Origin of the sequence: Streptomyces sp. NRRL F-5126 (genome assembly GCF_000721265.1) — a bacterium.
Taxonomy (GTDB): Bacteria; Actinomycetota; Actinomycetes; order Streptomycetales; family Streptomycetaceae; genus Streptomyces.
In genome coordinates this window covers 115,344-171,639 of the sequence record NZ_JOFZ01000011.1, presented here as the reverse complement: position 1 = coordinate 171,639, position 56,296 = coordinate 115,344, and the positions used below count along the sequence as shown (strand labels likewise).

Here is a 56,296-nt window from a genome sequence, read left to right as displayed (position 1 = left end):
CGCTGCCCGAGCCGCCCGTGACGGCTGTCGGGCCGCAGCGCGCGCCCGACGAGGCGCCGCCCGCCGCCCCCGTCCCCGTCGCCGCCGCGCCCTCCCCCGAGGACCCGGCCCACGCGGACGACGGCGGCGAGGCTGTCCCGCCGTCCGCCCCGCCCCCGGCCGGCGACGACTGGGCCTTCTCCGACCGCCCCGGCCCCGGCCCCGGCGCAGGCACCGGTGCGGGCGACGCGCTCGCGGGAAGGCCGGCGGGGGCGGCCGCGCGCCGCGGCCCGCTCATCGTCGGCGAGTCCACGCACGAGATCCCCGTGCACCTCCTCTTCCGCGACGAGGTCGACCCGGCCGTGCGCCGGCCCACCGTCGTGGGGCGGCGGCTCGGCACGGGCGAGCAGCCGCGCATCCGCCGCACCACCGCGCCCACCCGCCCCGAGCCGCCGCTCGACCCGCGCTTCACCGAGCGCCCGGGACCCACGCTGCCCGGCTGGACGGCCGCGTGCGCCGGCGGGCTCACCCTCGCCGGCTGCCTGGCGCTGCTGTGGCACGCGGGTGCCCTGCCCGGCTTCCTGACGCTGCTGGTGGGGCTCGCCCCGCAGCCGTACCACGGCATCGGCATCGGCCAGTGGCTGCTGCTCACGCTCGGTGTGCTGGTGCTGCTGTTCACGCTCGGCGGGCTCAGCCGCGGCCGGGTCGGGCACGCTCTCGTGCTGACGCTGTTCGGCGAGTACCGCGGCAGCGTGCGCCGCACCGGGCTGCTGTGGATCAGCCCCCTGCTGCTGCGCCGGCGCGTGGACGTACGGCTGCGCCACTGGCGCTCGGAACCCATGCCGGCCATGGACGCGAACGGCACCGCGCTCAGCGTCGTCGTCCTCGTCGTGTGGCGGGTGCGTGACACCGTGCGGGCGACCCTCGGGATCCGGGGCCACGAGGACTACCTGCGCGAGCAGGTCGAGGCCGCGATGGCGCGCGTCATGTCGCAGCTCCCGGCCGACGCCTTCCACGGCGCGTCGCCGACGCTGCGCAACGTGGAGGCCGTCGGCGACTCGCTCACCCGCATGCTGTCCGCGGAGTGCAGGCCCGCCGGGATCGAGGTGTTCTCGGCGCAGCCGACGCGCATCGAGTACGCCCCGGAGATCGCCGGCGCCATGCGGCGCAGCCGGATCGCCGCCCTCGACGCCCGCCACCGCGACACCGTCCTGAGCGCCGTGGTGGACGCCGTGGACGACACGGTGCGGCGGCTCACCGCGCGGGGCCTCGTCGCACTGGACGACCACGAGCGCAGGGCCCTCGTGAAGGACCTGACCGTCGCCTTCTACACCGGCAGGGCGGGCGATCACGCCGAGCGACTCTGACCGGGCCGGTCACAACAGGAGGGCCGCGTACCGTTGTGAAACGGTACGCGGCCCTCGCCGTGCAGTGCGCCGCCAGGGACTCGAACCCCGGACCCGCTGATTAAGAGTCAGCTGCTCTAACCAACTGAGCTAGCGGCGCTTGCTGACGAGGTAATCATACCCGGCCCCAGGGGATGCTCGTGACCACCCTCAGCACGAGGCGCCCCAGGCGTCCCGGCCGCCCTGCACGGTCAGCGTCAGGGCCAGCGGCGCGGCCTCCCGGCCCAGGGCGGCGGCAGCGGCGCGCAGCCGGTGGGCGCGCTCGACCGGTAGCGAGAGGGCGAGCGCGCCCACCGTGGCGCCGGCGGTCAGTGGCACGGCCGCGCACACCGTGCCGACCGCGTACTCCTGAAGGTCGAGCACGGGTGCCGTGGGCGGCCGGCCGGCGAGACGTGACAGCAGCGCACGCTCGTCGGTGATCGTGCGGGACGTGAGCCGCGCCGCCTTGTGCCGGGACAGGTGGTCGCGGCGGCCGTCCTGGTCGAGCTGGGTGAGCAGGCACTTGCCGACCGCGCTCGCGTGCGCGGCCGTCCTGAAGTCGACCCACTCCCTGACCGCGGGCGTGCCGGGGCCCGCGGCCACCTGCGTCACCCGTATCTCGCCGTCGACGTAGCGGCTGACGTAGACGGCGGCGCCGAGCGAGTCCCGCAGCCGGTCGAGCGAGCGCCTGACCTTCGCCTCCAGGGTGCGCGCACGTGCCTCGCCCGAGCCGAGCACGGCCAGCGCGTCGCCCGTGACGTACGCGCCGTCGGGCAGCCGCTCCACGTAACCCTCGCGCACGAGCAGGGCGAGCAGCGCCGGCAGGTGCGCGGCCGGCAGGCCGGACTCGCGGGCGATCCGCGTGTCCGTGACGCCGTCGCCGTGGCGGAAGACGGTCTCCAGTACGCGCAGCACGTAGTGCACCGAGTGGAACGGCGCCGCGGGCCCGGGTTTCGTTCCCACGCTTCCCCTCCGCCCTCCCCGCCTCGCGGCGGGAGTCGGACCAAACGATAGCCGGGTGGGCGGGCGAAGGTGCGGGAGACGGCGGGAATCCGCCGCCTCCCGCGGGGCGGGCACCCCGTGGGGGCCCATGAGCACCGTCACAGCACCGCGTTCAGGAACTCCCTGGTGCGCTTGTGCTCGGGGTCGGTGAAGATCTTCTCCGGCGTCCCCTGCTCCACGATCCGCCCCGAGTCGAACATCAGCACCTGGTCCGACACGTCGCGCGCGAAGTTCATCTCGTGCGTGACGCACAGCATGGTGATGTCCGTGTCGTGCGCGATCTGGCGCAGCAGGTCGAGCACGCCCGCCACCAGCTCGGGGTCGAGCGCCGATGTGACCTCGTCGAGCAGCAGGATCTCCGGCCGCATCGCGAGGGCCCTGGCGATCGCGACCCGCTGCTGCTGCCCGCCGGACAGCTGGGTCGGGTGCGCGTTCACCTTGTCGCCGAGGCCCACGAGTTCGAGCAGTTCCCTGGCGCGTGCCTCCGCCTCGGCGCGCTCCACACCGAGCACGGTGATCGGCGCCTCGGTGATGTTGCGCAGCACGTTCATGTTCGGGAAGAGGTTGAACTGCTGGAAGACCATGCCGATCTTCCTGCGGGACTCCCGCAGCTCCTTCTCGGTGGCGGGCCGCAGCGAGCCGTCGGGCTTCCCGGTGTGCGACAGCGGTTCGCCGTCCACCCAGATCACCCCGCCGCTGAGCCGCTCCAGCGTCATCAGCAGCCGCAGGATGGTGGTCTTGCCCGAGCCGCTCGGCCCGATCAGCGTCACGTGTTCGCCGCGCTTGACCTCGAAGTCCAGCTTATCGAGCACGAGATGGTCGCCGTAGCGCTTCTCGACCTGGTCGAAGTGGACGATCGGTGTGCCGCTCTTCTGCTGCGGCACGGCGCCGGCGGGCTTGCCCGCACCGGCGGTGGACTCGGCCGTCGTCTTGTGCAGCGGGTCAGTGGCCAAGGCGCTTCTCCAGCTTTCTCATCAACAGCGACGTCGGGTAGCTCGCGACGAGGAAGATCAGCCCCGCGAGCGTGAACGCCTCGGTGTAGGCGAAGTGGTCCGCCCCGTACTTGCGGGCCTCGAACACCATCTCCTGGACGGTGATCACGGCGAGGAACGGCGTCTCCTTGAACATCGAGATGGCGTAGTTGCCGAGCGCGGGCAGCACGTTGCGCACCGCCTGCGGCAGGACCACGGCCCGCCAGGTGCGCACCGGCGAGAGCGACAGCGCCCTCGACGCCTCCCACTGGCCCTTCGGCACGCCGTCGATGCCCGCCCGGTACACCTCGGAGGTGTAGGTGGCGTAGTGGACGCCGAGCACGATGATGCCGATGACCAGCGGGTCGACGCTGGAGAACACGGTTGCGGCACCCACCAGCTGGACGAGCAGCGGTGTGGACCTGATGAACTCCATGACACCGCGTACCGGCGCCGTCACGAATCGGGTGGGTGCCCTGCGCGCGATCGCGATCAGCAGCCCGAGCACGGCCCCCACGAGGAAGCCGAGCACCGTGGCGAGCAGGGTGATCCGGAAACCGTCCAGCAACAGGGGCAGGACGTCTCCCGCCGCGCCCCAGTCGAATGTGAAACCGTTCACTGCGCACCACTCCCCGCCACGGGGGCCGAGGTGGCGTTCGCGGCGCTCCGACTACGGAACAGTCCGCCGGTGCCGGTGTGTTGGCCGAGTCGTGCCTTGGCGGCCTTTTCGAGAAGGTTCATTAGCAGAGTGAGGATCGAGGCGAGGATGAAGTAGAAGACCAGGAGGGTGATGTAGGCGATGAGAGACGCGCCGGTTCGGGCGCGGATCGATTCGATGACCGTCATCAGGTCGGCCGCCGCGATCAGCCACAGCAGGGGCGTCGCCTTGAGCAGCTGGATCAGCAGGTTGGTGAAGGGCGGGATCATCTGTGCGAGCGCCTGCGGCAGGATCACGCGCCGCATCCGCTGGTACGGGCTGAGGTTGAGCGCGACGGCCGCCTCCCACTGGGCGCGCGGCACGGCGTTGATGCCGCCGCGCACCACCTCGGAGCCGTACGCGCCGAAGTTGAGCGCGAACGCCACCACACCGCAGAACAGTGCGCTGAGCTGGTAGCCGGTGAGCAGGGGCAGCGCGTAGTACAGCCAGAACAGCTGGACGTACAGCGACGTGCCGCGGAAGAACTCGACGATCGTGCGGGACACACCGCGGACCACGATGTTGTGGTGGCCCGCCATGAGTCCCAGCACGAACGACAGCGCGAACGCGATCACCCCGCCGAGCACCGTGGCCTCCGCGGTCACACCGAGCCCCGAGAGCACCTGTGGAAGGTTGTCGAAGAAGGCTGTGAAGAAGGTGTTCATGACGCCTCCGGTGCCGGGCCGCTCAGGCCTTGCACAGGTCCGCGGTCTTCAGGGTGGCGGGCGGTATCTCGGAGGCGGTGAACCCGTAGGGGCTCAGCAGCTTGACGTACTCGGCCTTGTCGGACGTGATCTTCTTGAGCTGCTTGTTGAAGGCGTCGCGCAGCGCCTCGTTGCCCTTCTGGAAGACGGCGCCGCCGGGGCTGAACTGCTTCTTGCCGTTCAGTGTCGGCACGAACGTCGGGGTCACTTCGAGGGTCGGGTTCGTCCTGGCGAGCCAGCGCAGCGAGATGCCGGTGAGGACGAACGCGTCGACCCGGCCGCCCTTGACGGCGTCGGCGCCGTCCTGCTGGTTCTGCAGGGTCTTGATCTTGTCCTCGGGGATGCCGGCGGCCTTCGCGTACGAGGCCTCGACGGCGCCCGACATCACACCGATGGTGACGCCGGCCTTCTTCGCCGACGCGAGGTCGGTGAGCTTCTTCGGGTTGCCCTTCTTCACCATCATGGCGGTGGGGGAGATGAACTCCGGCTCGGAGAACAGGGCGTTGGCGCACCGCTCGGGCGTGATCGCCATGCCGGCGCTGACCACGTCGTACTTGCCGGCCTGGAGGCCGGGGATCAGGCCGTCGAAGTCGGAGAGCGTCGGCTTGAGCTTGTCGACGCCGAGTGCCTTGAATATGTGGGCGTGCAGGGTGGGCGCCTCGCCCTTGAGTACGCCGTGCTCCGTGTAGCCGTACGGTGCCTCGTTGGCGTACGCGACGCGCACGTAGCCCTGCTTGCGCAGCTTCGCGAGCACGTCGTCGCCTGAACCGGACGACGTGTTGGTTTTGCTGCACGCGGTAAGGGCACCGGGTACGACGAGCAGTCCACCGACGGCGGCGGAACGGCTGAGGAAGCCCCGGCGGGACAGGTTCGGGAAATCAGCCATGGATTCGCATTCTCCTCGGTGGTGTTTGGTATCGGGCAGACTTCGGCACGCGCCTGCCCCGTCCAGAATTTCTATGCGGCAGATCCGGCGGCTGTAATGGAACGGTGTCCGGAAGGAGACATTCCGGTGCCCTGTGGTGAGCCTCCTGCGGTGCCGTGTCCGGGTGTTGTGGGATATGTCCGGCGGGAAGGGTGGGGGCGGGAGCGGGCGGCGCGATCCTGCCCGCCCGGAGCGGGACCGCCCCGGGAATAAAACGGAGTCCACCTCCGCTGTCGCAGCCGACCGAGGAAGCTTCGCTCTGGAGGACCCGAACGTGACGGACGACGCCACCCACGCCGACGCCACCCACGCCGAGGCGGCGAACCGCACGGCCGACGCGATCCGAGGCACGGCGCAGGGCACGGCGCCGGTGCCGCTGTCGGTGCTCGACCTCGTGACGGTCGGCGCGGGCACGACCGCCACGGACGCGCTGCGCAACAGCGTCGCCCTGGCCAGGACGGCCGAGCGGCGCGGCTACCTGCGCCACTGGATCGCCGAGCACCACTCGATGCCCGGCATCGCGTCGTCGTCGCCCGCCGTGATCCTCTCCCACCTCGCCGCGCACACCGACCGCATCAGGCTCGGCTCAGGCGGTGTGATGCTGCCCAACCACGCGCCGCTGGTCATCGCCGAGCAGTTCGGCACGCTGGAGGCCCTCGCACCCGGCCGCGTCGACCTCGGCCTCGGCCGCGCGCCCGGCACGGACGGCGCTACGGCCGCGGCGCTGCGCCGCAGCGAGCGGCTGAACGAGGGCGCCGACGACTTCCCGCAGCAACTCGTCGAGCTGACCCGCTTCCTGGACGACGCGTTCCCCGACGGCCACCCCTACGCGCGCATCCACGCCGTGCCGGGACCCGTGCAGGGGCCCACGGGCCGGCCGCCGATCTGGCTGCTCGGCTCGTCCGGCTTCAGCGCACAGCTCGCGGGCGCGCTGGGCCTGCCGTTCGCGTTCGCGCACCACTTCTCGGCGCAGAACACCGTCCCGGCGCTCGACCTCTACCGCAGCTCGTTCCGCCCCTCCGAGGTGCTGTCCGAGCCGTACGCGCTGATCGGGGTGGCCGCCCTCGCGGCCGAGGACGAGGCGGAGGCCCGCCGCCAGGTGATGACGGGCGCGCTGTCCATGGTGCGGCTGCGCACGGGCCGCCCCGGCCTCGTCCCGACGCCGCAGGAGGCGGAGGCGTACCCGTTCGGCGAGCGGGAGCGCGAGTTCGTGGACGGCTGGCTCGCCAACATCGTGCACGGCACGCCGGACGCGGTGCGCGACGGGCTCGACGCCCTGCAGAAGCGCACGGGGGCCGACGAGCTGATGCTCACGGCGAACGCCCACACCGCGTCCGTCCGCCTCAGGAGCTACGAGCTGATCGCCGACGCCTACGGCCTGCCGGACGCCGGCCACTGACACCGTCCCCTCCCGGCGCCCGGGCGTGCGGTCAGGCGTCGGCGGACGCGTTCGTGCTCGCGCCGCGCCTGGCCAGCAGGTCGCCGATGCGTTCGGGAGCGACCGGGCGGGAGTACAGCCAGCCCTGGCCGGTGTCGCAGCCGATCTGCTGCAGGCGTTCAGCCTGCACCGACGTCTCCACGCACTCGGCCGTCACCGTGAGACCCAGCCGGTGGGCGAGCTGCACCAGCGCCTCGACGATCATCTCGTCGGCCGGGTTGTGGTGCGTGCCGCCCTCGTCGTAGCGGAAGCCCCGTACGAACGAGCCGTCCAGCTTGAGCGCCGACACCGGGAGCCGGCTCAGGTACGCCAGGTTCGAGTATCCCGTGCCGAAGTCGTCGATGGCGATGCGCACACCCATCTCGCTGAGCGCCTGGAGCGCCTGAAGGGGGCGTCCGGCCGAGCCCATCACCGCGGACTCCGTCAGTTCGAGCTGGAGCAGCTCGGGCGCGAGACCCGTCTCCGCCAGGACGTCGCCGACCTCCGCCACCAGGTCGGAGTCCCACACCTGCCGCACGGCGACGTTGACGCTCATGACCAGCGGCTCGGCGCCGGGGTGCGCGAGCTGCCAGCGCCGCGCCTGCCGGCACGCCGTGCGCAGCACCCAGCTGCCCAGCTGGACGATCGAACCGTCCTCCTCGGCCAGGGTGATGAACCGGTTCGGCGTCAGCATCCCGAACTGCGGGTGCTGCCAGCGCACCAGTGCCTCGACGCCGCGCACCGAGCTGTCGGCCATGCACACCAGTGGCTGGTACTCAAGCCGGAACTCGCCACGTCCGACGGCGGGGCGCAGTGACGACGAGAGCGCCTGGCGGGTCATCCGGTGTGCGTTGCGCTCCGGGTCGAACAGCGTCCAGCGCGCCTTGCCGTCCGCCTTGGCCCAGTACAGCGTGGTGTCGGCGGCCTGCATGAGGCACGTCGGTGTGGTGGACTCGCAGGGGCGCTCCACCACACCGATCGACGCCGAAAGCGCGAGCCGCTGGCCCGCGAGGTCGAACGGCAGCTGGAGCGAGTCGAGCACGGACCGTGCCAGGCAGGTCAGTTGCTCCGTGCCCGTCGAGTCCTCCACGAGCAGCGCGAACTCGTCGCCGCCGAGCCGGGCCACGAGGTGGCCGCCGCCCTCGCGGTCGGCGTGCTCGGCGCAGTCGACCAGGCGTCGCGCGACGGCGGCGAGCAGCCGGTCGCCCGTGCGGTGGCCGAGCGTGTCGTTGACGGCCTTGAAGCCGTCCAGGTCGAGGTAGAGCAGCCCGATCCGGCCCGTGCCCTGCTCGTACGCCCCGCCGTCGCGGGTGCCCGGCGCGGCGAGCGGCGCGGCGGTCGAGGACTCAAGCGCCGCCGTGAGGCGCTCGAAGAACAGGGCCCTGTTGGGCAGCCGGGTCACCGGATCGTGCATCTGCAGGTGGCGCAGGCGCGCCTGCAACTCGCGCCGGTCGCTGATGTCGCTCACCGCCAGCAGCGCACCGCCGTCGGTGCCCGCCACGGGCGCGACGGTGACCTCGGCCCAGACGGCCCGCCCCTCGGGGTGCTTGAGGCGACGCGTGCAGCGCAGCCGGGGCCGCCTGCCGCGCAGCACCTCGCGATAGGCGTGCCACGTGCGGGCGTCGGAGGCAAGGTCGACGAGGTCGGCGGCCGCCTGCCCGGCCAGGGCGGTCCCGCACGCGCCGAGGAGGTCGGACAGCGCGGCGTTGGCGCCGAGCACCGTGCCCTCGTCGTCGAGGAACGCCATGGCGAGCTGGGCCGCGTTGAACGCGGCACGATAGTCGCTCGGACGCGCGCCGCCGCACGCTCCCCCGAACGGGTGACGGTCGGTCACCGTGGCGTCCGCCGGGCGAGCCTCGCCGTGCGCCGGGACTGCCGCCGATCGCGGTTCTTCGGAGGTTGCGCTCACGGCTCGCTCCCACGGTGCAGTCGTGTCGTACAAGGGCGGTCAGGGACGGTCGGACCGGGAAAGTGAGCCGATCATAGAGCCAGCGCGGGGGCGTGTTCCAGCCACGGAACGGTGAACGGGCGGCCGGGCGGGCGCCGTCCGCCCATCGGTTGACCGTTTCTGCATATCTGCGACGCAGGTCACGCGCGACATGACGTTTTGTGACGTTCCGTGACCGAAAGCCTCGCCCGATCGGAGTGTCGCCACGGCGCGCGCGGCGCCCGCGGCCCCGCGCGGCGCTCCCGGGCGCCCACCGGAAGCAAGCCCTCACCCGGCCGGTTCCCCCCGACGGGCATGACATAACAAAACATCACAAAGTGGATGACGTCACATGAACTCCGCGGCCGGAGGCCTTCGTGGAACGTCAGCAGACATCCCCGGGTCGGGAGCGCCCTCGCCTGCGCAGGACCGCCGCGGCCCTCACATCGCTCATGGCCCTCGCCGCGACCTCGCTGGTCACCGGGGGCACGGTCGCCGCCTCCACCTCGCCCGACGCCTGCGCCCTGCCGCGTACGGCCGCGCACCACAGCCTCGGACTCGACACCTGGAACAGCGCCTACGTACGCCCCGACCACCGTGTCGACTCGGTCATGATCTTCCTGTCCTTCCCCGACTCGGTGCCGAAGACGACCCCGAGCGAACTGGCCGCCGACCACTTCCCGGCCACCAGCCGCTTCTGGAACCGCTCCTCCTACGGCCGGTTCGTCCTGCGCAACCACCCGCAGCACCGGTGGCTCGAGATGCCCAGGCCCTCCACCGCGTACCGCATCAAGCGGGACTGGGCGCCCGCGCGCCGGGACATGTACCTGCGCGACGCCCTGCGGGTGTCCGACCCTGCCGTGGACTTCGCGAAGTACCAGGTCGTCTACCTCGTGGCGGACCCGGACGCGCCGGGCGTCGACTCGGACGCGACGAAGGTGGTCAACTTCGACCACCCGATGCACGCTGATGGAACGGACATCGGACGCGTCGTGACCGTGTTCGAACACCACCCGCCCGACCACAACGTCCTCGCGCACGAGACGGGCCACGTCTTCGACCTGCCCGACCTCTACCACCGCCCCGCGGACGGCAAGGGCGACTGGGACACCTACGTCGGCGACTGGGACGTGATGGGCAGCCAGTTCGGCCTCGCGCCCGACCTGTTCGGATGGCTGAAATGGAAGCTCGGCTGGCTGGACGACCGCCAGGTGCGGTGCGTGCAGAAGGCCGGGTCCTCGATGTTCACCCTGGAGCCGGTCTCGGCGCCCAGGTCCGCCGCCGGCCGCGCGGGCACCCGCCTCGTCGTCATCAGGACGGGGGAGGACTCCGCGATCGCCGTGGAGGCGCGCGCCGCCGTCGGCAACGACGCCACCACCTGCCGGGAGGGAGTGCTGATCTACCGCGTCCGCAGCGCCACGGAGTCGGGCGGCGGCCCGATCCACGTGTACGACACCCACCCGCACACGTCGGCCTGCCAGGGCAGCTCCGTCTACCCGCCGCTCGCGGACGCCCCGCTCGGCGTCGGCGAGACGTACACCGTGCCGGGGGAGCGGATCTCGGTGGAGGTGGCGGACCGCAGCGGGACGGGGGCGTGGACGGTGAAGATCACCACCGACGCCCACGCCTGACGCGCCCCGCCCCCGTACGCACGGAGGGCCCCCACCTGCCGGTGGAGGCCCTCCGTCGTCTGTGCGCCGCCAGGGACTCGAACCCCGGACCCGCTGATTAAGAGTCAGCTGCTCTAACCAACTGAGCTAGCGGCGCCTGCTGACGTCGTAGACATTAGCACCCGGAGCGGTGAGAGGAAAAATCGATAAACGACGGCGAAGCGGCAGGTCGGCGCCGTGCCGCGGGAACCGCCCCGTCCTCGCACCGGCGCGGCGCCCCGCGGGCCGCGCCCACGCACGCCCACAGCAGCACCTCGGGCCCGGGCAGCCAGGGACCGCGCGTGCCGGGGGCGACGACCCAGCGCGGTCCTGGCCCGGTCCCCGGCGACAGGGCGGGCACGGTGACCGCGTCCCCCGTGCCGTGGCACAGCACCGGCGGCACGCCGCCCGTGCGGTCCGCGCCGCCCCACTCCTCCCAGCCGATCAGCGCGGGAAGCCGCTGGGCGGTGCCGGGCACGGCGAAGAGCAGCACGCGCCCGCGGTGCGTGGCGACGGGCCCCGAGCCCGGCCCCTGAGCCCACATGCGGTCGAGCACCCGGCGGGCGAAGACGGTGGGCAGGTTCACCACGTCGAAGACCGAGCCGCAGGGCAGCACGCCGGGCAGCCCCGGGCGGGCCCGCCACAGCGAGAGGGCGGAGCGCGGGCATGTGGCGGCCGAGGCGAGCCAGGCCGCGCCCTCCGGCGTCACCTGCTCGGCGCGTGCCCGTTCGGTCCCCGCCCGCTCCGTTCGCGCCCGCTCGGCCTCGTCGAGAAGGGCGAGCAGGTCCGTACCGGGGCGGTGGGTCTTCTCGTCTCGCAGCCAGGCGCTCATGACACCGGTCTACCCGGGGTGACGGGCGCGTGGCCGACGGTTGCCGAATCCCGGGACAGCGGCAGGGGACGGGGCGTAACCTGCCCCAGCGCATATGCCGGATGCGCGTTCGGATGCACGTGCATCCGCAATGTCGAGACGGCCGCGCCTGCGCCGGCGGCTGTCCGGAACGGGCCGGTCAGGTGTCCTCGGCCAGGCCCCTGCCGTTCTGCAGGTCCCTGCCGAACTCGATCATCTTCTTCGCGTAGTCCTCGGTCCACCGCGCACGCTCCGCGATGTCCGCCGCCGTGAGGCGGTCGAACCTGCGCGGGTCCGCGAGCTGCGCGGCGGCGACCGCCTGGAACTCGACGGCCCGGTCCGTGGCCGCTCTGAACGACAGCGTCAGCTCCGTCGACCTGTCGAGCAGCTGTGCCGGGTCGTCCATGGACTCCAGGCCGAAGAAGCGGTCCGGGTCCGCCGCCGCGGCCGCCGGCTCGAAGAGCAGCGGGGCGGGCCTCATGCGGCGCTCGCCCTGGTCGGCATCCGCCATCGTGTGTCCTCCTGGGTACTGCTGGACGTGCTGTACGCGTGCCTGGTCCGCCGGGGGACCGTCGTCCATTGTCCCGCGCGGCGCAAGAGGGCGTGGAGCAGGCGCTCGCCGGGAGCCCGCTCCACGGGTACCCGGGCGACGGGGGTCAGACCCGCCCCTCCAGATGCGCGGTGTCGTTCCAGACCTCCAGCGCCGGTGCGCCGTACGCCCAGCCGAGTACCGAGAGGGACGCGGGTGCGAGGCGCACGCGCGCGGCGAACGCGATGGGCTCGCCCAGCCACCGCGCGCCGATCGCCCGCAGGATGTGCCCGTGCGCGAACACCACCGCGTCCCGCTGTGCCGACCGGGCCCAAGCGACCACCTCGTCAGCGCGCTCCGAGACCCGCGCCAGGCTCTCCCCGCCGGGCACACCGTCGCGCCAGATGAACCAGCCCGGCCGCACCGCCGTGATCTGCGCGGGCGTGAGCCCCTCGTAGTCGCCGTAGTGGAACTCCCGCAGCGCGTCCCAGCGCGCGGCGCGGTCGCCGAAACCCGCGAGCTCGCACGTCTCCGACGCGCGCACGAGCGGGCTGGTGCGCACCTCGGCGCCGGCAAGACCCGACCACGGCGTCCGGTGCAGGCGCTGCCCGAGCGCCTTCGCGTCCGCGCGCCCCTCGTCGAGCAGCGGCACGTCCGTCCTGCCGGTGTGCTGCCCGGACACCGACCAGGCCGTCCGGCCGTGCCGGACGAGGAACAGGCGCATGTGCGGTCGTCTCCCAGGGTTCGCGGGCAGATGGGGCACCCATCATCGCCCACCGGTCCGCGATACCTCACGGGCAACCCCCGCCTGCCTCGCGGCGTCCCACCACATCGACACCACCACCCACCCGCTCCACCGGCCGTACCGCCCGCCCCGTAGGTTGAACGGCGGCCCAACGGTGCGTGAAGAGACCATGGAGACGTCCGTATGCAGTACACAGCGCGCCCCACCGCCACCACCGGGGGACGCGTCAGGCCGCGGTGGTGGGCCGAGATACTGCTGCTCGCCGTGTTGTACATCGCGTACTCGGTGGGACGCCTCCTCGTGCGCGGCGACATACCCGGGGCCGTCCACCACGGCCTCGCGATACTCGGCTTCGAACAGCACCTGCACATCGACCCGGAACGCGCGCTCAACCGGGCCTTCACCCACTCGGCGGTGCTCGGCGTCCCCGCGGACTTCGCCTACGCGTCCCTGCACTACCTCGTCACCCCGGCCGTCCTGCTCTGGCTCTACCGCCGCAGGCCGGCCCACTACCGCAGGGCTCGCACGTGGCTGATGCTCTCCACGATGATCGGCCTCGTCGGCTTCACCCTGCTGCCCACGGCGCCGCCGCGCCTGCTCGGCCCGGCCGAGGGGTTCGCCGACACGATGGCCCACTTCAGCTCCTACGGGTGGTGGGGAGGCCAGGCGAGCGCACCGCGCGGCTTCGGCGACATGACCAACCAGTACGCGGCGATGCCGAGCCTGCACGTCGGATGGGCGCTGTGGTGCGGTGTGCTGCTGTGGCGGCACGCGCGTACGCCGTTCGTGCGGTGGCTCGGCGTCGCCTATCCGGCCGTCATCACGCTCGTCGTCGTGGGCACCGCGAACCACTACCTGCTGGACGCCGTCGCGGGCGTCGCGGTCATGGTCGTGGGGATGCTGCTCGCGGAGCCGCTGCGCGGGGCCATGAACCGTGTGCTCGGCGGCCAGCCGGCGGCGTCCGCGCCCCGGGGCACCACGATTGTCAGCGGTGGGTGCGAGACTTCCGCGGGTGAGCGATTCCCAAAGCAGCGGACGCGCGCCGGCGGTTCCTCCGCAGGCGCGAGACGAGGCGCCGCACGGCGCGGCGCCGGCGCCGAAGCGGGCGGCACTACGGCAGCGGCTCGCTGAGCTGCGCGGCCCCGAGGTGCCCGCGCGCCCGCTGGACGCGAGGGCGCTGGCCGCGCTCGCCGCGAACCCCGGGTGCAGGCGGCGCGCGCTGCTCGACGGCGCGGGCGTCGACAAGGGCGCGCTCGCCCAGGCCCTGGGCTCGCCCGCGCCCTTCGGCCAGTCGCAGTTCGCCTTCGCCCGGGGCAACGCGTTCGAGGCGCGCGTGAAGGCCGACGGCGGGCAGGAGTTGCTGCGGCTGGTCAAGGAGCACTTGGGCACCGCCGGCGCGGCGGCGGACGAGAGCGCACGCGTGCCCGACCTCTCCGCGGCGGGCCCCGAGGGGCGCGTGGCGCGTACGGCGCTGGCGCTGCGCGAGGCCACGCGCGACGGCGGCTGGACGCTGCTCGACCACCCGCTGCTCGCACTCGACGTGGCGGGCTCGCCCGCCTACCTGGAGCCGGACGCGGTGGTGGTCGGCCCGCAGGGTCGCTGGACGGTCGTGGAGATCAAGTCGTTCCCGATGCTCGACGGCTCGGCCGACGCGTCGAAGGTCGGCGGCGCGGCGCGCCAGTCGGCCGTGTACGTGCTGGCGCTTGAGCGGATCGCCGAGTGCACGGACGGCGCGAGCGTCGGCGACCGTGTACTGCTGGTGTGCCCGAAGGACTTCTCGAACCTGCCGACGGCCTCCGTCGTCGACGTGCGCAAGCAGCGGGCCGTCACGAGCCGCCAGCTGGCGCGGCTCGCGCGCGTCGAGGACATTGCGGCCGCGCTGCCCGAGGGCACCACGTTCGACGTGTCGGCGCGCGACGGCGAGCACTTGACGGCGGCGGTGGAGTCGGTGCCCGCCGCCTACGCGCCCGACTGCCTCGCCGCCTGCGAGCTGGCGTTCCACTGCAGGGCCAGGGCACGCACCCTGGGTGCGGTCGAATCGCTCGGCCGGAGCGTGCGGGGCGAGCTGGGCGGCCTGACCACCGTCGGCGAGGTGCTCGCGGCCGCGCACGGCGAGGCGGGTGACGCGTCGGATCCGGCGGTGGCCGCGCTGCGCAGGGCGGCCGTACTGCGCACGGAGGCCCTTCAGGACATGGCGGGCGCTTTGCGCGCGGAGGCGCGAGCGGGCACGGCGGCCGGGGCGCGTGCGGCGGCAGGCGCCGCTGAGGCGGGAGGCGCGCGCGAGGCTCCCGGGGAGGACGTCCCGCGCGAGGCTGCTGGCGTGGAGCAGGCGTCCGGCATGGGGGACCGCGCGGGCGAGGGGCCCGGCGGGCGGCACGGCGCGCGCGAGGCTCCGGGCGTGGAGCAGGAGCCCGGCGAGGCGCCGCCCGGCGCGAAGGGGGCCGCCCCGTGTCGCTGATCTCCACGCTGGCCAGGCTCGAAGCGGTCGCCGGCGGCCGCGCCGAGCCGCTCGCGACCGTGCGCCACCGCCACCTCGGTGACCGGCCCCTCGTCCTCGTGCCGCTGACCACGGCGGGCGAGGCCGGCGCGCCGCTCGGCGCGCTCGTCGGCACGGACAGGGACGCGCCCCGGCTGCTGACGGTGGCGCAGCCGCGCGACCGCGACCTGCGCTTCGCGTTCCTCGCCGAGCTCGCGGACGCCGTGCTGCCCGTCCTGGAGGCATACGCGGACGACGTGGAGGCGGCCGAGCGCACCGAGACCGACCCGGAGACGGGCAAGCGCGTCAAGGTCGAGACCGAGCTGTGCGCCGACGCGCCGCAGCTGATCGTGCCCAGCAGGCCTGGCATCGACTTCGTGCGTCTGCTCGGCCGGTCCATGCGGTTCCGCCGCACGGCGGAGGACGACCCGGACGCGCCCTACCCCGCGCCCCCGCGCGTGCCGCTGCTCGGCCGCTGGCTGACGCACTACGGCGAGCGCGCCCGCGTCCCCGGCTCCGCGCTGCTGCTCGCGATGACGGACCTGCTCGGCCGCCACTGGGCGAGCGGCCAGTCCAACCTGGAGGACCAGCACCTGGGCGCCCTGCTCGCGTGGATCGACCCCCCGGACGGGCTCACCGGCGCGCAGGCCGCACTGCGCGCCGAGACGGGCAGGGACGCGCGCGGGCAACTGCTGTGCCCGCCGGCCGGCCCGGCGACCGACCCGGCGTTCGACAACAGGCTGCTCGCGCCCGCCGTCGACCGCTACGACACGGCGCGCCGGCAGCTCGCCGCCGCCGAGGACGGCACGTACGCGGAGGAGCAGCTCGCCAGGGCGTCGGCCGCGGAGCGCGACATCCGCGCGCTGCTCGCCGACGTGCTGCGGCCCACGTGGGACGCGGTGTGGCGCGGCGTCGACCTGCTGCGCCAACTCCCGCCGGGCGCGCGCGTCGAGGAGCGGTGGACGGGGGACCGCTGGTCGTACACCGGGCACCGGGACCGGGTGCGCGCGGGCGAGCCGCCGCAGCCGCGCCGGGACGACGCGGTGACGGCCACGCGGAAACTCGCCTCGCGCGAGGCGGCGCAGACGCGCCTCGAAGCCGCCGAGGCGCTGGACGACCCGCTGGTACTCGCCGCGCACCGGCTGGCGGGCCAGGCGTTCGTCGGCGAGGTGACGGACGTCGTCCTCGAGTACAGCGAGGGCAAACGCCCTGCGCCACGCCCGCTGGTGACGGTGCGCAGCGACGACGGGCCCCGCCTCGCGGAGCGCGCGAAGGTGTACCGCTCGCTCGGCGGCAAACCGCAGACGGCGCTGTTCGTACGGTACGAGGCGGACGAGGTCGTGCTGCGGATCACGGACCGCATGGGCAGGGCCAAGGTGCCGGCCGAGGGATCGGTGCCGGAGAAGGGCGACGTGATCGCGTGGACGCTGTTCGAGCACGACGTGCGCGGCGGCCCGAAGCTGCCGGACCCGGAGGAGACGCCCTGGACGCACGGCGGCCCGCCCGAAACGGCCGCGCGCCCGGCGCTCCCAGAACCCGACCGGGTGACCGAGGAGGACTTCTTGTGAACCGTCCGGCTTCGCCCGCCCGTTCGCACAGGACATCGCGATGACGGGCCCCGCCGCCACCACCTCCACCGCGGGCGCGATCGCCGCCACCGACCCCGCCGCCGCTGCCGCGCGCGCCACCGGCGCCATCCTCCACGACACCCTGCACGGCGCCGCACGCGGCGTGGTCGTGGACTCCCCGCCGGGTGCCGGCAAGTCCACGCTCGTCGTGCGCGCCGCTCGCGAACTGGCCGCCGCGGGGCGGCCGCTGATGGTGGTCGCGCAGACCAACGCCCAGGTCGACGACCTGGTGCTGCGCCTCGCGGAGAAGGACCCCGAGCTGCCGGTCGGACGGCTGCACAGCAGCGACCCCGACGCCTACGACCCGGCCCTCGATGCCCTTGAACACGTGCGGAAGTCGTCGCGCGCCGCCGACCTGGCGGGCCTCGACGTCGTCGTCTCGACGGCCGCGAAGTGGGCGCATGTGCAAGGAGTCGAGCCCTGGGGCCACGCGATCGTCGACGAGGCCTACCAGATGCGTTCGGACGCGCTGCTCGCCGTCGCCGGGCTGTTCGAGCGTGCGCTGTTCGTCGGAGACCCGGGCCAGCTCGACCCGTTCAGCGTCGTCGGCGCCGAGCAGTGGGCGGGCCTCTCGTACGACCCGTCGGCGAGCGCGGTGTCCACGCTGCTCGCGCACAATCCGGAGCTGCCGCAGCACCGGCTGCCGGTGTCGTGGCGGCTGTCCGCCTCGGCGGCGCCCCTGGTGTCGGACGCGTTCTACCCGTACACGCCGTTCCGCAGCGGCACCGGCGCGGGCGAGCGCACCCTCGCGTTCGGCGTCGCGTCGGACGGATCGGGCACCGACCGGGTGCTCGACGAGGCGGCCGCGTCCGGCTGGGGCCTGCTCGAACTGCCCGCCCGCCGCACCCCGCGCACCGACCCAGAGGCGGTGCACGCGGTCGCGGGCGTGGTGCGCAGGCTGCTGGACCGCGGTTGCGTGGCGACGAGCGAACGCGCTGATGAGCCCGTGCCGGTGACGGCCGACCGCGTCGCCGTGGGGACGGCGCACCGCGACCAGGCGGCGGCCGTGCGCGCGGCGCTCGCGGAGCTCGGCGTGACGGGCGTCGCCGTGGACACGGCCAACCGCCTCCAGGGGCGGGAGTTCGACGTGACGGTCGTCCTGCACCCGCTGTCGGGCCGCCCCGACGCCACGGCGTTCCACCTGGAGACGGGCCGCCTGTGCGTCCTCACCTCCCGCCACCGGCACGCGTGCGTGGTGGTGTGCCGCGAGGGCGTGGCCGAGCTGCTCGACGACCATCCCTCGACGGAGCCCGTGCAGCTCGGTGTGAGCATCAAGTTCCCGGACGGCTGGGAGGCCAACCACGCGGTGCTCGCGCATCTGAGGGAGCACCGGGTCCCCGCGCCGTAGCGCCGGACGGCCGTCAGACCGGGCGGCCCGTGCCCGCGCCCGAGCGCGTGAGGAAGTCGCCCACGCCGCGCACGCGCCGCTGCGGCAGCAGCACCCGTGCCGTCGTCGTCACTATCCCCTGGACGCGGGACGAGCGGACGCCGGACGCGCAGGCCCCGTCGAGCAGGTCGAGCGCCGCGTGGCCCGCCGCGGCCGCCTCGTCCGGCGACCCCGAGTGCGCAAGCGCCATCGCGAGCTCCACGCGGTAGAGCGCCAGGTTGCGTGCGAAGTGCCCGTCCTGGATCGCCGTCGCCCGGTACGCGTGGCGCGCCGCCCTCGGCCAGTCGCCGAGGGCCGCGTGGCAGCGGGCCTCCTGCCAGGCCAGTTCGGGCGCGCCGAAGAAGGACATCCACTCGGGGTCGTCGTCGCACGTGCCGCGTTCGAAGAAGGCGTGCGCCCGCGCGAGGCAGCTCGCGGTCGCGCTCCGGTCGCCGAGCCCCGCCCGTCCCGCCGCCTCCCGCATCGAGAGCAGCGCGAGCAGGCGCGGAGACCCCAGCCGCTGCGCGGCCCTGCGGCCCGCCTGCGCGGCGCGTACCGCCTCGCGGTGGCTGCCGGCGTCGTGGGCGAGGAACGACATGTTGCAGAACGCGTGAGCCTCAAGCGCCGCGTCGTCGCCGACGCGCGCGGTGGCCAAGGCCTCCGCGTAGTGGGACCTCGCCTGGTCGAAGCGGCCCGAGTCGTGCGCCAGCCAGCCGACGGAGACGGACAGTTCGCCGGCGCCCGCGTGCAGCCGGTCCGACAGCGCGCGCTGCGCCACATGGCCCGAGTCGAGCAGCGCGTATGCGGCGCGCAGTGGTTCCGTGGCGCGCCGGAAGAGCCCGTCCGCGCCGTGCCGGTCGTCCAGCAGGCGGATCCTGCGCACCTCCTCCTCGACGGCGCGCACCTCGGGCTCGCCGATACGGCCGCCGATGCGGCCGCCGGCCTGGCCGCCCGCGCGTGCGCCGTCGCGGGGGCCGGGGACTCCCAGGGTCACGCACGCCACACCGGCGCTGCCGCTCGCCATGAACGCCCGACGCAGCATGTCGCCTTCCTCTTCCTCGGGCCCGCCGGCGCCGGGGGAGCCGCCCGCGTCGCGGGACGCGGTGCGGGCGGCCGCGCCCCTGCCCCGTACCGTCTCGCGCGCGAAGAAGCCCAGGTCGGCCAGGGACTTGCCGGGGAACATGTGCAGGAACACCCGTTCGTAGGCGTAGTTGGGGCAGCGGATCTCGCCCGACTCCACACGCCCCACGTAACGCGCGTCGCAGGCCACCTGCTCGCCGATGTCCCGGGCCGCTCTGCGCACCGCCGCCGCGAACTCCCGGGGAGAGCGCGAGCCCCGCATCCGCCGGAAGGCGGCGTTGGGGACTGCCGGTGACGTAGCCATGGCCGAGCCTCTCTTCGCGCGGGGCAAAAACGTACCCGCTGTGACGGGCCGCCCACACAGCGTTTGGCAACAAACGGGATATCTCACCCGGGATCTGCCATGAAGTGCCATCCTTTGCGGCGGCATGCCGCCGTAGCTGTTGACGCTCCGGTGCGTTGAACCCCCCGTAGGCGTGCGATGTGTCTCGCTCGACGACTCGGCGATTCGACGAGGAGGGTCTGCCTTGTTCGAGGTGGAGGTGGAGGTCGGCATGGAAGCCAGCCATGGGCCGCACACGACGACCGGCCGGCGGCCGGGGCAGGACACCGGCGCGGCGTGCGCCGCCGGCACGAGCGGAGCACGGTGGCCGGGCCTTCCGGGCCGAGGCGGCTCCACCGCGGAACAGGCCCCCGACCTCGTGACGGTCCCCGTGCGCCGGGGCCTCGAAGCCGTGGACATCCTGCGCCGCGGCGAGGACCCCGCGGTCGGTCCCGTCCTCCACGACGGCCCCTGCGACACGGTCGGCTTCCTCGTGCCGCCCGGCACCGCGGCGGCGTGGGACGTGCCGGGCAGCGCCTGCACCGGGACCGACGGGCGCGGGCTGCGCCTGCCGTCCGAGCCGCCCGCCGTCGGCGCGGGCTGGCTGCTGCCGCCCGGGGCCACCGACGGTCCCGTCACCGACCCCGCACGGTTGCGCCAGGCGCTCGACGAGGCCGCGCGCACCATCGAGGCGGCCGACAGTCACAGCTGAGGCGGCAGCCACGGCCGACCGGGGCCTCCGCCTCCGCGATAATGAGGCCGTGGCCAGGAATGCACGCAGGGCGAGCCGCCCGTCCAAGGGTGACCCGCTCGACAGGGACGCCCCGCCCGCGAGGGAGAGCGTCGGCGGCGGCACGGCCGAACTCGTGCCCGACCGCGAACGCCCTCACGCCTGGACGCTGCTGCTCGACCGCGCGCCCCAGTCGCACGTCGACCTCGCCGAACCCGGCCACCTGGACTTCGCCTACCAGCGCAGGCTCGGCCACGCCGTGGACCTGCTCGCCCCCGCGCGGCAGCCGCTGCGCGTGCTGCACCTCGGCGGCGGCGCCTTCACCCTGGCCCGCTACGTCGCCGCGACCAGACCCAGGTCGACCCAGCAGGTGATCGAGGCCGACGGCGTGCTCGTCGCCTTCGTCAGGGCCCACCTTCCGCTCGACCCCGCCGCCCGCGTCAAGGTGCGCACGGCCGACGCCCGCGAAGGGCTCGCGAAAATCAGGGACGGCTGGGCCGACCTCGTGATCGCGGACGTCTTCTCCGGCGCCCGCACTCCGGCCCACCTCACCTCGGCCGAGTTCCTGGCCGAGGTGCGGCGCGTGCTCGCGCCGGGCGGCTGGTACGCGGCGAACGTGGCGGACGGGCCGCCGCTCGCCCACCTGCGCGGCCAGATCGCCACGGCGGCCTCGGCGTTCGCGCACCTCGCGCTCGCCGCCGACCCGGCCGTCCTGCGGGGCAGGCGCTTCGGCAACGCGGTGCTGTTCGCCTCGGACGCCGCCCTGCCGGTCGCCGAGCTGACGCGCCGCGTCGCGACGGACCCGCACGCGGGACGGGTCGAACACGGACGCGACCTCGCGGACTTCACCGGTGGCGCCGCGGTCGTACGGGACGCGGACGCGAAGCCGTCGCCCGTGCCGCCGCCCGGCACGTTCGACTGAAGTACCGACAGAACCCGGGCGGCCGGGCTACCGGCTGTCGAACGCCACCGCCGGCGCATGGCCGTTCCAGGTGTAGAACACCGACGACTCCCGCTGTCCCTTCGTGAACGTCACGCGCACCCACTCGGGCTGCGCCCACGTCTGCATCCGCCACCCCGCGTCGGGCGTCGCCGACACCAGCGACGCCGAGTCCGCGCCGACGTCGAAGACCGCCCGGCCGCCCGCGATCTCGTAGCTCTTCACCGTGCCCGAGGCCCGCATGCCCGTCGCCGAGGGGGAGGCCGCCGACGAGGAGGGCGACGGCTTGCGCGACGGGCCGGACGCGTGGCGGTCCGGGGCGTGCGAGCCGGAGGGCGTGGCCGACGGGGAGCGCGGCCGCCGCGTCGCCGGGACGAGTGGCGGCGGTGACGGCGCGGGCGACGTGGCGCCCGCGGCGATCGGCACGGCGCGCGGCGGATCGTATGCGGTGCCGGCCATCACGGAGTGCACGCCCCACCACGACAGCGTGACCGCCGCGCCCGTGGCGAGCGACCACGCGACGACGGGGACGAGTGCCTGGCGCATCACCGACATGGTGCACCACCCGCGTACCACCTGTCTCACCCGGACGGCGTACCGATGGCGTACGGTGCGGGCCATGGCACGAGTGCTCGTGGTCGAGGACGACCAGTTTGTGCGGTCCGCGCTGATCCGGCACCTGACCGAGGCGGCCCACACCGTGCGCAGCGTGGGCACCGCGCTCGAAGCCCTGCGCGAGGTCGCGCACTTCACGTTCGATGTCGTCGTCCTCGACCTCGGCCTGCCCGACCTGGACGGATCCGAGGCGCTCAAGATGCTGCGCGGCATCACCGAGGTGCCGGTGATCGTCGCCACCGCGCGCGACGACGAGGCGGAGATCGTCCGGCTGCTGAACGCGGGCGCCGACGACTACCTCACCAAGCCGTTCTCGGTGGAGGTGCTGGCCGCCCGCATGGCGGCCGTGCTGCGCCGCTCCCGCGTCTCGCCGGCGGGCGAGGCGCCGCAGGACAGTGCCGTCGAGGTGGGCGGCCTCCGCGTCGACCCGTTGCGCCGCCGCGCGACCCTGGACGGCACCGAACTCGACCTCACGCGACGCGAGTTCGACCTCCTCGCCTTCCTCGCGGGGCGACCGGGCGTCGTGGTGGCGCGCAGGGAGCTGCTGGCCGAGGTGTGGCAGCAGTCCTACGGCGACGACCAGACCATCGACGTCCACCTGTCGTGGCTGCGGCGCAAGCTCGGGGAGACCGCGGCACGGCCGCGCTACCTGCACACGCTGCGCGGGGTCGGCGTGAAGCTGGAACCGCCGCTGCCGGGTGCCGCCGCCCGATGAGGTGGGCACTGGTCAAGGTGGTGCTCGCGGTGAGCGTGATGGTGGTGCTCGCGTTCGCCGTACCGCTCGGCCTCGTCGTCAGGGAGATGGCCAGGGATCGCGTGTTCACCAACGCGGAGCGGCAGGCGGCGACCCTCGGGCCCGCCCTCGCCATCACCACCGACCGGGACAGGCTGGAGCGCGCCGTGCTCTCCACGCAGGCCGGGTCCGACGGCCGCATGGCCGTCCACGTGCCCGGCGCGCGCGGGATGTCAGGCTTCGAACTCGGCACGGGCAGGGCCGCGGCGGGCGACGTCCGCACCGTCGAACGGGTGGGCCGTGCCTCCATCTCCCCGGTGCGCGGCGGGTTCGCCCTGCTCCAGCCGACCGCGCTGTCCACGGGCGTCACCGCGGTCGTGGAGGTCTACGTGCCTGAGGCCGACGTCACCCGGGGTGTGGCCACGGCGTGGCTGGTGCTCGCCGGGGTGGGCTGCGCGCTCGTGGCGGGCTCCGTGGCCTTCGCCGACCGGCTCGGCCGCCGCACGGTGCAGCCCGCCAGGCGGCTCGCGGGCGCGGCCCAGGCGCTCGGCGAGGGTGCGCTGGGCGCGCGCGTGCCCGAGGAGGGGCCGCCTGAACTGCGCTCGGCGGCCGCCGCGTTCAACGCCATGGCGGACCAGGTCGTCCAGCTGCTCGATGCCGAGCGCGAGTTCGCGGCGGACCTCTCGCACCGGCTGCGCACGCCCTTGACGGTGCTGCGCCTCAACGCGGCGTCCCTGGGCGAGGGACCAGCGGCGGAGCAGACCAGGCAGGCCGTCGCCCAGCTGGAGCGCGAGGTCGACACCGTCATCAGGACGGCGCGCGAGGCGAAGCCGCGTACGGCCGCCACGAGGGCGGTGACCGGCTGCGACGCGAGCGAGGTCGTGCGGGAGCGCATGGACTTCTGGTCGGCGCTCGCCGAGGACGAGAGCCGCACCGTGCGGGTCGCGGGCGTGGACGAGCCCGCGCGCGTACCCGTCGCGCGCGCCGATCTTGTGGCCGCGCTGGACGCGCTGCTCGGCAACGTCTTCCGCCACACACCCGAGGGCACGTCCTTCGCGGTCGACGTGCACCGGGCGCGTGACGCGGTGATCGTGCTGGTCTCCGACGCGGGGCCCGGCATCCAGGACCCCGGCGCCGCGCTGGCACGCGGCAACAGCGGTGGCCGCGACGGCTCCACGGGCCTCGGCCTCGACATCGCCCGCAGGGCCGCCGAGTCCACGGGCGGCGACGTGCGGGTCGGGCGCTCGGTGCTCGGCGGCACGGAGATCAGGCTCTGGCTCGGCCTCGGGACGGACCGGGGCAGCGGCGCGGGGCCGGGCGGCCGCCGGCGCGGCGTGCGCGGCCTGGGTGGCCTGCGCGGCGTGCGCGACATGAGCCGAAAAGGTCATCGGCGAAACCGCGGCGGTCGCACACGGTCGTCCGCTTAACGCCTTCCGATCCGGTCCTTAACGCAGTCCTAAGGGACACAGGGGGCCGTCCGATACATCCGGTTCGCCCGCAGCGCGACGGCTAGCGTGAGCGGTGCGCCCGGCCGGCGGGCGGCCCCGGCGGCCCCCTCGTCCGTCGGCCGACCCCACCGGCCGACCACGGGCGCCCCGGCCCGACTACTTCCCCCCACCGGGCCGGGGCGCCAACTTCCCCCGCCTGCCGGGCCGTCGGATCAGGCGGGTCCCGGCAGGCCGTTCGCGCGGATCACGTCCGCGTACCAGTGGGCGCTGGCCTTGGGGATGCGCCGCTGGGTCGCATAGTCCACGTACACCGCGCCGAAGCGCTTCGAATAGCCGTACGCCCACTCGAAGTTGTCCAGCAGCGACCAGAGGAAGTAACCGCGTACGTCCGCGCCCGCGTCCATCGCCCTGCGCACCGCGGCCAGATGGCCGTGCAGGTAGGCGATGCGCTCCGGGTCCTCCACCCGTCCCTCGGGCGAGACGTAGTCGTCGAAGGCCGCGCCGTTCTCCGTCACCATCAGCGGCAGGCCCGGGTGCTCCCGGTGCAGCCCCACCAGCAGCTCGTACAGGCCGTCGGGGTCGATCGCCCAGTCCATCGCCGTGCGGCCGAGGTTCTCCGGAAGGTGGAAGACGACGTCCTCCGAGCCCGTCCACGGCGAGTGGTCACTCGCGCCGTGTCCGCCGTGGAAGCGCTCGCGGCCGGTGTCCGAGGCCTCGGGCGCGGAGACGACGGTCGGTGTGTAGTAGTTCACGCCGAGCAGGTCGATGGGGCGCGAGATGGCGGCGAGGTCCCCGTCACGCACCAACTCCCCCCAGTCCACGACGCGTGCGGTGTCCGCGAGCAGGTCCTGCGGGTAGGCGCCGTCCAGCACGGGCCCGGTGAAGACGCGGTTGCCGACGGCGTCGATCCTGCGCGCCGCCTCCGCGTCGGCGGCGCTGCCGGTGAGCGGGCGCACCTGGTGCAGGTTGAGCGTGAGAGACAGCCGCGCGTCCGAGGGCAGCGTGTCGCGCAGCACCTCGACGGCCCTGCCGTGGGCCAGGTTGAGGTGGTGCGCGGCGCGCAGCGAGGCGGTCGGGTCGGTGCGGCCAGGCGCGTGCACGCCCGAGCCGTAGCCGAGGAACGCCGAGCACCACGGCTCGTTCATCGTGGTCCACATCGGCACCCGGTCGCCGATCGCCCCCGCCATGATGGCGGCGTAGTCGGCGAAGCGCTCAGCGGTGGTACGGGTCGGCCAGCCGCCCGCGTCCTCCAGGTCCTGCGGCAGGTCCCAGTGGTAGAGGGTGGCGACGGGCGTGATGCCCGCGGCCAGCAGCTCGTCCGTCAGGCGGCGGTAGAAGTCGAGGCCGCGCTCGACGGCGGGGCCGCGCCCCGTGGGCTGCACGCGCGTCCAGGAGACGGAGAACCGGTAGGCGGTCAGGCCGAGTTCGCGCATCAGCGCGATGTCGTCGCGGAAGCGGTGGTAGTGGTCGGCGGCGATGTCGCCGGTGTCGCCGTTGCGTACCCGGCCCGGGGTGTGGGCGAAGGTGTCCCAGATGGACGGTGTGCGGCCGTCCTCGGTGGCCGCGCCCTCCACCTGGTAGGCGGCGGTTGCCGCGCCCCAGGCGAATCCGGTGGGGAAGGGCGCCGTTGCGGCGGTGTCTCCGGCGGCGGCCGTGGCGGTGCGGGGACGGACACCGGTCTCCGGTTGCAGTGCGGTCATGTCGGGAGCGCTCCCATGCGAGGCTGGTCGGGACGGGGGGTGCGAGGCGGGGGCGGGCGGAGTGCGGCCGCCGATGACGGCCTGTCACCGGCGGCCGTCCGGTCATCCCTTGACGGCGCCGGACATGATGCCGCCGACGATCTGCTTGCCGAAGAGCACGAAGACGACGAGCAGCGGCAGGGCGCTGATCAGGGCGCCGGCCATCACGATGGACTGGTCGGGCGTGTACGACGCGCTCAGCTGGCCGAGCGCGACCTGGAGGGTGGGGTTCTGCTGGTTGAGCGCGAGGTACGGCCAGAAGAAGTCGTTCCACGCCTGGACGAACGTCAGCATGCCGAGCACCATCATCGCGGGCCTGGCGACCGGCAGGACGATGCTGTACACGATGCGGAAGTTGTTGGCGCCGTCGACCTTGGCCGCCTCGATCAGCTCGTACGGCAGCGCTTCGAGCAGGTACTGCCGCATGAAGAACACACCGAACGCGGACACCAGCGTCGGGAAGATCACCGACTCCAGGTGCCCGCCCCAGCCGATGTCGGACATCATCATGAACAGCGGCACGACGCTGAGCTGCGGCGGGATCGTGAGGGTGGCGATGACGGCGGTCATCAGCCAGTTCCTGCCGCGGAAGCGCATCTTGGCGAACGAGTAGCCCGCCAGGGTGCAGAAGAAAAGGGTGGCCGCGGTGATGCAGCCGGACACCACGATGGTGTTGAGGATCGCCTTGCCGAGGTGGGCCTGCTGCCACGCGGCCGACAGGTTGTGGAAGAGACGCCCGCCGGGGATGAGTGGCGGGGTCGCCGCGAGCACGTCGTTCTGCGTGTGCGAGGCCGCGACGAGCGTCCAGTACAGCGGCAGGATCGAGAGGATCCCGGCGATGACGAGGACGACGTACGTGACGGGGCCGGCGTGCAGTTGGCGTCCCGCGCCGACACGGAGCCGGCCGCGTGCGGTGCGGGCGGCGGGGCTTGTGGTGGTCATGGCGGAGGACTCCCTCAGGCGGCGGACTTGCGAACGAGACGGCCGACGAGCAGGTTGATGCCGGCGATGATCAGCAACAGGGCGAGCATGGCCCAGGCGACCGCCGCGGCGGGTCCCAGGTGCCCGAGTCCCCAGCCGTAGTGGTAGAGGTACACGCTGAGCGTCTCGTACTGGTTCTGGTTGCCGCCGGTGGCGCCGTTGGAGCCGCCCTCGAGCAGCAGCGGTTCACCGAACAGCTGCATGGCGCCGATCGTGGAGATCACGATGGTGAACAGGATCGTGGGCCGCAGGGACGGGATCGTCACCTTGCGGAACTGCTGCCAGCGGGACGCGCCGTCGATCGCGGCGGCCTCGTAGAGGTCGGTGGGCACGGCCTGCATGGCGGCGAGGTAGATCAGTGTGTTGTAGCCGGTCCAGCGCCAGATGACGATGGCGGAGATCGCGATCTTGGAGGTCCACTGGCCGTTGGCCCAGTTGGTGTGGCCGAGACCGATGAAGTGCAGCACCCAGTTGAGGATGCCGCCGTCGGCGCGGAAGACGAGCGCGAAGACGAGCGCGGCCGACGCCACCGACGTGGCGTACGGGGTGAGGATGAGCGTCCGGAAGAACGTGCTCGCCCGCAGCTTGTAGTTGAGGAGGTGGGCGAGCCCCAGCGCCATCAGGAGCTGGGGGACGGTCGAGATGACCCCGATGATGAAGGTGTTGGCGACCGAGGTCCAGAACTCGGAGTCGTGCAGGATGGTGTCGAAGTTGCCCCAGCCCACCCAGGTCATCTGGTCGAGCCCCGTCATCTCGACGTGGTGCAGGGCGATCCAGCCGGTGTAGACGAGGGGGAAGAGGCCGAAGGCGCCGAAGACGAGGAAGAACGGCGCGATGTACGCGTACGGCGATGCCTTGTCGTCGAACCGCCACAGCCGGCTGCGCCATGTCCCGCGGCCTGCTGCCGCGCGCGGGGGAGCGGGCCGGCGGGGCGGCGGGATCTGCGCGTCCCGGGTGGGTGTCGAGGTGGCCACGGTCGGAGTCCTTGTCCTTCGGGGGTGTGGGTGGGCCGGTCGCGCCGAGGCGGCCGCCGGGGCCGGGGGAGCGGCCTGGTGGCGGCCGCCGCGGCGACCGCGTCCCGGCGCCGTCGCGGAGCCGGGAGAGGGCCAGGGCCGCCGGGGCCGGGCCGGGCCCCGGCGGCCGGTCGGGGAGGCAGCCCCGGGCAGCCGCGGGACCCGGCCCCCGGTCGTCAGCCGATGATCTTGTCGATCTTGTCCGTCGCCGCCGACCAGGCGTCGGCCGGCTTGGTGCCGCGCTGCTCCATGTTGTTGATCTGCTTGGAGATCGCGTCCTTGATGTCGGCGTCCTTCGCGCCGATCACGGCCACCGGGATGGACGCCGCCTCCTGCGCGTAGATCTTGCCGATCGGGGCGTTGTTGAAGTACGGGAGCTTCCCGTTCTGCACGTCAGGCAGGCTGTAGGCGCCCTTGTTGGACGGGAAGAGGCCGGCCGCCTTGAACACCGCGGCCTGCTGCGCCGGCGAGGTCAGCCACTTGACGAGCGCCGCGGCCTCCTTCGTGTGCTTGCCGGCCTTCGGCACCGCGAGGAACGAGCCTCCCCAGTTCGCGGCCGTGGTGCCGGGCGCCTTGGCGATGTCCCACTTGCCCTTGTAGCTCGGGCCCGCGTACGTGGCGATCTGCGCGGCCATCCACGCCGGGCACACCACCGTCGCCATGGTGCCCTTGCGCAGGGCCGTCTGCCACGCGGGGTCGAACTGCGGCAGCCCCTGCGTGAGCTTCTCCTTCGCGGCCTTCGCCGCCAGGTTCCAGCCCTTCTTCACGCTGGGGCTGCTCTTGTAGACCGGCTTGCCGTCCTTGTCGTAGTACTGCTTCGTGCTTGAGCTGACGACGGCGTTGTACATGGCGCTCGCCGAGTCCATGAAGTACGTGCCGCTGGGCGCGTTCTTCTTGTACTTCTCGCCCAGCTTGAGGTAGTCGTCCCAGCCGCCGGCGACGAGCTTCGCGACCTGGTCGCGGTCCGTGGGCAGGCCGGCCTTCTGGAACAGCTCGCGGTTGTAGCACAGCGACATCGGGCCGATGTCCGTGCCCGCGCCGATGACCTGTCCGCCGTCCGTCGTGGCCTGTGCCTCCTTCCACGACACCCAGTCGGACGGGTTGATGGTCTTGCTGAGGTCGACGAAGGAGTCCGCCTTCGTGCTGACGACCTCCTTGATGCGCCCGACCTCGATGCCCGTGACGTCGCCGAGACCGCTGCCCGAGTTCAGCTCCTGAAGCAGCTTCGGGTAGTAGTCGGCCTCGTTCGCGGTGACGTTCTCCTTCACCGTGATGTTCGGGTGGAGCTTGTGGTACTTGGCGAACAGGCCGGCCTCCTTGTAGCCGAACTGCCCGTAGTCCGCGACGGTGAGCGTGATCTGCCCGTTCGCCGAGTCGGAGCTCGAGTCCCCGCTGCCGTTGTCGCTGCTGCAACCCGTCAGCAGCAGCGCGGAGGCGGTGAGGACCGAGGTCGCGACGACCACGGCGCTCCTTCTGCCTCGGCGGCTGCTGACGGTGCGGGTGATGCGCATTCCACTACTCCTTGTTCCGGGGAGGAGGACTTGTCCGGGGTGACCCCGGCGGAGGCCGGCACGGGGCCGGCGGCGGGCCGGCGCGTGGCGAACCGGCGTACGGTGACTGGGAGCGCTCCCAATCCGGTGCTGCTCGAAGACTCACGCCAAAAGGGGCGCAGTGTCAATACTTGAAGTCGCTTCCGTTGCCGGAGCGTGTCCTTACGAGCGGGGTGGTACCCGCACGTACGTGGTGGACCATGTCCGGGAGGCATCGGCCACAATGGGGCGGCCCCGTCCGCGCGAGGCTCACGCAGAGCCCGGCGCCGAGCTGGAAGGTGAACGATGAGTCGAGTCGCGAAGAGCCCGGCGTCCAGGGGTTCAACACGCCCGACCCTGGAGGCCGTCGCGGCGCGCGCCGGGGTCGGCAGAGGCACCGTGTCCCGCGTGGTCAACGGTTCGCAGGGGGTGAGCGCCAAGGCGCGCGCGGCGGTGCAGAAGGCGATCGCCGAGCTGGGGTACGTGCCGAACAGGGCGGCGCGCACTCTCGTCACAAGTCGAACGGACTCGGTGGCGCTGGTGATACCCGAGGCCGAGACGCGCCTCGTCGCGGAACCGTACTTCTCGGACACCATCCGGGGCGTGACGGCCGGCCTCGCCGACACGGACATGCAGCTCCTGCTGATCCTCGTGCGGACCGCGAAGGAGCGCGAACGCCTGGCCACCTACCTCTCGGCGCAGCGGGTGGACGGCGTGCTGCTCGTCTCCGTGCACCGTGACGACCCGCTGCCGAACCTGCTGGAGACGATCGACATGCCGGCGGTGCTCGGCGGCAGGCGCTCCGACCGCGAGCCGCTGAGCTACGTCCACGCGGACAACGAGTCGGGTGCGCGTGCCGCAGTCGAGCACCTGCTCGGCCGCGGCCGGCGGGCGATCGCCACGATCACGGGGCCCCTGGACATGGAGGCCGCGCGTGCCCGCCTCGACGGCCACAGGAAGGCGCTGGGCGCCGAGCCGCCCGACACCTCGCTCGTCGCGCAGGCGGACTTCACGGAGGAGGGCGGCATCCGCGCCATGCGGGCGCTGCTGGAGCGCAGGCCGGACGTGGACGCGGTGTTCGCGGCGTCCGACGTGATGGCGGCCGGGGCGATGCAGGTGCTGCGCGAGGCGGGCCGGCGGGTGCCGGAGGACGTCGCGGTCGTCGGCTTCGACGACTCGATCGTGGCCCGCCACACGGACCCGCCGATGACGAGCGTGCGCCAGCCCATCGAGGAGATGGGCCGCACGATGACCCGGATGCTGCTCGACGAGATCGCCGACCCTGGCCTGCCGCACCGCCACGTGGCGCTGGCGACGGAGCTGGTGGTACGCGAGTCCTCCTGACGCGGGCGGGCCGCCGGCGTCAGGAGCGGGCCTGCGCGCCCGTGGCGCCCGTCGCGGACACCGTCGCCAAGGCGCCTGCCCAGTGGAGCAGTTGCTCGTCCGCACCCTGCCGTGCCACGCACTGAAGCCCGAGCGGGAGGCCGCACGGCGCGGCTCCAGCGGGCACGGTCAGCGACGGCAGGCCCGCGTGGCTCCAGGGCAGGCACATCACGGAACTCCCCGTGGTGGCGAGGGAGCGCGGCGCGGGTCCCGTGGCCGACGGAGCGATCCACACGTCGACGCCGGCGGCGTCCATGGCGAGCGCCAGTCGCGCGCGGAACTCCGCCCGTTCGCCGCGGGCACGCTCGTACGCGTCGCGGGTCACGGCGCGGCCCTCCTCGATGGCCTTCGCGGTCTCCGGCCGGTACAACCGGCCGTAGCGGGCGTACCACTCGGCGTGTGTACGCGCCACTTCGTAGCGGTTCATCGTGAACAGCTGTGCCACCACGCGCTCGAAGTCCGCCATCACCGGCACGTCGAGCACCACGTAGCCCGACTCCCGCAGCCGCTGGACGTGTTGGCCGAACGCGGCCAGCGCGTCCGCGTCCGCACGCTCCAGGTAGGGGCCCCGGGGGATCCCCAGCACGGGCACGCGCGCCGGTGGCGGCCCGTCCTGCCAGCCGTCGCACAGGACGGCCGCCGCCCGCTCCACGCCCGCCACGTCCGGTGCGAAGACGCCGACCGTGTCGAAGCTGGGAGCGTTCGCGATCACACCGTCGACCGGGATCCTCCCGAACGTCGGCTTGAAACCGGCCACTCCGCAGTACGCCGCGGGCCGGATCACCGAGCCCACGGTCTGCGTGCCCACGGCGAGCGGAACCATGCCGGCCGCCACCGCGGCGGCCGACCGCCTGGCACAGCCATCTCCGGCGTTGTCGTCAGTCGCCGACGCTCCGCGTCGACTCCCTCCTCCGCCTTGGATCTGACAGCACCAGCCCCCTCGACCTGATCCCACACTGGGTAAGACAACAGCTTCTCAGCCTGTCGACGAGCGCGGCCTGCCTGCCCGCGAGCGCCTCGGGCGGCAGCGCCGACCCCGCCCGCGTGTCGAGTCCATCGACCCGCACGATGTCCTTCACGCCCACCGGCACACCGTGCAGCGAAGGCCGCACCGGCGAGCCGGGGGAGCGGTCACCGGAGCGCGCATCGAGCTCCCCGGCCTCACGCGCCAGGCGTCCGCGCCGGTCCGGTTCGGCGACGAACGCCTCGATCCCGGGATCCAGCCGCTCGATCGCCTCCGCCGTCTGTCGTGCCACTGCCGCCACATCCACGCGCCGAGCCTCCAGACCGTCGGTCGATGGGCGCCATGCTGCCACGGACGCGTGGTGGATCTCAGGCGGCGCCCGCGGGTCCTGAACCTTCGAGGAAGCCGAGCAGCACGACCGCCTCCCCGCGCAGCTCCGCCACCCGGGCCGCGTGCTCGGGCGCCGCCAACTCGTCAGCCGCGCTGAGCCGTTCGGCGGCCTCGGCCCTGAGGATCTCGACCATGTCGTCATCGCCGAGCTCGCGCCGCGGCGCCTCGGCCGCGCCCGCGCCGATCGGCGCCCCCTCGATCGCCCCCGCTCGCGGCGCCCCGTCCAGCGGGACGGCCCCGGCGTTGTCCAGGGCGGCGAGCGCCGACCTGATGGCACGCACCGCCACCTTGTCGCGGGCGCGCATCGCCTCGGGCAGGGCCTGGCGCAGCTGTACGTCGAGAGACATGGTGAGGACCGTACGTACCCGCGCGCGCGGCGCACAACGGGTTATCGCGGGGGCGCGGCGGCCGCGGGCGACGGCCCGTACCCAAGGCGGCCGCGCGTGACGGCCAGCAGGATCAGGGCGGCCGCGACAGAGGCGACGAGCAGGGCGTGCGTCGTGGCCGTCGGAGCCAGCTGCGGGAACATCCCCGACCAGGCGATGGAGAGGTAGTTGTTCACCCCGGTGTGCAGCAGCATGGCGATCGGCAGGCTCTCGCCGCTGCGGTTGAACACCCACGTCATCACGAAACTGAACGCGACGGTGGTGACCACGAACACCACCGGCTGCCGCCAGGTGACGTCCGGCCAACCGCCCCACTCGGTGAGGAACAGCGGGAGGTGCCAGATCCCCCACAGCGGGCCGACGATCAGCGTTGCGGTCAGCGGTCCGTGGCGGCGCTGCAGGCGGGGCATCGCGAAGTCGCGCCAACCGGGCTCCTCGGCAAGGCCGGTGGTGACCATCTGCAGCAGCAGGCCCGGCACGTACGCCGCCAGCACCGCGGCGCTCGGCAGTACAGGGCCCGCGCCGCCCAGCGCGACGGAGGCGACGGTGAGGGCCGCGGGCGCCGCGACGATCACTCCGGCGTACCAGCGCCAGCCGACCCGCCACTTCGCCAGCCGGCCCGTCCAGACCCGGAGCCCGCGGCGCCCGTCGGTGACGGCGGTGACCGCGAACGCCGACAGGATCGGGCCGAGGTAGGCCCCGGGCAGCACACCGAGCAACTGCGTGGTGCCCAGCGCGGACGGGAAGGCGAAGTGCGCGATGCCCAGGCCGTTCTCGGACAGCACGTACGGCGTCCACGCGAGCCAGCTCAGGGCGAACGCCATGACGAAGAACGAGGTCAGCGGGGCGCGGGCGATGCGCCCTCGCAGCCCTGCGCGGGGGCGGGTGACCGCGGCGGTGCCCGCCGGTCCTGTGCTGCCCGGCGGCCGTGTGCGGAGCGGTTGTGACGGTGCGTTGGCGGGGATTCGGCTGCCCACTGGATGCGTCCCTTCGGCAGTGGCTGACGCGACGCGTCCAGCACACCAGCCGGAGACCGTCCGGGGCATTGCCGCACACTCCCCGAACACCGGTACAGCAGGCTGTACCGGCCCGGAGGCCACACCCGTGGCTCACACCCGCCGGTTCGCGTTCTCCAGGTAGTGCAGGACCGCGGCCACGCGCCGGTCGACACGGTCGGTGGGAGACAGGTCGAGCTTGGCGAAGATGCTGCGGATGTGCTTGTGCACCGCACCGTCGGTCACGACGAGGCGCTCGGCGATGGTGCTGTTGCCGAGCCCTTCGGCCATCAGCGCGAGCACCTCGCGCTCGCGCGGGCTGAGGCGTTCAAGACGGGTGTCGTGGTGCGAGCGCGTGAAGAACTGGGCGACCACCTCGGGGTCGATGGCGGTGCCGCCCTCCCGCACGCGCCACAGCGCCCGCAGGAACTCCTCGACGCGCCCCACCCGCTCCTTGAGCAGGTAGCCGAGGCCCCCGACGCCCCCGGTCAGCAGTTCGGTGGCGAAGGTCTGCTCCACGTACGCGGACAGGACGAGGACGCCGAGCCCGGGCTGCCGGCGGCGCGCCTCGACGGCGGCGCGCACGCCCTCGTCGGTGTGCGTGGGCGGCATGCGGACGTCGAGGATCGCGACGTCCGGCTCGTGTTCCGCGATGGCGGCCAGCGCGTCCTGCGGGTTGTCCGTGGTGGCCACCACGTCGAGTGACTCGGCGCGCAGCAGCAGGGCGAGGCCCTCGCGCAGCAGCGGGTCGTCCTCGGCGATCACGATCCGCATGGGAGGTCCACCTCAAGGATTGTGGGGCCGCCCGGCGGGCTGGCCACGTCGAGCGTACCGTCAAGTGCCGCGACCCGGCGGCGGATACCGGTGAGTCCCGAGCCGCCGTCCTCCAGCGCGCCGCCCCTGCCGTCGTCCTCGACACGCAGCCGCAGCCGGCCGCCGCGGCCGACCGCCGTGACGGCGCAGTGCCGGGCGCCACTGTGCTTGGCGATGTTCGTCAGCGCCTCCGCCACGACGAAGTACGCGGTCGCCTCGACGGACGCGGCGCAGCGCTGCGGCACGTCGACGTCCGTGGTGCACGGCACCGCGCAGTCCGCGGCAAGGCCCGAGAGCGCGCCGCCGAGCCCGCGGTCGGCGAGCACCGGCGGCAGGATGCCACGCGCGACGGTGCGCAGTTCGGCCAGCGCCTGCTCGGCGGCCGCCTGGGCGCGTTCGAGCAGCTCGTCCGCGGCCGCGGGGTCGCGGGCCACCTGGCGGCGCGCGGCGCCGATGAGGACGGTGACGGACACGAGCCGGTTCTGGGAGCCGTCGTGCAGCGAACGCTCGATGCGGCGCAGTTCGGTGGCGTGCGCGTCCAGGGCGGCCGCCCTGGTGGCGGTGAGCTCGGCGACGCGCAGGGACAGGTCCGTCTCCGCACCCGCGGCCAGCAGCCGGCGCCCCGGCCGTGCCTGGAGCGCCGCCATCCCCGACGCGAGCCCGAGGATGATGGCGACCCAGCCCACGCCGAGCAGCCCTGCCGCGAGGGCGTCCAGCCAGGAGTTCGCGGTGCCGATGCCGATGGACGTGCTGGTCGACCCGTGCGGGGCCAACTGCCACCACAGCGGGAACGTCAGGTCGCGTGCGGCGGCGAACGGCAGCAGCACCCCGGCGAGGCCGAGCAGCGACCCGCAGGTGGCGTGCACGACGAGCCACCCCGCCTCGCGCCGCGTCCCGGGGTCGCGTACGGCTCCGCGCAGCCCGTGCGGCGCGGGCCGCGGCGCGACGACCTCGGGGCCCCAGCGGCCCAGCCGCCTGCGCTCCCGCCGCGCCAGCGCGTGCAGCATGCGCAGCGCGAGGGGCGCCACCAGCAGCCCCACGCCCACCAGGCAGGCGACGGCGCTGACTCCGAGGACGGCCAGGGTCGCCAGCGCGAGCAGCGCCGTGCCGAAGCCGCCCGCGAGGTGCCCGAGCGCGGACAGCGAGGCGGAGACGGCTCTGGCCACGGTGCCCGGGCCTTCGGCCGGCCGGCCGCCGGACGTGGCGCGCTGCCGAGCCACCACGCGCACCTCCTCCGTCCCGGACCGGCCTTCGATCGCCCGCCCCGTTCGCCCGTGAGCGACGTCGCCGCCCAGTATCCATGGTGGCGGACCTGGTGTGCGGCGCCGGGCCGCCCAACTGCCGCCCCACCCCCCGCCGATGGTCAGCGGCCCGATGACCCGTGGTCCGCCACCTGCCGGGCCCCCGTCGGGGATTCGCGGCGGAAGCGGCCCGGTGTCACGCCCGTGGCGGCCCGGAACGCCCTGCTGAAGGCCGACTCGGAGCGGTAGCCGACGCGCGACGCGACGGAGGCGACCGTCGCGTCGTCCGTCGTGAGGAGGTCGGCGGCGGTCATCAGCCGTGCCTGGGTGACGAAGGCGCCGACGGTCATGCCGGTGCTCTGCCCGAAGCGGCGCAGGAAGGTGGCACGGGACATCGCGGTCGTGCGGCGCATCCGCTCGATCGACCAGTCGTCCCCCGGCGCCTCGAATATCCGCTCCATCAGGGAGGCGATCGTCGTGTCGCCCGCCGCCGTCCACAGCGTGGCCGTGGTGTTCGCGCCACGCGCGGTCCGCAGGACCATCGCGAGGAGCGCCGTGCACAGACCCGCCAGGATCGCGGCCGTCCCGTCGCCTTCGCGGCGTGCCTCCGAGCGCATCAGCGTGCTCAGCGTCCCAAGGACGTCGGCGCTGTCGTCCGACCGGCCGAACGAGACGTGGATCGGGTCGGGGAGGCTGTGGAACAGCAGCGAGCCGCTGCCCGCGCCGAACCCGTAGCGGCCGCAGAAGAGATCGCTGACCTCCGGGCCCCCGTGCCCGCTGCGTGCCGTCAGGAACGCCGCGCCGCTCGTCACCGTCGTCCCCTGCGGTGTGCCGTCGCCCGGTGTGACGATGCGGTGCGGCGCCCCGCTGGGGACGATAACGACGTCGCCCGGGCCCATGTCGAGCACCCGCTGTCCGATGTGCAGCCGGCACGAGCCTTCGAGCAGCACGTGGAACGGCGCCTCGCGCCCCGCGCGTGCGGGGGAGTCCATGCGGGTCGCGGGGCCGACGAGGCAGCGCATGTCGAGGCTCGCCTCGACGCGCGCCAGGCGGAGGAGGTGACTGAGCGTGTCCATCTGAGCGTGTCCCTCTGATACTTCCGGGCGGGAAAGTGATACGCAAGGCGCTATTCGTACCAATCGATCCGAGGGAAGCTCAAACTCATGGAACCCACGACCGCAGCTCTCTCGGCCGATGTGCTCGTCATCGGCTTCGGCAAGGGCGGCAAGACCGCCGCACGCGCGCTCGCCGGAGCGGGCAGGCGCGTGGTCCTTGTCGAACGGTCCGCCCACATGTACGGCGGCACCTGCCCGAACGTGGGCTGCGTTCCGTCGAAGATGCTGGTCCACTACTCGAACGCGAAGCGCATCGAGGACCAGGCGCAGGAGTACTTCGCGAAGTCCGTCGCCGGGGTACGCGCGCTGACCAGCGCTTTCCGTGCCGGCAACTTCGAGGCGGTCGATGGCATGGACACCGCGACGGTCATCACGGGCGAGGCGGCCTTCGTCGACGAGCACACCGTCGCCGTGGGAGCGGGCGACGACCGCATCACCGTCACGGCGCCGACGATCCTGATCAACACGGGCTCCGAGGCGGTCGTCCCCGCCATCCCGGGACTGGCCGGGAGCAAGCACCTGGTCAGCAGCACCGACCTGATCGAGAACGACCGGCTGCCGGCGAGCCTCGTCATCGTCGGCGGGGGCTACCAGGGGCTCGAATTCGCCGCCATCTACCGGCACTTCGGCGCCGAGGTGACCGTACTGGAAGCGGCCGACCGGCTGCTGCCCCGCGAGGACGAGGACATCGCGCTCACCGCCGCCGAGATCCTCGCGGGCGACGGCATCCGGATCGTCACCGGCGTCCGCGTCACGGGCGTCAGCGACAACGACGACACCGCGACGGTCTCGTACGAGAAGGACGGGCGGACGCTGACGGTCGACGGGCACGCGCTGCTGCCCGCCACCGGGCGGAGGCCCGTGACCGACCACCTGAACCTCCAGGCAGCCGGAGTCCGCACCACCGCGCGCGGCGCGATCGAGGTCGACGAGCGCCTGCGCACCAGCCGCCCGCACATCTTCGCCCTCGGCGACGCCAACGGCGGCGAGCAGTTCACCTACGTCTCACTCGACGACGCCCGCGTCGTGCTCGACCAGCTGCTCGGCGAGGGCAGGCTCAAGCGCAGGGTGACCGACCGGGTCGCCGTGCCGCACACGCTGTTCATCACGCCGCCGCTGGCGACCGTCGGCCTCAAGGAGACACAGGCACGCGCGGAGGGGCGCAGGATCAAGGTGTCCCGCGAGAAGGTCGCCGACATCGTCGCGATGCCCCGGCCTTACACCGTCGAGGAGACACGCGGCGTCATCAAGTTCATCGTCGACGCCGACACCGACCTCGTCCTGGGCGCCGCGCTGCTGACCATCGACGCCCAGGAGATCATCAACACCGTCGCGCTCGCGATGCGCCACGGCATCACGGCGACCCAGCTGCGCGACTCGATCTACACGCACCCGAGCTCCACCGAGGCCCTCAACGAGGTGTTCGACAAGGTCCTGCCGGAGTGAACGTTCCGTCTTCGCGAAGCCCTGTGGCGATCTGAGCCCGTCGACGACCACCGAGGCCGTCGACGGCGGTGGTCCCAACGGCGGCCGCTGGTTTAGTACGTTGGTGGGGCTTATCCATCAGCGCTGGTCAACGGCAAGGGAGAGGTGCGAGGGCATGAGTGCGGGCGACGCCGTCGGCGAGACCGGGACGGGAGGGGCCGGCCCGGCAGAGTCGCCGGCTCCCGCGTCGGACAGGATCGAGGGGGGCGTCTCGGCGGAGCGCCTGGTGCTGTTCACCGACGCGGTGACCGCGATCTCCATCACCCTGCTGATCCTGCCGCTGGTGGACCTCGTCCCGGAAGCGGCGTCGGCGCACGAGCACGCGAGTGAGGTGATCACCGGTCACCTCGACCAGTTCTGGAGCTTCCTGCTCAGCTTCGCGGTCATCGCGAACATCTGGCGGGAGCACCACAGGGCCTTCTCCTCGGTCACGAGGCTCACGCGCCCGCTGACGATGTGGAACATGGGGTGGCTGCTCTCCGTCATCGTGCTTCCCCTGCCGACGGAGATGATCGGCATCTTCGGCGCCCGAGACCGGTTCGTGGTGGCGTTCTACTACGCGATGCTCCTGGTCGGCATGGTCTGCCGGTTCGCGATGCTGAGGATCCTCAAGACCACCCCGGCACTCCTTGAGGACGGCAGCGAGGAGGCCCGCCGCAGAGCGGGGGAGCAGTACACCGAGAGCTATCTCACCGTCCTCGCCCTGGTCGTCGCGTTCGCCATCGCGATCGCCGTGCCCGCACTGCAGTACTACAGCCTGGTGCTGCTCGCCGTCCCGCCGAGGCTGGCGCGTCCCCGGCGCACCGCGCCCTGACCATGGGCCTCTTTCAGTAATGCCCGAGCGGAGTCGGCCGTTCGTCGCCGGCCATGGGATCTGAAGAACCAGCCGCCGCACTTCGATGCGGACGCGGTCGCGCTGTACGAGTCGCGGCCGGAGCCAACGATGCCGGAGCGCGAGATCCGCCGACGCCGAGCGTTCGCCGCAGCGTGGCTCACAAAGTGGAGAGGTCGAACGCGTCGGCCATCGCCTGGTACCCGGCGTCGCTCGGGTGGAGGTGGTCGCCGGAGTCGAAGAGCGGGCGGTAATAACCCGGGTTGGCGGGATCACGCAGCGCCTGATCGAAGTCGACCAGTGTGTCGAAGACGTGCTGTGTGCGGAGTTGCTGATTGATCTGCTCGCGAACCTGCTGCTGGGCCGACCGGCAGCTCTTGTGGCCTCCGCACGGGCCCAGAGTGGAGCCGACGACCCGCAGTCCCCTGGCATGCGCTCGGGAGGTGATTTGCCGCAGGCCTGCTATGACGTGGGCGGCGTCCTCGTGGGAGCGGTCGAGGATGTCGTTGATGCCCAGATCGACCAGGAGGGCGGTGGCTCCGGACTGGTCCATCGCCTGGTCGAGTCGGTGCAGCGCACTCAGGCCTTGATCGGCGAACTTCCCCTTGGCGTCGGTGAGAATGCGGTTGCCGCCGATGCCCTCGTTGAGCACGGTCAACCGGGGCGCGCCCTTGGTGTTGCGCAGCCGGTTCTGGAGGTCATCGGTCCAGCGGTGGTCGGCGTTGGGGGTCGAGGTGATGCCGGCGGTGATGGAGTCGCCGAGCGCTATCACCGAGCCGGTGGCGTCGTTGGTCCGCAGGTCCACCCCGGTCAAGTACTGCCAGACCGCGGTTTTCGCGGTGAACGCCGAGCCCTGCGAATCGGCAGTGTGGTCTCCCTCGGCCATGTATGACGTCTGCCGGGCCTTGGGATGGAACGTGACCAGCCCGGATGCCTGGGGGGAGAACGTGGTCACCAGGACGTCGCTCGAGTCCGGGACGTTCAGCCTCACCGGATCACTGACGACCGAGCCGCCGGACGGGATGACGACGGAGGCCTTGCCGGCGAACACCAGCTTCCGCATGGTGCTGTTGGCAGCGGTGGGGCCACCGGCAGTGCCACTGCCGGCTGCCAGGGCGATGGTTGCGTGGCCGATCTCCAGGGGCTTGTGGCCGAATTCGTTGGAGAGGTGGATGCGGGCCTGAGAGCCACCGATGCCGATGTGTGCGACGTTGCGGATGGAAGTCCGGGGACGTCCGCCGGCCGTGCCGAGCTCGCCGGAGGCGGGGGCGGTCGTCCAGGCGCCGATCCAGCGGCCGGTGGCAGTCGAGGCACTTGACGTACTCCTGCCTGCCGTGGTGCTCGCCGCACGACCTACGGTGTGTCCGCGGGTCACGACAACCGCGATGGCGATGCCGCAGGCGAGTGCCGTGACGGCGGCGATGAGGACATGACCTCGGTGCCGGACCATGGGCATTGCTCCTGGCAAGCAGGTGAGTGTCGACTTCTCCTGACGTCAATGTCACGTATCTGCTCCGGGCAAGGTTCAGTACGCCGTACGGCAGCCGTGCGGACCGCGCGGGGCTCCAAGGCCGGTGCCGAACTGTGCCCGCCCGACGTCCCACGCCTACTGGGCGGTCAGACCCGCGAGCCAGGCGATCAGAAGTCGGTTGACCTCCGCGGGCCGTTCCTGCTGGATCCAGTGGCCGCAGCCCTCCAGGAGATGTGAGGAGACCAGCCCGGGGAGCGTCGCAGGGTATGCCTCGATTGCCTCGGACATCCACGTAGTGGAGGCGTCCAGGGTGCCGCCGACGAAGAGGGACGGCTGCCTGATCGGAGAGCCGTTGTGATCGGCGAGGTCCTCCCAGTCGCGGTCCATGTTCCGATAGCGGTTGAGTGCTCCGGTCATGCCGGTGCGCTCGAACTCCTCGGCGAACGTGTCGAGGTCGTGCTCGGTGAGCCAGGAGGGCAACCTGCCGCTCGGGAACCTCTCGCGAAGCGTGCCGCCGTGGCTGACGAAGTGCGGATCGGGTTCGGTGGCGTCAGGCATGGTGTCGGCGGACAGGGCCGCGTAGTAGCCCGCGAGCCAGTCCCGGACGCCGGGCTCCATCTCGGCCTCCGCGCGGCCGGGCTCCTGGAAGTAGGAGACGTAGAACTCTTCCTCCCCGCCCATGCGGGCGAAGATGTCGGTGGGGCGAGGGCCGCCGGGCGGAGCGTAGGGGACGCTCAGCAGTCCCACCGCGCGGAAGACCTCGGGGTGGAGCAGAGTGGTGATTGCCGCGATGTTCGAGCCCCAGTCGTGGCCAATGATGACCGCGCGCTCCTCGCCCAGGGCGTGCATCAGGGCGACGTTGTCCTCCACGAGGGCGAGCATCCGGTAATCCTCCGTCGCGGCCGGCTTGGACGAGCGGCCGTAGCCGCGAACGTCGAGGGCGACCGCGTGGTATCCCGCTTCCGCGAGCACCGGGAGCTGGAGACGCCAGGAGTACCAGGACTCGGGGAAGCCGTGGACGAGCAGGACCAGCGGCCCCCTCCCCTGCTCCGCGATGTGAATCCGGCCGCCTGGCACAGACACCGCGCGGTGCGTGACTTCCCTGACCTCTTGCGACATGTGAACCTCCAGGCCGCGGGGATGTGTCTGGGCCGGCGAAGGTCACTGATCTCGTTCAGCAGGCCCGCCCTGCTCCCATCATGCTGATGCCTTGACCGAACACCGACTCCACTTGCCAGGTCGGCAAAACCCTTCGGGCCGGTGCCTCGCGCAGCCCGGCGCGCCCTTCCGGGGGTGACTCTCGGTGCGCTGGAGAGGCGCGGCTTGATCGGCAGGAGTCGTGACCCGGACGACGGGCGGCGTGTCGTCTTCTCCTTCACACGGAGCGGACGGCTTCTGCTCGAGGAGCACCGCAACACGAGGGCCGATGTCGTGGCCGCGGTGCTCGGCGAACAGTTCACGGAGGGCGAAGTCGCCTCGCTCGTCGCCGCGGCCCCGCTGTTGAAGCGGCTCGCGGGCGGCATCTCGCCGTGAAGGCCCTCGGCGCCAGGCCGGTCCGCGCGGTCGTGCCCTGGATGCGGCCGTGGTTCGTGTGGCGGAACGGTCCCGCATGTGCCCGGGGACGGTGGGTTCGCCGCCTCCGGGCACGCCGAGCGGCCGTGGTGTCGTCGGTGTCAGGATGGGTGCCGGTGGAGTCCGCCTGGGGTGGACACACCGTTCTCCAGTAGACGTCGTTTCCGGCAGCCGCGTGGGAAGCCCGCCGTGTTCCGGTCCGCGCCGGACCATCGAATCGGCCGGGTTCCACGCGCGCGCAGAACACGAGGACAGCGCCCGCGGGTCCGTGTTGGCGAACCCAGGGCTGCAGAACGCTCGTGAGAGCAGCTGTCGCGGGCGTGCCATGTCACAAGGCGGGTACCTCGCCGGCGATGGGTACGCGTGCCCAGGCGCACGTCAATTCCTGGGCGTGGAGCATGGCTTCCCTGGCCCGCGCCTGCGAACGGAGCGTGCCGAGGAACCCCTCGACCTGCTCCTGAGTCGCCGCTCCCGCGGCGACGGCCGGCGGGCCCACGGATGTCAGGGTTTCGGCGAGGTAGCGCGGCACCAGGGCTCGCCGATGTCCGGATCAAGGCCGGCGTGCGCTTACAGGACGCGCATCCAGTGCAGCCGGTCCTCATGTGACCGGCCTCCCCTTCCGTGACCATGACCGTCTGATCCGACCGTCTGAGCGTCTGCCCCGGCGGAACCCGCGGCGCTCCCGTCCACGGCCGGAGTCGCACCAGGCCGCCACGATGACGACGGCACCATCCGCGACCTCTCGCTCAAGAGACACGTAGGCGTGGCCTCCCCGGTTCACTCGTGTCCAGGAGCGAACCGACCCCATCCCATGCGACAGGGCCGTGGAGGCGCGGCGCTGAACCCAACCGGGGTGCGCAACCGTGTCCCATCCAGTGGCGGGTGCCGTCCCCGGCGTGCCGCCGCGCGTTCGCCGGGCATTTCGCCGTACCGCGCGGCGGCCCGGACGGACGCTGTAAGCGCCCAGGCCGGGCCAGTACATGACCGTCCCGAAATTGATCACATGGAGACCAGAGGATGACGCCCAGTAAGAACCGGTTGGCCGTGATGACAGGGAGCCTCGTCGCCGTCGCGGTGGCATGTGTCGCGGGGTGCTCGGGCAGCGACTCGAAAGACGATGCCTCAGCAACCGCCGGCACGGCCTCGTCGCCCGCGGCATCGAGCGGCTCCCCGGCAGCACCGAACGCCGCTCCGACCCGGCGCCCCCGCCATGGGAGGAAGACCCCTGATACCGCCGTCACCGCATGGATCAAGGCAATCATGGCGAACGACGTCACGAAGTACTGCCTGGCGAATGCCCAGCCGGCGAGCGAAGGCAGACCGGCAGCCCCCGCCACCATGGCGCAGTGTGGGTCGAAAAACCCCCACCACCAGGAGCAGGCCGCGCTGGTGAAGGGTCTGCACACGGCGTTCATGCCGCCCCACCCCACTCAACCCACGACGGTTGCCTTGAGCGGAGTGGAGAAGCATGGAACGACCGCAGAGGTGACCGGAGATCACGTCGTTGTGGACGGTTCCAAACTCAGCGACATCGTCTCCTCTCACTCCAAGAACACCACATCGGGGCGGAGCAAGCTCACCCTGGAGATGGTGAGGATCAAGTCAGCTTGGTACATGGGGGATTCTCACCTCGGTTTCTGAGGTCAGGACCGGACGCTCGGTCCGATCGGTTTCCAGATCGTGTTCCAGAACACGGGCACCACTCCGTGCGCACTTGAACACCAGATTTCCAGAATTTCTCCCGAGGGGTGTATCAGTGAGTGTGAGTGGTTTCGGCGACGATCCCGGTCAGTTGCCGCCTGGCCCACTGGGGCCCACTGGACTGCCGGCACCGTTGCCGGTCGGCAGGCAGTCCGTCTGGTCGGCGGAGCGACTGCTGCTGTTCACCGACGCGGTGACGGCCATTTCCATAACCCTGCTGATCCTTCCGTTGGTGGACCTCGTGCCGGAGGCCGTGTCTGCTCACGAGACCGGGTCTGAGGTGATCACGGATCACTGGAGTCAGATCTGGAGCTTCTTGCTGAGCTTCCTGGTGGTGGCCCGCTTCTGGATGGCTCATCACCGAACGTTCTCCATGGTGGGTGCGCTCAACGGCCGGCTGGTGGTCTGGAACATGATCTGGCTGCTCTCCATCGTGGTGCTGCCCTTTCCGACTGAAATCGTCGGCTCGTTCGGCCACGACCGTTTCACTGCCGCGTTGTACTACGCGAACATCTTGGTCAGCCTGGTGTGCCAGGCGGCAATGCTGGCGCTGATCAAGGCACATCCCGAGACGCTCACCGTCGACGACGAGAGCACTCGGGCGCTGATCGCGAGCGGCTACACCGAGGGTTGCCGCAACATCGTCGCCCTGGTGGTCGCATTCGCGCTCGCCCTCGCGGTTCCCCTCCTGGACTATTACAGCTTGCTGTTGCTCGCGGTCTTCCCTCGCGTCGACATTCTGCGCAAGCGCAAGGGGGCCGGGTGACGCCGCCGGTGCGGGTCACCGTCACCGATCCTCCGGCGCGGAATGCTCGGCGCCGGGACTTCGGCCGGCTTGGCGAGTTCGCCGTAGACCCGACTCCGCAGTTTTGACATGTCGATCCTGGATCAAACGATCGGAGTAACCCGCTCATGTCCTATATCCGCAGTTTCCTTCCCTGGATCGTGTTCGCCGCCATCCCGAACTGGCGTATCGGCGCGGCGGCCGCACTGGTCCTCACACTGGCGGTGCTCATCCATCACACCCGCATCGGGCAGTCGATGGGCGACCAGGTGATCGAGCTGGTGTCGGCGGGCTACTTCGCCGTGGTCCTGGTCATCTCGTCCGTCGCGCTCCACGCTGCCTTCCACCACTACGCCGGCGCCACCGGCACGGGAGTGCTTGCGGTGATGGCATGGGCCGGCCTCGCCGCCCACAGGCCCTTCACACTGTCGATCGCACGTCGCCAGACGCCGAAGGAGATCTGGCACGCGCCCGGCTTCCTGCGGGCCAACACCGTCATCACCACCGTGTGGGCCGCGGCCTTCACCGTGTCGGCCGTGCTGTCGGCGATCCTCCAGGCGGAGAACGCGGGATCGGTTGCCGGGATCATCGTCCGTGTCGCGGGATTCGTGCTGCCGATCCTCTTCACCCGCCAGTACACGGCCTCGCGCGCCCGGGCGCCGCACCCGCAGTCGTCCAGCTGACCGCTGCGGCACGACCCACCCTCAAGCAACCGAGGAGACATCATGAAACCGCCTCCCTACCTGGCCGGGAACTACGCACCGGTCACGGACGAGATCACCTCTTACGAGCTGAAGACGGAGGGAAGAATCCCGCCGGAGCTGTCCGGCTGGTACATACGCAACGGCCCCAACCCGCACAGTACGGCCTCCGGTCACTGGTTCTCGGGCGATGGCATGGTGCACGGGGTACGGCTGGAGAATCGCCGGGCGATGTCGTACCGCAATCGGTGGGTGCGCACCTCGCTGTTCCTGGAGGGAAGGCGGCCGCAGGGGCACCGGGACCTGACGGTCGGGGCCGCCAACACGCACGTTGTGCGGCACGCGGGTCACACGCTGGCGCTGGTGGAGTCCGCACTGCCCTACGAGCTCGAGCCCGACCTCTCCACGGTCGGCCCGTACGACTTCGAGGGCCGGCTGAACACGCCGATGACCGCTCACCCCAAGGTCTGCCCGGCCACCGGCGAGATGCACTTCTTCGGCTACCGTGCCGCAGAGGCGCCCTATCTGACGTACCACCGCACCGACGCGGCGGGGAACCTGGTGATCAGCCGCCCCGTCACCGAGGTCGGACCGACGATGATGCACGACTTCGCACTGACCTCACGCCACGTGGTGTTCATGGATCTGCCGGTCGTCTTCGATCGAGAAGCGGCCCTGGGCGGCGGGGGCATGCCGTACCACTGGAGCGACACCTACGGTGCCCGGCTGGGCGTACTGCGCCGGGACGAGCCGCACGGCGCGATCCGCTGGTTCACCATCGACCCCTGCTACGTCTTCCACACACTCAACGCGCACGAGGTGGGCAACACCGTCGTGCTGACTGTCGTGCGCTACTCCGAACTGTGGCGCGGCAACCAGGGGTTCGACCAGCCCGGCACGCTGTGGAGGTGGGTCATCGACCTCAGCACCGGCACCGTCTCCGAGGAGCAGATCGACGACCGGGACTGCGAGTTTCCCCGCATCGACGACCGGCTGGCCGGTCTTGACGCGCGGTACGGCCACGCGATCACGACCTCCGCCGACCCCGAGGCGTCCCACACGGGCGTGTTGCTGCGCTACGACCTGAGCACCGGAAGGGTGGAGGAACACCGCTTCGAGCCGGGGCAGCGTCCCAGCGAGGCGGCGTTCGCCCCTGGTGACGACCGGCCCGGTGGTCGCGGGTGGCTGATGAGCTACGTGTACGACACGGAGCGCGACAGCAGTGACCTGGTCATCCTCGATGCCTCCGACATCACCGCCGAACCCGTTGCCACCATCCACCTCCCGCGCCGGGTTCCGTTCGGTTTTCACGGCAACTGGCTGCCCGACCCGGACGCGACCACTGCGTGATCGCACACGCCGTGTCCCGGCTCGCACAGCCTAGGTCGCGACGGATGACCAGGGCGGAGGCCAAGGCGCGTACTCGGGCCCTGCTGCTGGACGCGGCCGCGCAGGCCTTCGCGCAAAAAGGTTTCGCCGGGGCATCGGTGGATGACATCGCTGGGAACTGTTCTTCGAACTTCTTTCCAGTCGGAGCAGCACTGTCCCGGCGTCTGGTCGAGAGTCTCGCCGGGCAGTTCCGCGCCAACCGGGACGCACTGGCCGCGGTGCCGGCCGAGCGCGTTCAGGTGCGCCGTACCGATGCCGAGTTGGTTCCCGAGGACCTGTACGGCGTTGCCGGAGCGCTGGTGTGGTGTGGGCGCCTGCCTCGGGGCGCTCACCCATCATTGACATAATGAATCCTATATTGGTACGTTTCGTTATATGAGTGATGAACAGTCGCGCCCGAGGCGTCTGACCCGCGCGGAGACCAAGGCGCGCACCCGGGCACTGCTGCTGGAGGCCGCCGCGCAAGTGTTCGCACGTAAGGGCTATGCGGGAGCTTCGGTCGACGACATCGCCGAGACCGCCGGGTTCTCCACCGGAGCCCTGTACTCGAATTTCAAGAACAAGGACGAGTTGTTCATCGAGCTGCTGTCGAGTCGGAGCACCAGCCGCCTGTCGGAGGCGGTCGCACTCGTCTCCGGGCAGTTCGACAGCGCCGAGGGGACGCAGGAGGCGATGTCCCGCTACCTGGTCGAGGTCGCGGACAACGAGATGGACTTCGCCGCCCTGCAGGCGGAGTTCTGGCTGTACGCGATCCGTCGCCCGGAGTTCCGGGAGAGCCTTGCGGCGCAGTTCTGTACCTACAGGGACGATCTGGCCGCGGTGCTGGCCGAACGGGCAAAGAGCCGAGGCCGGGCCGTCGACGCACCTTTCGACCATGTGGCTACGGTCCTGCTCACCCTGTTCCAGGGGCTTGCCCGGCTCCGGCGCACCGATCCGGAGCTTGTCCCTGACGACTTGTACGGCGAGGCCGCCCACTGGCTTTTCGTCGGCCTTGGGGCATCGTTCGAGGCGCCCGGGAAAAAGGACTGACGACAGGCGGAGCGCGACCATTTCGGTCCGTCGGTCGGTGCGGTGTTCCGGCCCAGCGGCGCTGTCCGCTCACGGTTGCCGCGTGACGGCACGAGGGCAGACCGCGGCCGGCTGATGTGCGAGTGCAAGGGCGACGGCGCGCCGGCCGGCGGCTGTCGCTCCCACAAGTCCTCGCACAATCGGTCCACGGCGACGAATCGGCCGTCCGAGAAGGCGGCAGGGCGCGGCGCTTGAGGGCCGGCTTCGCGGCAGACCCGTCGGGCGCCCCCATGGCCCCCCCACTACTTCATCCGCGCTGGTGGTCCAGGGACGGGCGGGACCGAGCCGCTGAGTCGGGAGGGCGAGGCGCGGTTCAGTCATGCACACCCGCCGCATGGCTGTCGTAGCGGGACGGCGAGTCTGCCGGCTCCCGCGCGACCGCTGCTCTCCGAGCCGGCCCGGCCAGGCCCGTGGAGACCGCTGACACGCCAGGCCCGGTCATCTCTTCAGGTCGTACAGCAGATCCTCGATCTCCAGGCTCACGAGGCCGACCAGTACGGCAGCCGCGAGGAGTTGGGCCAGTCCGCAAGGCGGTGCCGGTTCGGGTTCTCAAGCCCGCAGGCGCGCAACGCGTTCACCACCAGCCGGGCGGCGGCGCGGATCGACAGGGCACCCGGGCCGCCGCGCAACCGTATGACCGACAGTAGTGATCCCTACTTATATAGTGACTATTATATTGATCTCAGATCCGATTGACATAGCAATCACTATCTGAATACGCTTCCATACGTGGAAGCGCGCGGAGTGCGGCGCCGGTGCTTTGGTTCCAGCGACGCCGGCCGTCGTGCTACGTCATCCGGCACACATCTCGGAGCGAAGTCATGTCGTCCTCACCGAAAGCCGTCCGTTACCTGCTCGGCGGCCTGATCATCGGCGTGTTCTGGTACATCAACCGCGGTCGGCCGGCGTGGGAGGAGGCGCTGCGCACCGTCGTCGTCTTCAGCGTGCTGATGGCCTTGCTGAAGGCCAGGCTCAGGGGCAGAGGCGTCGAGGTGCATCTGGTGCCGCTGATCGCCTCCAAGGCCGCCCTCGTCCTGGTCGCGGCCGTGGTCCAGGAGGGGATCAAGGACTCGGTCGGCAGCGCCGCACTCGTCGTCGCGATCGGACTCGGGCTGGCCGTGACACTGCTCGGGCCGGTGGGCGACGGTCACTACTTCACGCGCATGGCCCCGACCGCGAACGTCGGTGCCGTGCCGCGGGTCCGATAGCCGTCAGGAGGGGTGGCATGTTTCAGCCTGAGCCGGCAGAGGCTCGGCTCGAGGCCCTGCTGGTAGAACATCGCCGCGTGGTCCTCGCGCGGACCGTACGCCTGACCAACGGCGACACGGGGTGGGCGGAGGACGTCGTGCAGGAGACGTTCCTGCGGGCGTGGCGGCATGCGGATCAGCTGACGTCCGGCCAGGGCTCGGTGCGTGGATGGCTGTTGCGGGTCGCGCACAATCTGGTGGTGGACGGGTACCGGTCGGCGCGGATGCGCTACGGCGAGGTCCCACTGGAGGAGGCAGGCGAGGCGGAGAGCCCCGAGGCGAGCGACCGGGTGCTGACCGCGCTGCTGATCAGGGACGCGCTCAGCCGCCTTCCCGAGGCGCACCGGCGAGCCATCGAGGCCACTTATCTGTGCGACTGGAGCACTGCGCAGGCGGCGAGCCGGTTGAACGTTCCGGTCGGGACGGTCAAGAGCCGAGTTTTCTACGGTATGCGAATGCTGCGCTCGATCATCGCGGCAGAGTCGTCGTTGGCCACCGTCGCGGCGTGACGAATCGCAGGCAGCGCCGCCGCCGTCCGAAGAGAGCGTCACACATCTTCTGGAGGAATACGTAGTGCGGGAGACATCCGCAGCGGTGAAATGGGCCGGACGCCGGTTCGGCACGCGGCTCCGTCTGGCGGCTGCGCTCATGGCACTGGGACTGGCCGGCGCCGGTTGCGACGCGTCGGGATCGTCGCACACGCAGGCTTCGGCGTCGGCCTCGTCGTCCGGTACCGCCAAGCCATCGGCTTCTTCCTCCGCGTCGGCCTCGTCCTCGTCCGGGGGTGGGGTTGTGCGGGCGTTGACGGACGCGGGGTCGACGGATCCGGGTGTGTATTACGTCGATCCGTACCCGATTCACACTGCCGCGTCGGACGGGGGAGCGGGGAGTGTGTATTTTTCGGGGACGACGAAGTCGTTGCTGCACTGTGTGGCCGGTGCTTCTGCTCATTGCCGGGCGGAGGGGAAGGTCAAGGTGAGTGTGGGGTCGGGGTTGCGCCGGGCCGCGGGCAAGTATGGTTCCCGGACGACGGTGACGGACAACTCGAACATCTACCAGCTGGATTCCGGCAGTTGGCAGATGGCTACGACGATGTACGTGAAGAATCCGCGTTTCCCGGATGCACCGCCGTGGACAGTGATCGTGCACGCGCATCCCGCTCCCGTGGCGCATGGTTCGGGTGGTGCTGTGCCGACGCAGTGGGTCGCGGACAGTTTGCTGGCGGGGTCGTTCCAGCGTCCTGACAAGGCGAACTATGACGGGAAGTACTTCGAGGACGGTTCGAAGCTGTATCTGATCTACAGCAAGCGGCTGTCGAATGCGCCGGCGCAGGACGGGATCGTGGCGCAGCCGATGGCCTCGCCGGGCAAGCCGGCCGGTTCTGCGCCCTCGGTGCTGCTGGCGCCTGAGAACACGGGCGGCGGGTACAACTCGGAGTTGTTCTTCGGTATGGGGCAGCCGAAGAAGTTCAAGCTGATCGAGACGGGCAACATCACGAAGGTCGACGGCAAGTACGTGATGGCTTACTCGACTGGGGCGTTCAACGAGGATGACTACAAGTCGGGTCTTGCCTGGTCGGACAGTCTGATTCCGTCGAACGGCGCGTCCTACCGCCGGCTGCTGATCAAGGACGACAAGCAGGTGTGGGCGGGGAAGCCGGGCGGCTACGAGGTCGAATATCTCCTGCAGTCGCAGGTGAAGGACTGGCCGAACTACGTGGGGGACCGGGTGCTCGCGCCGGGTGTGCCGTCGGTCGTGCGGGCGGACGGCAAGTGGTACCTGTTCTTCGCCGGTTACCTGCCATCGGACGCTCCGAAGGTACCTGGGCGGAAGTTCGACGCGAGCCACCGGCGTCCGTTCGTGATGCCACTGGCGGTGCACGTACCGAAGAGCACCAGTGTGCGTGCGGCATCCAACGATGACCTCGCCCACTGGATCACCTGGCCCTGACCCACCCGGCCGCGCCACAACGACTGCCTGCACAGAGGTGAGACATGAACAGCAGTGTCGAGCACGACGATCCGGTGTCCGTGCTGGAAGGGCGGGTGTGGGCGTTCGCCGCGGCCATCGCCACCCTGCGGGAGGCCGCCGCCGACTCCCTCGCGAAGGCCCTGGAGTCGGACCCGGAGCGCACGGCGGTCCTGGAAGCGGCCGGGCTCGTGCGCCGCGAAGGGGACGGGGTGGTCACCGCCGAAGCCCTGCGGCACGGCCCCGACACGGCCAACGCCGCCTCGGCCCGCCTCAGCGCGTTGCGGCAGGCCGTCGACGCCGCCGTCGGCGAGGGCGGGACTGGATGGGACAGTCAGAGGGACGACGTGCTGCTCGACCAAGGGCGTGCATCGGCCGCTACCGGGCACGCACTGGTGGAGCGGCTCGTGCCGGCGCTCCCAGGCCTCGCCGACCGGCTCGCCGTCGACGGCAGCGTGCTCGACATCGGGACCGGGACCGGAGCGCTTGCCCTCGCGCTCGCCCAGGACCTCCCGCACGTCCGCGTGACCGGGATCGACATCCTGGAGCGTGCGATCAGGCTCGCCCACAGGCAACTGGACGGTACGGACGGCGGCCTCGCCGACCGGATCGAACTGCGTCACCAGGACGCCGCGGATCTGCGCGAACGCAACACGTACGACTTGATCTGGCTGCCGGCGCCGTTCTTGTCCGACGGCGCGCTGCGGGCCTGCCTGCCGCACGTGGCGCGCGCGCTCAGGGACGGAGGATGGCTGGTGGCGGGCACCAACCCGGAACCGCGCGAGCCGCTGCTCGCCGCGGTCGCACGGTGGACCGCGACGCGCAACGGCGGCAGCGCCGTGACAGCGGACCGGATGGCGGAAGAACTGGAGCGAATCGGATTTCGGGACCTGCGCCGGATTCTCACAGTGCCTGGCGGCCCGTTGCTCGTCGTGGGCCGCCGCGCGGACCGTGTCGAGGTAGCGTCGTGAGCGAGGCACCGGTCGCCGCCGTGCCGCGCCCGCGGGAGGGGACCAGGACCGGGTCATCCTCGACGTCGGTGTCACCGATGTCGACGCCCCGGTGCTCGGCCGGCGCGTCGGGGCGCTGCGCACACTGACCGACAACGCGGCCGGGCACCCGTCGGTGACCCCACATCATCCACTGCTCGGCGAGCACGTGGCGGCGTACAAGGTCCCCGAGGTCGTCGCCATCGCGGATTCGGTACCGCGCAACACCCTGACCAAGGTCGACCGGGATGAATCCGCCCGCAGCGCGGGCCGGCGCGGCCCACCGCGAATGCGAATCGATCACTCTTCGGACAGGAGCACCATGAAACTCTCCAAAACCGCCCGCGCCGCGACCGCGGCGGGGTTCGTCCTGGCGCTGTCGTCGGTGGCAATGTTCACGCCTGGCGCGGCGAATGCTGTGAGCGGGTTCGTGACGGGCGGCCACCGGTCCGCCGTCACACCGGTCAAGGCGGTGATCGCCTCGAACACGGCTTCCACGCTCGTGAGCAGGCCTGCGGCCGGTAGGACCCGCCCGGCGGCCAAGGTGCTGGCGCGTGGGCTCGACGCGCCGAAGTACGTCGCGCTGCATCCCGACGGGGTGTACGTCGCCGAGTCCGGGAGTGGTGGCCCGCACTGCGTGACCGGCGTCGCCAACATCAGCGTCACCCACGTGTGCGCGGGATCGACCGGTTCGGTCGTGCGCGTGGCCAACGGGCACGTGCACACACTGGAGCGCGGGCTGGCGTCGGCGTCCGTTGCCTCGACACACGGGGTGAGCGGGGTGACGGACATCGGATTCTCCGGCGGGCGGATGGCGGTGCTCTTCGACGACGGTGGTGTCGGACCGACGGGCGTGTCGGGCATAGCCAGTCCGTACGGTGCGAAGTTCGGCAAGCTCGATCTGGCGGAGAGCGACAACGGTGGGTGCCTGACAACGGTCGCGGACATCGCGGCGTTCCAGGCGACCCATCCGCAGTCCCCTGCCGCGCTTGGCGGCCTGCCGGGGGAGACGCTGTACGACGCCGATCCGCATGCGATGGCCGCATACAAGGGCGGATTCGCGGTCGCGGACGCCGCCGCCAACAACGTGCTGTGGGTGCACGGTTCGGGCAAGGTGACACTGCTGGGGCGGCTGCCCACACGCCCGGAGCGTGCTCCGGCCGGCTCCCTGGGCCCCGGCACGCCCGCGACGACGATCAACGCGCAGGCGGTGCCGTCGTCCGTCGCGGTCGGCCCCGACGGCGCGCTGTACGTCGGACTGCTGCGCGGTGCCCCGGCGGTGCCCGGTACGGCCGAGGTCGACCGGATCGTGCCGGGACACGCGCCCCAGCCGGTCGTCACCGGTCTCACCCGCGTCAGCGACGTCGCCTTCGACTCGCACGGCCGCCTCGACATCCTCGAATCCAGCACCGCCGGCGGCGGGGACGGGACGACGTCGGCGGGCGCCCTGCTGCGCGCGAGCGTGCACGGCTCCACCCCGGTCAAGGCGACCGACCTGGGTGTACCTGGCCTGAACTCTCCAGTGGGGCTGGCGATCGGCAAGACCGGTACCGCCTACATCACCAACAACACGGCCACCGTGGGCAAGGGCCAACTCATTGCCGTCACGGGCCTGAAGTAATGACATCTGGCTTCATCCGGGAGAGGCCGCCCGAACGTCGAGAGGGGCACGTGCGGATCGCCGATCCGCGCGGCTCGGACGCCCAGTACTGTCTGCGCTCCAGCGCCGGGAGGTGCCGCGTCAGGCTGAACTTCGTTGCTAGGACGGCGTTGGCGCGGCGCCCCTTGACGGCCCTGGCGGACGACTTCCTCGGAGTCGGCGTATGCGTCGGCGGCAGACGCCTCATCGGCCACCCCACCCGTGCTGGTCGACCGAGTCGAGGCAGAAGTTCTCGTGGGCGGCCTGATCGCCCTCGACTGGTGCGACGACCACCCGGCGCGTCAGGTGAGGATCGCAGCACCCCGCCGTCATTTCGGGCACATGGGCGAGGATTCCTGCCCAGTTCCCGCGGACTGTTTCCCACCCCACGAAACTCCGCTCCGGATGAACCGGAATGTCACAGCGGTAGTCCTCCTCGTGGCTCGAGATGGCCCGCTCCAAGTCGGCGGGGAAAGTCGACATCAGCACATCTTTTCGATCATGCGGAAGCGGCTGAGCGCCGAAACATCACACGGTACGGCGCCCGCCCACGCCTGTAGCACGGCGCGGTCGCGTACCTGGTTCACGGTGAACCGCTGCCCGGGTGCACCGCGTGGAGCGAAGGAAGCAGGGGCGGAACAGCGCACCGGAGCGAGCGGCGTGCTCCCTGTGCACCGCCGCCGAGACAGGAAAGGCGGACATGCCCGACTCCACGGCACAACCGTACGAACGAGCGCCCCGGTCCGAGTCCGGAACACCCATCGTGCTGGTCCATGGTTCGTACCACCAGCCCGCCCACTACGACCCGCTGGTCCGAAACCTCCGGGAGCTCTCCGACAACGTGACCGTGCCCGACATCGGCATGCTCCCTCTGCCGGAGAGCACCGCGCTTGTCCAGGACATCGTCGATCGGGCCGGATCGCCTCCGGTCGTCGTGGGGCACTCGTTCGGCGGCGCGGTCGCCGGAGCGCTGCGCGGCGTGCGGCATGTCGTCTTCCTGTCCGGCTGGGTGCTCGACGTCGGCGAGACGGCCGCCGACCTCCTTGCGAAGGCTGGGGACGACGATCCAGGCGCCGGAGCGGAGTTCGCACAGGCGCTCCGCTTCACGGCGGACGGAACGCGGGCGTGGATAGATCCGGCAGCGGCGCCGGACCTGTTCTACGCCGACTGCCCGCCCGAGACGGCCGCGCACGCCACGGGACTCTTGCGTCCGGACACCGCACTCAACTTCACCCTGGGCCCGACCGCGGCGGAGTGGAAGCGGACTCCGACGCTCTACGTCGCCACACGGCAGGACCGTACCTGGCCCCCCTCGCTGGCCGAGGAGTTCGCGAGCCGCTGCGACGCTGTCGTCACCCTCGAGACCGGCCATTCGCCCTGTCTCAGCGCGCCGGACCGCGTCTCCGGGCTTGTCGGCTCCCTGCTGTGATCGAACGAGGACGCCGAGGGTGCCGGTCGGCCGCGCATCGTGGCGGGCATCGCCCCGGGCCCGCCGGCCGATCCCGGTGAGACGCTCGACGTGCCGCCGGGCCCGGACGTCAGCGGCATGTCGTCCGGGTCCTGGCCGACCAGAACGACAGACGAGCCCTTGACCTGCGAAAATGCAGGTCAAGGGCTCGTCCTCGAAGGGTGAGTGACGGGACTTGAACCCGCGGCCCCCTGGACCACAACCAGGTGCTCTACCAGCTGAGCTACACCCACCATGACCGGATCGATCTTCCGACCGGCCGAGAAAAAGTGTACAGGGTCCGCAGGGGTGCTCGCGCACCCATTGACGGCGGCATCCCGAGCGCGTCAGGACGGGGCGATCACGTGCTTCGCCGCGATGCGCTTCGCCGTGTCCGAGTCCGGTCCTGGAGCGGGTACGAAGACCGCCTCGCGGTAGTAGCGCAGCTCGGCGATCGACTCGCGGATGTCGGCGAGCGCCCGGTGGTTGCCCTTCTTCTCCGGGCTGTTGAAGTACGCCCTCGGGTACCAGCGGCGCGCCAGCTCCTTGATCGACGAGACGTCGACGATGCGGTAGTGCAGGTAGCCCTCGAGCTCTGCCATGTCCCTGGCGAGGAAGCCGCGGTCCGTGGCCACCGAGTTCCCGCACAGCGGCGCCTTGCCGGGCTCCTTGACGTGCTCGCGCACGTACGCGAGGACCCGCGCCTCCGCGTCCGCGAGCGTCGTCCCGTCCGCCAGCTCGTCGAGGAGGCCCGAGGCGGTGTGCATCGTGCGCACCACCTCGGGCATCGTCTCCAGAGCCCCGTCCGGCGGGCGGATCACGATGTCCACCCCTTCGCCGAGCACGTTCAGCTCCGAGTCGGTGACCAGCGCGGCCACCTCGACGAGTGCGTCGTTCGCCAGCGAGAGCCCGGTCATCTCGCAGTCGATCCACACCATTCGATCGTTCATGCGCCTCACCCTACGGCGCGCTCCGCTGCCCGGGCAGGCCCGGACGTCCCGGGCCCGCCGCGTACAGGTCGGAACCGGGCTTGTCCGCCTCCGCGCCGCCGGCTCCGGCCGGGTGGCCGCCGGCGGGCCCCGAGGGCGCGCCCGCGGGCCCAGCGCCGTTGCCGCCGGGCAGCGGGCGCCGCGACTGGGCGGGGACGCCGGGCTCGCCCTGCGTCTGCGCCTGGCGCGCCTCCGGTGCCTCGCCCTGCGGCCGCCGCGCCCGGTAGGCGGAGCGGTAAGCCGCCGGAGACGAGCCGAGCTGCCGGCGGAAGTGGCCGCGCAGCGCGACCGGCGAGCGGAACCCGCAGCGGTTGGCGACCTCGTCCACCGAGTAGTCCGACGTCTCC

General features: G+C 71.9%; 53 protein-coding genes, 3 tRNA genes and 1 pseudogene (2 of these 57 only partly in view). 27 read left to right on the top strand and 30 right to left on the bottom strand.

Annotation, left to right across the window (positions count from 1 at the left end):
- A protein-coding gene (locus IH48_RS0124085; RefSeq protein WP_234434366.1) for an SPFH domain-containing protein crosses the window boundary here: on the top strand, nt 1-1,346 show its 3' portion. 610 nt of this gene lie to the left of the window's left edge; the window shows 1,346 of its 1,956 coding nt (coding positions 611-1,956); its start codon lies off the left edge, out of view; it ends in the stop codon at nt 1,344-1,346.
- 65 nt (nt 1,347-1,411) lie between these two features.
- Here the strand turns inward: IH48_RS0124085 and IH48_RS0124080 are convergent.
- From IH48_RS0124080 to ehuB, 6 genes are all read right to left on the bottom strand, one after another.
- A tRNA-Lys gene (locus tag IH48_RS0124080) sits at nt 1,412-1,485 on the bottom strand.
- Nucleotides 1,486-1,535: 50 nt separating this feature from the next.
- Complete coding sequence (locus tag IH48_RS0124075) at nt 1,536-2,327, bottom strand: IclR family transcriptional regulator domain-containing protein (RefSeq protein ID WP_051840472.1); 792 nt, start codon at nt 2,325-2,327, stop codon at nt 1,536-1,538.
- A 137-nt stretch (nt 2,328-2,464) separates the two neighbouring features.
- Nucleotides 2,465-3,319, bottom strand: a complete 855-nt coding sequence (gene ehuA, locus IH48_RS0124070) for an ectoine/hydroxyectoine ABC transporter ATP-binding protein EhuA (RefSeq protein ID WP_030908388.1) — start codon at nt 3,317-3,319, stop codon at nt 2,465-2,467.
- The gene (ehuD, locus tag IH48_RS0124065) at nt 3,309-3,956 is read right to left on the bottom strand and encodes an ectoine/hydroxyectoine ABC transporter permease subunit EhuD (protein ID WP_030908385.1); all 648 of its coding nucleotides are present in this window, start codon (nt 3,954-3,956) and stop codon (nt 3,309-3,311) included. Before ehuD ends, ehuA begins: the two co-directional genes overlap by 11 nt.
- On the bottom strand, nt 3,953-4,699 hold the full coding sequence (ehuC, locus tag IH48_RS0124060) for an ectoine/hydroxyectoine ABC transporter permease subunit EhuC (protein WP_030908382.1): 747 nt from the start codon (nt 4,697-4,699) through the stop codon (nt 3,953-3,955). Before ehuC ends, ehuD begins: the two co-directional genes overlap by 4 nt.
- Before the next feature lie 22 nt (nt 4,700-4,721).
- Nucleotides 4,722-5,624: an ectoine/hydroxyectoine ABC transporter substrate-binding protein EhuB gene (ehuB, locus tag IH48_RS0124055; protein ID WP_030908379.1), complete on the bottom strand. Its 903-nt coding sequence runs from the start codon at nt 5,622-5,624 to the stop codon at nt 4,722-4,724.
- A gap of 313 nt (nt 5,625-5,937) precedes the next feature.
- On the opposite strand from ehuB, the gene IH48_RS0124050 reads away from it, so the two are divergent.
- Complete coding sequence (locus IH48_RS0124050) at nt 5,938-7,062, top strand: LLM class flavin-dependent oxidoreductase (protein ID WP_051840470.1); 1,125 nt, start codon at nt 5,938-5,940, stop codon at nt 7,060-7,062.
- A gap of 31 nt (nt 7,063-7,093) precedes the next feature.
- Here IH48_RS0124050 and IH48_RS0124045 read toward each other — a convergent pair whose 3' ends face one another.
- Nucleotides 7,094-8,989: an EAL domain-containing protein gene (locus tag IH48_RS0124045; RefSeq protein ID WP_037843091.1), complete on the bottom strand. Its 1,896-nt coding sequence runs from the start codon at nt 8,987-8,989 to the stop codon at nt 7,094-7,096.
- Nucleotides 8,990-9,459: 470 nt separating this feature from the next.
- Between IH48_RS0124045 and IH48_RS0124040 the strand changes: the two genes are divergently transcribed.
- A complete protein-coding gene (locus IH48_RS0124040) occupies nt 9,460-10,638 on the top strand; it encodes a M6 family metalloprotease domain-containing protein (RefSeq protein ID WP_051840468.1) in 1,179 nt (392 codons plus the stop codon).
- A 62-nt stretch (nt 10,639-10,700) separates the two neighbouring features.
- Here IH48_RS0124040 and IH48_RS0124035 read toward each other — a convergent pair.
- The 4 genes and pseudogenes from IH48_RS0124035 to IH48_RS0124020 all read right to left on the bottom strand — a co-directional run bounded on the left by IH48_RS0124035 (nt 10,701) and on the right by IH48_RS0124020 (nt 12,759).
- Nucleotides 10,701-10,774 (bottom strand) — tRNA-Lys (locus IH48_RS0124035).
- Nucleotides 10,765-11,488 (bottom strand): annotated as a pseudogene (locus tag IH48_RS0124030) (hypothetical protein). The gene IH48_RS0124035 and the pseudogene IH48_RS0124030 overlap by 10 nt, the downstream one beginning before the upstream one ends.
- Nucleotides 11,489-11,666: 178 nt before the next feature.
- Nucleotides 11,667-12,017 carry a hypothetical protein gene (locus tag IH48_RS0124025; protein ID WP_030908364.1) on the bottom strand — a complete coding sequence of 117 codons (351 nt, stop codon included), beginning with the start codon at nt 12,015-12,017 and terminating at the stop codon, nt 11,667-11,669.
- A gap of 145 nt (nt 12,018-12,162) precedes the next feature.
- Nucleotides 12,163-12,759, bottom strand: a complete 597-nt coding sequence (locus IH48_RS0124020) for a histidine phosphatase family protein (RefSeq protein ID WP_030908362.1) — start codon at nt 12,757-12,759, stop codon at nt 12,163-12,165.
- 204 nt (nt 12,760-12,963) lie between these two features.
- Here IH48_RS0124020 and IH48_RS35215 point away from each other — a divergent pair, with 204 nt between their 5' ends.
- The 4 genes from IH48_RS35215 to IH48_RS0124000 are packed head-to-tail and all read left to right on the top strand — an operon-like array spanning nt 12,964 to nt 18,232.
- Nucleotides 12,964-13,911, top strand: a complete 948-nt coding sequence (locus tag IH48_RS35215; RefSeq protein WP_037843085.1) for a phosphatase PAP2 family protein — start codon at nt 12,964-12,966, stop codon at nt 13,909-13,911.
- Nucleotides 13,793-15,238, top strand: a complete 1,446-nt coding sequence (locus IH48_RS0124010) for a hypothetical protein (protein WP_234434365.1) — start codon at nt 13,793-13,795, stop codon at nt 15,236-15,238. Before IH48_RS35215 ends, IH48_RS0124010 begins: the two co-directional genes overlap by 119 nt.
- Entirely contained in the window at nt 15,229-16,824 is a 1,596-nt protein-coding gene (locus IH48_RS0124005; protein WP_030908353.1) for a hypothetical protein, read from the top strand. The genes IH48_RS0124010 and IH48_RS0124005 overlap by 10 nt, the downstream gene beginning before the upstream one ends.
- Nucleotides 16,825-16,864: 40 nt before the next feature.
- Nucleotides 16,865-18,232 (top strand): AAA domain-containing protein, encoded by a 1,368-nt coding sequence (locus IH48_RS0124000; RefSeq protein WP_051840466.1) that lies wholly within the window; start codon nt 16,865-16,867, stop codon nt 18,230-18,232.
- Nucleotides 18,233-18,245: 13 nt separating this feature from the next.
- Here IH48_RS0124000 and IH48_RS0123995 read toward each other — a convergent pair whose 3' ends face one another.
- Nucleotides 18,246-19,634 carry a hypothetical protein gene (locus tag IH48_RS0123995; RefSeq protein WP_030908344.1) on the bottom strand — a complete coding sequence of 463 codons (1,389 nt, stop codon included), beginning with the start codon at nt 19,632-19,634 and terminating at the stop codon, nt 18,246-18,248.
- Between the two features lie 250 nt (nt 19,635-19,884).
- Here IH48_RS0123995 and IH48_RS0123990 point away from each other — a divergent pair, with 250 nt between their 5' ends.
- Nucleotides 19,885-20,364 (top strand): hypothetical protein, encoded by a 480-nt coding sequence (locus IH48_RS0123990; protein WP_420705536.1) that lies wholly within the window; start codon nt 19,885-19,887, stop codon nt 20,362-20,364.
- Between the two features lie 49 nt (nt 20,365-20,413).
- Nucleotides 20,414-21,304, top strand: coding sequence for a fused MFS/spermidine synthase (locus tag IH48_RS0123985; RefSeq protein WP_030908339.1), 891 nt, complete (start codon nt 20,414-20,416; stop codon nt 21,302-21,304).
- Between the two features lie 27 nt (nt 21,305-21,331).
- Here the strand turns inward: IH48_RS0123985 and IH48_RS0123980 are convergent, their stop codons facing one another.
- Entirely contained in the window at nt 21,332-21,868 is a 537-nt protein-coding gene (locus IH48_RS0123980; protein WP_030908335.1) for a hypothetical protein, read from the bottom strand.
- A gap of 73 nt (nt 21,869-21,941) precedes the next feature.
- Between IH48_RS0123980 and IH48_RS0123975 the strand changes: the two genes are divergently transcribed.
- On the top strand, nt 21,942-22,652 hold the full coding sequence (locus tag IH48_RS0123975) for a response regulator transcription factor (RefSeq protein WP_030908331.1): 711 nt from the start codon (nt 21,942-21,944) through the stop codon (nt 22,650-22,652).
- The gene (locus tag IH48_RS0123970) at nt 22,649-24,097 is read left to right on the top strand and encodes a sensor histidine kinase (protein ID WP_030908329.1); all 1,449 of its coding nucleotides are present in this window, start codon (nt 22,649-22,651) and stop codon (nt 24,095-24,097) included. The genes IH48_RS0123975 and IH48_RS0123970 overlap by 4 nt, the downstream gene beginning before the upstream one ends.
- Before the next feature lie 233 nt (nt 24,098-24,330).
- On the opposite strand, the gene IH48_RS0123965 is transcribed toward IH48_RS0123970, so the two are convergent.
- The 4 genes from IH48_RS0123965 to IH48_RS0123950 all read right to left on the bottom strand — a co-directional run bounded on the left by IH48_RS0123965 (nt 24,331) and on the right by IH48_RS0123950 (nt 29,362).
- Nucleotides 24,331-25,818 (bottom strand): GH1 family beta-glucosidase, encoded by a 1,488-nt coding sequence (locus IH48_RS0123965; protein WP_030908326.1) that lies wholly within the window; start codon nt 25,816-25,818, stop codon nt 24,331-24,333.
- Nucleotides 25,819-25,920: 102 nt separating this feature from the next.
- Nucleotides 25,921-26,799 (bottom strand): carbohydrate ABC transporter permease, encoded by an 879-nt coding sequence (locus IH48_RS0123960; protein WP_051840464.1) that lies wholly within the window; start codon nt 26,797-26,799, stop codon nt 25,921-25,923.
- 14 nt (nt 26,800-26,813) lie between these two features.
- Nucleotides 26,814-27,812: a carbohydrate ABC transporter permease gene (locus IH48_RS0123955; RefSeq protein ID WP_030908320.1), complete on the bottom strand. Its 999-nt coding sequence runs from the start codon at nt 27,810-27,812 to the stop codon at nt 26,814-26,816.
- A 215-nt stretch (nt 27,813-28,027) separates the two neighbouring features.
- On the bottom strand, nt 28,028-29,362 hold the full coding sequence (locus IH48_RS0123950; protein ID WP_030908317.1) for an ABC transporter substrate-binding protein: 1,335 nt from the start codon (nt 29,360-29,362) through the stop codon (nt 28,028-28,030).
- A gap of 324 nt (nt 29,363-29,686) precedes the next feature.
- Between IH48_RS0123950 and IH48_RS0123945 the strand changes: the two genes are divergently transcribed.
- Nucleotides 29,687-30,724: a LacI family DNA-binding transcriptional regulator gene (locus IH48_RS0123945; protein WP_030908313.1), complete on the top strand. Its 1,038-nt coding sequence runs from the start codon at nt 29,687-29,689 to the stop codon at nt 30,722-30,724.
- Between the two features lie 19 nt (nt 30,725-30,743).
- Here IH48_RS0123945 and IH48_RS0123940 read toward each other — a convergent pair whose 3' ends face one another.
- The 7 genes from IH48_RS0123940 to IH48_RS0123910 all read right to left on the bottom strand — a co-directional run bounded on the left by IH48_RS0123940 (nt 30,744) and on the right by IH48_RS0123910 (nt 36,628).
- Entirely contained in the window at nt 30,744-31,586 is an 843-nt protein-coding gene (locus tag IH48_RS0123940) for an amidase family protein (protein ID WP_078850001.1), read from the bottom strand.
- Between the two features lie 55 nt (nt 31,587-31,641).
- Nucleotides 31,642-32,019: an amidase family protein gene (locus IH48_RS37405; protein ID WP_199809993.1), complete on the bottom strand. Its 378-nt coding sequence runs from the start codon at nt 32,017-32,019 to the stop codon at nt 31,642-31,644.
- Nucleotides 32,020-32,095: 76 nt separating this feature from the next.
- Nucleotides 32,096-32,464: a GatB/YqeY domain-containing protein gene (locus IH48_RS0123930; RefSeq protein ID WP_234434363.1), complete on the bottom strand. Its 369-nt coding sequence runs from the start codon at nt 32,462-32,464 to the stop codon at nt 32,096-32,098.
- A 41-nt stretch (nt 32,465-32,505) separates the two neighbouring features.
- A complete protein-coding gene (locus IH48_RS0123925) occupies nt 32,506-33,480 on the bottom strand; it encodes a CPBP family intramembrane glutamic endopeptidase (RefSeq protein ID WP_234434362.1) in 975 nt (324 codons plus the stop codon).
- A 132-nt stretch (nt 33,481-33,612) separates the two neighbouring features.
- Entirely contained in the window at nt 33,613-34,272 is a 660-nt protein-coding gene (locus tag IH48_RS0123920) for a response regulator transcription factor (RefSeq protein ID WP_030908298.1), read from the bottom strand.
- Complete coding sequence (locus IH48_RS0123915) at nt 34,260-35,477, bottom strand: sensor histidine kinase (protein ID WP_030908295.1); 1,218 nt, start codon at nt 35,475-35,477, stop codon at nt 34,260-34,262. The genes IH48_RS0123920 and IH48_RS0123915 overlap by 13 nt, the downstream gene beginning before the upstream one ends.
- Nucleotides 35,478-35,674: 197 nt before the next feature.
- On the bottom strand, nt 35,675-36,628 hold the full coding sequence (locus tag IH48_RS0123910; RefSeq protein WP_051840460.1) for an AraC family transcriptional regulator: 954 nt from the start codon (nt 36,626-36,628) through the stop codon (nt 35,675-35,677).
- A gap of 87 nt (nt 36,629-36,715) precedes the next feature.
- On the opposite strand from IH48_RS0123910, the gene IH48_RS0123905 reads away from it, so the two are divergent.
- Both IH48_RS0123905 and IH48_RS0123900 read left to right on the top strand, forming a co-directional pair.
- Nucleotides 36,716-38,113, top strand: a complete 1,398-nt coding sequence (locus tag IH48_RS0123905; RefSeq protein WP_030908289.1) for an FAD-dependent oxidoreductase — start codon at nt 36,716-36,718, stop codon at nt 38,111-38,113.
- A 154-nt stretch (nt 38,114-38,267) separates the two neighbouring features.
- Nucleotides 38,268-38,966 (top strand): TMEM175 family protein, encoded by a 699-nt coding sequence (locus IH48_RS0123900; protein WP_078849980.1) that lies wholly within the window; start codon nt 38,268-38,270, stop codon nt 38,964-38,966.
- A gap of 178 nt (nt 38,967-39,144) precedes the next feature.
- Here IH48_RS0123900 and IH48_RS0123895 read toward each other — a convergent pair whose 3' ends face one another.
- Nucleotides 39,145-40,434, bottom strand: coding sequence for a GDSL-type esterase/lipase family protein (locus IH48_RS0123895; RefSeq protein WP_030908284.1), 1,290 nt, complete (start codon nt 40,432-40,434; stop codon nt 39,145-39,147).
- A 156-nt stretch (nt 40,435-40,590) separates the two neighbouring features.
- A complete protein-coding gene (locus IH48_RS0123890) occupies nt 40,591-41,574 on the bottom strand; it encodes an alpha/beta fold hydrolase (RefSeq protein WP_030908282.1) in 984 nt (327 codons plus the stop codon).
- Nucleotides 41,575-41,715: 141 nt separating this feature from the next.
- Between IH48_RS0123890 and IH48_RS0123885 the strand changes: the two genes are divergently transcribed.
- Nucleotides 41,716-41,988 carry a winged helix DNA-binding protein gene (locus IH48_RS0123885; RefSeq protein WP_324604325.1) on the top strand — a complete coding sequence of 91 codons (273 nt, stop codon included), beginning with the start codon at nt 41,716-41,718 and terminating at the stop codon, nt 41,986-41,988.
- Nucleotides 41,989-42,355: 367 nt separating this feature from the next.
- Here the strand turns inward: IH48_RS0123885 and IH48_RS0123880 are convergent, their stop codons facing one another.
- A complete protein-coding gene (locus IH48_RS0123880) occupies nt 42,356-42,523 on the bottom strand; it encodes a hypothetical protein (protein WP_158710345.1) in 168 nt (55 codons plus the stop codon).
- 764 nt (nt 42,524-43,287) lie between these two features.
- Here IH48_RS0123880 and IH48_RS0123875 point away from each other — a divergent pair.
- The 12 genes from IH48_RS0123875 (at nt 43,288) to IH48_RS0123815 (ending at nt 54,942) form a co-directional block, all read left to right on the top strand.
- The gene (locus IH48_RS0123875; protein ID WP_030908274.1) at nt 43,288-43,668 is read left to right on the top strand and encodes a hypothetical protein; all 381 of its coding nucleotides are present in this window, start codon (nt 43,288-43,290) and stop codon (nt 43,666-43,668) included.
- 121 nt (nt 43,669-43,789) lie between these two features.
- Nucleotides 43,790-44,494, top strand: a complete 705-nt coding sequence (locus IH48_RS0123870) for a TMEM175 family protein (protein ID WP_234434361.1) — start codon at nt 43,790-43,792, stop codon at nt 44,492-44,494.
- A gap of 146 nt (nt 44,495-44,640) precedes the next feature.
- Nucleotides 44,641-45,195 (top strand): hypothetical protein, encoded by a 555-nt coding sequence (locus IH48_RS0123865; protein WP_030908269.1) that lies wholly within the window; start codon nt 44,641-44,643, stop codon nt 45,193-45,195.
- 42 nt (nt 45,196-45,237) lie between these two features.
- Nucleotides 45,238-46,563, top strand: coding sequence for a carotenoid oxygenase family protein (locus tag IH48_RS0123860; protein ID WP_037843077.1), 1,326 nt, complete (start codon nt 45,238-45,240; stop codon nt 46,561-46,563).
- 44 nt (nt 46,564-46,607) lie between these two features.
- Entirely contained in the window at nt 46,608-46,949 is a 342-nt protein-coding gene (locus tag IH48_RS36670; RefSeq protein WP_199809992.1) for a TetR family transcriptional regulator, read from the top strand.
- Nucleotides 46,950-46,977: 28 nt separating this feature from the next.
- Nucleotides 46,978-47,631, top strand: a complete 654-nt coding sequence (locus IH48_RS0123855; protein WP_030908264.1) for a TetR/AcrR family transcriptional regulator — start codon at nt 46,978-46,980, stop codon at nt 47,629-47,631.
- 860 nt (nt 47,632-48,491) lie between these two features.
- Nucleotides 48,492-48,878, top strand: coding sequence for a hypothetical protein (locus IH48_RS0123845; protein ID WP_030908261.1), 387 nt, complete (start codon nt 48,492-48,494; stop codon nt 48,876-48,878).
- A gap of 17 nt (nt 48,879-48,895) precedes the next feature.
- A complete protein-coding gene (locus IH48_RS0123840) occupies nt 48,896-49,426 on the top strand; it encodes a sigma-70 family RNA polymerase sigma factor (RefSeq protein ID WP_030908258.1) in 531 nt (176 codons plus the stop codon).
- Between the two features lie 64 nt (nt 49,427-49,490).
- Complete coding sequence (locus IH48_RS36335) at nt 49,491-50,867, top strand: hypothetical protein (RefSeq protein WP_158710344.1); 1,377 nt, start codon at nt 49,491-49,493, stop codon at nt 50,865-50,867.
- A 44-nt stretch (nt 50,868-50,911) separates the two neighbouring features.
- Nucleotides 50,912-51,856, top strand: coding sequence for an SAM-dependent methyltransferase (locus IH48_RS0123830; RefSeq protein ID WP_051840457.1), 945 nt, complete (start codon nt 50,912-50,914; stop codon nt 51,854-51,856).
- 340 nt (nt 51,857-52,196) lie between these two features.
- Nucleotides 52,197-53,495 (top strand): ScyD/ScyE family protein, encoded by a 1,299-nt coding sequence (locus IH48_RS0123825; protein WP_158710343.1) that lies wholly within the window; start codon nt 52,197-52,199, stop codon nt 53,493-53,495.
- Between the two features lie 718 nt (nt 53,496-54,213).
- A complete protein-coding gene (locus IH48_RS0123815; RefSeq protein ID WP_078849979.1) occupies nt 54,214-54,942 on the top strand; it encodes an alpha/beta fold hydrolase in 729 nt (242 codons plus the stop codon).
- A gap of 199 nt (nt 54,943-55,141) precedes the next feature.
- Here IH48_RS0123815 and IH48_RS0123810 read toward each other — a convergent pair.
- From IH48_RS0123810 to IH48_RS0123800, 3 genes are all read right to left on the bottom strand, one after another.
- Nucleotides 55,142-55,214: transfer RNA gene (locus IH48_RS0123810), tRNA-His, on the bottom strand.
- Nucleotides 55,215-55,307: 93 nt separating this feature from the next.
- The gene (gene orn / locus IH48_RS0123805; protein WP_030908242.1) at nt 55,308-55,910 is read right to left on the bottom strand and encodes an oligoribonuclease; all 603 of its coding nucleotides are present in this window, start codon (nt 55,908-55,910) and stop codon (nt 55,308-55,310) included.
- 10 nt (nt 55,911-55,920) lie between these two features.
- Nucleotides 55,921-56,296, bottom strand: the 3' end of a protein-coding gene (locus IH48_RS0123800; protein WP_030908238.1) for a GlxA family transcriptional regulator. The gene runs 875 nt beyond the window's last position; the window shows 376 of its 1,251 coding nt (coding positions 876-1,251); the start codon falls outside the window, past its right edge — the gene reads right to left on this strand; its stop codon occupies nt 55,921-55,923.

Coding starts and splice junctions, on each gene's coding strand:
- ehuC (WP_030908382.1), bottom strand. CDS start 4,699: ATGAACACCTTCTTCACAGCCTTCTTCGACAACCTTCCACAGGTGCTC.
- ehuB (WP_030908379.1), bottom strand. CDS start 5,624: ATGGCTGATTTCCCGAACCTGTCCCGCCGGGGCTTCCTCAGCCGTTCC.
- IH48_RS0124040 (WP_051840468.1), top strand. CDS start 9,460: ATGGCCCTCGCCGCGACCTCGCTGGTCACCGGGGGCACGGTCGCCGCC.
- IH48_RS0124025 (WP_030908364.1), bottom strand. CDS start 12,017: ATGGCGGATGCCGACCAGGGCGAGCGCCGCATGAGGCCCGCCCCGCTG.
- IH48_RS0124020 (WP_030908362.1), bottom strand. CDS start 12,759: ATGCGCCTGTTCCTCGTCCGGCACGGCCGGACGGCCTGGTCGGTGTCC.
- IH48_RS35215 (WP_037843085.1), top strand. CDS start 12,964: ATGCAGTACACAGCGCGCCCCACCGCCACCACCGGGGGACGCGTCAGG.
- IH48_RS0124000 (WP_051840466.1), top strand. CDS start 16,865: ATGACGGGCCCCGCCGCCACCACCTCCACCGCGGGCGCGATCGCCGCC.
- IH48_RS0123995 (WP_030908344.1), bottom strand. CDS start 19,634: ATGGCTACGTCACCGGCAGTCCCCAACGCCGCCTTCCGGCGGATGCGG.
- IH48_RS0123990 (WP_420705536.1), top strand. CDS start 19,885: ATGGAAGCCAGCCATGGGCCGCACACGACGACCGGCCGGCGGCCGGGG.
- IH48_RS0123980 (WP_030908335.1), bottom strand. CDS start 21,868: ATGCGCCAGGCACTCGTCCCCGTCGTCGCGTGGTCGCTCGCCACGGGC.
- IH48_RS0123975 (WP_030908331.1), top strand. CDS start 21,942: ATGGCACGAGTGCTCGTGGTCGAGGACGACCAGTTTGTGCGGTCCGCG.
- IH48_RS0123970 (WP_030908329.1), top strand. CDS start 22,649: ATGAGGTGGGCACTGGTCAAGGTGGTGCTCGCGGTGAGCGTGATGGTG.
- IH48_RS0123965 (WP_030908326.1), bottom strand. CDS start 25,818: ATGACCGCACTGCAACCGGAGACCGGTGTCCGTCCCCGCACCGCCACG.
- IH48_RS0123960 (WP_051840464.1), bottom strand. CDS start 26,799: ATGACCACCACAAGCCCCGCCGCCCGCACCGCACGCGGCCGGCTCCGT.
- IH48_RS0123950 (WP_030908317.1), bottom strand. CDS start 29,362: ATGCGCATCACCCGCACCGTCAGCAGCCGCCGAGGCAGAAGGAGCGCC.
- IH48_RS0123945 (WP_030908313.1), top strand. CDS start 29,687: ATGAGTCGAGTCGCGAAGAGCCCGGCGTCCAGGGGTTCAACACGCCCG.
- IH48_RS0123940 (WP_078850001.1), bottom strand. CDS start 31,586: ATGGTTCCGCTCGCCGTGGGCACGCAGACCGTGGGCTCGGTGATCCGG.
- IH48_RS0123930 (WP_234434363.1), bottom strand. CDS start 32,464: ATGTCTCTCGACGTACAGCTGCGCCAGGCCCTGCCCGAGGCGATGCGC.
- IH48_RS0123920 (WP_030908298.1), bottom strand. CDS start 34,272: ATGCGGATCGTGATCGCCGAGGACGACCCGCTGCTGCGCGAGGGCCTC.
- IH48_RS0123910 (WP_051840460.1), bottom strand. CDS start 36,628: ATGGACACGCTCAGTCACCTCCTCCGCCTGGCGCGCGTCGAGGCGAGC.
- IH48_RS0123905 (WP_030908289.1), top strand. CDS start 36,716: ATGGAACCCACGACCGCAGCTCTCTCGGCCGATGTGCTCGTCATCGGC.
- IH48_RS0123900 (WP_078849980.1), top strand. CDS start 38,268: ATGAGTGCGGGCGACGCCGTCGGCGAGACCGGGACGGGAGGGGCCGGC.
- IH48_RS0123895 (WP_030908284.1), bottom strand. CDS start 40,434: ATGGTCCGGCACCGAGGTCATGTCCTCATCGCCGCCGTCACGGCACTC.
- IH48_RS0123890 (WP_030908282.1), bottom strand. CDS start 41,574: ATGTCGCAAGAGGTCAGGGAAGTCACGCACCGCGCGGTGTCTGTGCCA.
- IH48_RS0123875 (WP_030908274.1), top strand. CDS start 43,288: ATGGCGAACGACGTCACGAAGTACTGCCTGGCGAATGCCCAGCCGGCG.
- IH48_RS0123865 (WP_030908269.1), top strand. CDS start 44,641: ATGTCCTATATCCGCAGTTTCCTTCCCTGGATCGTGTTCGCCGCCATC.
- IH48_RS0123860 (WP_037843077.1), top strand. CDS start 45,238: ATGAAACCGCCTCCCTACCTGGCCGGGAACTACGCACCGGTCACGGAC.
- IH48_RS36670 (WP_199809992.1), top strand. CDS start 46,608: ATGACCAGGGCGGAGGCCAAGGCGCGTACTCGGGCCCTGCTGCTGGAC.
- IH48_RS0123855 (WP_030908264.1), top strand. CDS start 46,978: ATGAGTGATGAACAGTCGCGCCCGAGGCGTCTGACCCGCGCGGAGACC.
- IH48_RS0123845 (WP_030908261.1), top strand. CDS start 48,492: ATGTCGTCCTCACCGAAAGCCGTCCGTTACCTGCTCGGCGGCCTGATC.
- IH48_RS0123840 (WP_030908258.1), top strand. CDS start 48,896: ATGTTTCAGCCTGAGCCGGCAGAGGCTCGGCTCGAGGCCCTGCTGGTA.
- IH48_RS0123830 (WP_051840457.1), top strand. CDS start 50,912: ATGAACAGCAGTGTCGAGCACGACGATCCGGTGTCCGTGCTGGAAGGG.
- IH48_RS0123825 (WP_158710343.1), top strand. CDS start 52,197: ATGAAACTCTCCAAAACCGCCCGCGCCGCGACCGCGGCGGGGTTCGTC.
- IH48_RS0123815 (WP_078849979.1), top strand. CDS start 54,214: ATGCCCGACTCCACGGCACAACCGTACGAACGAGCGCCCCGGTCCGAG.
- orn (WP_030908242.1), bottom strand. CDS start 55,910: ATGAACGATCGAATGGTGTGGATCGACTGCGAGATGACCGGGCTCTCG.